The 55,947-nt window shown below is 74.6% G+C and carries 48 protein-coding genes and 2 riboswitches (2 of these 50 only partly in view); of the genes, 32 read left to right on the top strand and 16 right to left on the bottom strand.

What is annotated here, in order from left to right:
- From ACFP1Z_RS15165 to ACFP1Z_RS15155, 3 genes are all read left to right on the top strand, one after another.
- Nucleotides 1–54, top strand: partial view of an alpha-mannosidase gene (locus tag ACFP1Z_RS15165; RefSeq protein ID WP_390316804.1) — the end only. It extends 3,003 nt beyond the left edge of the window; only the last 54 of its 3,057 coding nucleotides appear in the window; its start codon lies off the left edge, out of view; the stop codon is at nt 52–54.
- 118 nt (nt 55–172) lie between these two features.
- Nucleotides 173–2,944: an alpha/beta fold hydrolase gene (locus ACFP1Z_RS15160; protein ID WP_390316803.1), complete on the top strand. Its 2,772-nt coding sequence runs from the start codon at nt 173–175 to the stop codon at nt 2,942–2,944.
- 85 nt (nt 2,945–3,029) lie between these two features.
- Nucleotides 3,030–3,905 carry an ABC transporter permease gene (locus tag ACFP1Z_RS15155; RefSeq protein WP_390316802.1) on the top strand — a complete coding sequence of 292 codons (876 nt, stop codon included), beginning with the start codon at nt 3,030–3,032 and terminating at the stop codon, nt 3,903–3,905.
- A gap of 7 nt (nt 3,906–3,912) precedes the next feature.
- On the opposite strand, the gene ACFP1Z_RS15150 is transcribed toward ACFP1Z_RS15155, so the two are convergent.
- Nucleotides 3,913–4,818 (bottom strand): SDR family oxidoreductase, encoded by a 906-nt coding sequence (locus tag ACFP1Z_RS15150; protein ID WP_390316801.1) that lies wholly within the window; start codon nt 4,816–4,818, stop codon nt 3,913–3,915.
- Between the two features lie 102 nt (nt 4,819–4,920).
- Here ACFP1Z_RS15150 and ACFP1Z_RS15145 point away from each other — a divergent pair, with 102 nt between their 5' ends.
- Genes ACFP1Z_RS15145 through ACFP1Z_RS15130 form a run of 4 tightly spaced genes read left to right on the top strand, consistent with a single transcriptional unit; the run spans nt 4,921 to nt 8,379 of the window.
- Nucleotides 4,921–5,688: an enoyl-CoA hydratase family protein gene (locus tag ACFP1Z_RS15145; RefSeq protein ID WP_390316800.1), complete on the top strand. Its 768-nt coding sequence runs from the start codon at nt 4,921–4,923 to the stop codon at nt 5,686–5,688.
- 23 nt (nt 5,689–5,711) lie between these two features.
- The gene (locus ACFP1Z_RS15140) at nt 5,712–6,560 is read left to right on the top strand and encodes a CoA transferase subunit A (protein WP_390317030.1); all 849 of its coding nucleotides are present in this window, start codon (nt 5,712–5,714) and stop codon (nt 6,558–6,560) included.
- Nucleotides 6,557–7,309 carry a CoA-transferase subunit beta gene (locus ACFP1Z_RS15135; RefSeq protein WP_390316799.1) on the top strand — a complete coding sequence of 251 codons (753 nt, stop codon included), beginning with the start codon at nt 6,557–6,559 and terminating at the stop codon, nt 7,307–7,309. The genes ACFP1Z_RS15140 and ACFP1Z_RS15135 overlap by 4 nt, the downstream gene beginning before the upstream one ends.
- A complete protein-coding gene (locus ACFP1Z_RS15130; protein WP_390316798.1) occupies nt 7,306–8,379 on the top strand; it encodes an NAD(P)H-dependent flavin oxidoreductase in 1,074 nt (357 codons plus the stop codon). The genes ACFP1Z_RS15135 and ACFP1Z_RS15130 overlap by 4 nt, the downstream gene beginning before the upstream one ends.
- Here the strand turns inward: ACFP1Z_RS15130 and ACFP1Z_RS15125 are convergent.
- From ACFP1Z_RS15125 to ACFP1Z_RS15115, 3 genes are read right to left on the bottom strand one after another with little or no spacing between them, the layout of a single operon-like run.
- The gene (locus ACFP1Z_RS15125) at nt 8,363–9,520 is read right to left on the bottom strand and encodes an acetyl-CoA C-acetyltransferase (protein ID WP_390316796.1); all 1,158 of its coding nucleotides are present in this window, start codon (nt 9,518–9,520) and stop codon (nt 8,363–8,365) included. The genes ACFP1Z_RS15130 and ACFP1Z_RS15125 overlap by 17 nt on opposite strands.
- Before the next feature lie 53 nt (nt 9,521–9,573).
- A complete protein-coding gene (locus ACFP1Z_RS15120) occupies nt 9,574–10,194 on the bottom strand; it encodes a TetR/AcrR family transcriptional regulator (protein ID WP_390316795.1) in 621 nt (206 codons plus the stop codon).
- A 14-nt stretch (nt 10,195–10,208) separates the two neighbouring features.
- A complete protein-coding gene (locus ACFP1Z_RS15115; protein WP_390316794.1) occupies nt 10,209–11,021 on the bottom strand; it encodes an SDR family oxidoreductase in 813 nt (270 codons plus the stop codon).
- 44 nt (nt 11,022–11,065) lie between these two features.
- On the opposite strand from ACFP1Z_RS15115, the gene ACFP1Z_RS15110 reads away from it, so the two are divergent.
- The 6 genes from ACFP1Z_RS15110 (at nt 11,066) to ACFP1Z_RS15085 (ending at nt 17,714) form a co-directional block, all read left to right on the top strand.
- The gene (locus ACFP1Z_RS15110; protein ID WP_390316793.1) at nt 11,066–11,947 is read left to right on the top strand and encodes an enoyl-CoA hydratase; all 882 of its coding nucleotides are present in this window, start codon (nt 11,066–11,068) and stop codon (nt 11,945–11,947) included.
- A complete protein-coding gene (locus ACFP1Z_RS15105) occupies nt 11,947–13,110 on the top strand; it encodes an acyl-CoA dehydrogenase family protein (protein WP_390316792.1) in 1,164 nt (387 codons plus the stop codon). Before ACFP1Z_RS15110 ends, ACFP1Z_RS15105 begins: the two co-directional genes overlap by 1 nt.
- Complete coding sequence (locus ACFP1Z_RS15100) at nt 13,107–14,327, top strand: acyl-CoA dehydrogenase family protein (protein WP_390316790.1); 1,221 nt, start codon at nt 13,107–13,109, stop codon at nt 14,325–14,327. Before ACFP1Z_RS15105 ends, ACFP1Z_RS15100 begins: the two co-directional genes overlap by 4 nt.
- Before the next feature lie 24 nt (nt 14,328–14,351).
- Nucleotides 14,352–16,001 carry an FUSC family protein gene (locus ACFP1Z_RS15095; protein ID WP_390316789.1) on the top strand — a complete coding sequence of 550 codons (1,650 nt, stop codon included), beginning with the start codon at nt 14,352–14,354 and terminating at the stop codon, nt 15,999–16,001.
- A gap of 232 nt (nt 16,002–16,233) precedes the next feature.
- Entirely contained in the window at nt 16,234–16,740 is a 507-nt protein-coding gene (locus ACFP1Z_RS15090) for a MarR family winged helix-turn-helix transcriptional regulator (RefSeq protein WP_390316788.1), read from the top strand.
- 200 nt (nt 16,741–16,940) lie between these two features.
- The gene (locus tag ACFP1Z_RS15085) at nt 16,941–17,714 is read left to right on the top strand and encodes a polysaccharide deacetylase family protein (RefSeq protein WP_390316787.1); all 774 of its coding nucleotides are present in this window, start codon (nt 16,941–16,943) and stop codon (nt 17,712–17,714) included.
- Nucleotides 17,715–17,744: 30 nt separating this feature from the next.
- Here the strand turns inward: ACFP1Z_RS15085 and ACFP1Z_RS15080 are convergent, their stop codons facing one another.
- The 4 genes from ACFP1Z_RS15080 to ACFP1Z_RS15065 form a co-directional block, all read right to left on the bottom strand.
- The gene (locus tag ACFP1Z_RS15080; protein WP_390316786.1) at nt 17,745–18,326 is read right to left on the bottom strand and encodes a hypothetical protein; all 582 of its coding nucleotides are present in this window, start codon (nt 18,324–18,326) and stop codon (nt 17,745–17,747) included.
- Nucleotides 18,323–19,852: an ATP-binding protein gene (locus tag ACFP1Z_RS15075; RefSeq protein WP_390316785.1), complete on the bottom strand. Its 1,530-nt coding sequence runs from the start codon at nt 19,850–19,852 to the stop codon at nt 18,323–18,325. The genes ACFP1Z_RS15080 and ACFP1Z_RS15075 overlap by 4 nt, the downstream gene beginning before the upstream one ends.
- Nucleotides 19,849–20,547 (bottom strand): response regulator, encoded by a 699-nt coding sequence (locus tag ACFP1Z_RS15070; protein ID WP_390316784.1) that lies wholly within the window; start codon nt 20,545–20,547, stop codon nt 19,849–19,851. Before ACFP1Z_RS15070 ends, ACFP1Z_RS15075 begins: the two co-directional genes overlap by 4 nt.
- A 117-nt stretch (nt 20,548–20,664) precedes the next feature.
- Nucleotides 20,665–21,426, bottom strand: coding sequence for a PaaX family transcriptional regulator C-terminal domain-containing protein (locus ACFP1Z_RS15065; protein WP_390317029.1), 762 nt, complete (start codon nt 21,424–21,426; stop codon nt 20,665–20,667).
- A gap of 104 nt (nt 21,427–21,530) precedes the next feature.
- Between ACFP1Z_RS15065 and ACFP1Z_RS15060 the strand changes: the two genes are divergently transcribed.
- The 4 genes from ACFP1Z_RS15060 to ACFP1Z_RS15045 all read left to right on the top strand — a co-directional run bounded on the left by ACFP1Z_RS15060 (nt 21,531) and on the right by ACFP1Z_RS15045 (nt 26,005).
- The gene (locus tag ACFP1Z_RS15060) at nt 21,531–23,189 is read left to right on the top strand and encodes an acyl-CoA dehydrogenase family protein (protein WP_390316783.1); all 1,659 of its coding nucleotides are present in this window, start codon (nt 21,531–21,533) and stop codon (nt 23,187–23,189) included.
- Complete coding sequence (locus ACFP1Z_RS15055) at nt 23,186–23,989, top strand: crotonase/enoyl-CoA hydratase family protein (RefSeq protein WP_390316782.1); 804 nt, start codon at nt 23,186–23,188, stop codon at nt 23,987–23,989. Before ACFP1Z_RS15060 ends, ACFP1Z_RS15055 begins: the two co-directional genes overlap by 4 nt.
- A 147-nt stretch (nt 23,990–24,136) precedes the next feature.
- Entirely contained in the window at nt 24,137–25,189 is a 1,053-nt protein-coding gene (locus ACFP1Z_RS15050; protein ID WP_390316780.1) for a hypothetical protein, read from the top strand.
- Between the two features lie 60 nt (nt 25,190–25,249).
- A complete protein-coding gene (locus tag ACFP1Z_RS15045) occupies nt 25,250–26,005 on the top strand; it encodes a bestrophin-like domain (protein ID WP_390316779.1) in 756 nt (251 codons plus the stop codon).
- Here ACFP1Z_RS15045 and ACFP1Z_RS15040 read toward each other — a convergent pair.
- Nucleotides 25,983–27,311, bottom strand: a complete 1,329-nt coding sequence (locus ACFP1Z_RS15040) for a cytochrome P450 (protein ID WP_390316777.1) — start codon at nt 27,309–27,311, stop codon at nt 25,983–25,985. The genes ACFP1Z_RS15045 and ACFP1Z_RS15040 overlap by 23 nt on opposite strands.
- Before the next feature lie 116 nt (nt 27,312–27,427).
- On the opposite strand from ACFP1Z_RS15040, the gene egtA reads away from it, so the two are divergent.
- From egtA to ACFP1Z_RS15010, 6 genes are all read left to right on the top strand, one after another.
- Nucleotides 27,428–28,717, top strand: coding sequence for an ergothioneine biosynthesis glutamate--cysteine ligase EgtA (gene egtA / locus ACFP1Z_RS15035; protein WP_390316776.1), 1,290 nt, complete (start codon nt 27,428–27,430; stop codon nt 28,715–28,717).
- Nucleotides 28,714–30,039, top strand: coding sequence for an ergothioneine biosynthesis protein EgtB (egtB, locus tag ACFP1Z_RS15030; RefSeq protein ID WP_390316775.1), 1,326 nt, complete (start codon nt 28,714–28,716; stop codon nt 30,037–30,039). The genes egtA and egtB overlap by 4 nt, the downstream gene beginning before the upstream one ends.
- Before the next feature lie 5 nt (nt 30,040–30,044).
- Nucleotides 30,045–30,800 (top strand): ergothioneine biosynthesis protein EgtC, encoded by a 756-nt coding sequence (gene egtC, locus ACFP1Z_RS15025; protein ID WP_390316774.1) that lies wholly within the window; start codon nt 30,045–30,047, stop codon nt 30,798–30,800.
- Nucleotides 30,797–31,759, top strand: coding sequence for an L-histidine N(alpha)-methyltransferase (egtD, locus tag ACFP1Z_RS15020; protein ID WP_390316773.1), 963 nt, complete (start codon nt 30,797–30,799; stop codon nt 31,757–31,759). The genes egtC and egtD overlap by 4 nt, the downstream gene beginning before the upstream one ends.
- Before the next feature lie 129 nt (nt 31,760–31,888).
- On the top strand, nt 31,889–32,119 hold the full coding sequence (locus ACFP1Z_RS15015; protein ID WP_390316772.1) for a dodecin: 231 nt from the start codon (nt 31,889–31,891) through the stop codon (nt 32,117–32,119).
- A 257-nt stretch (nt 32,120–32,376) separates the two neighbouring features.
- The gene (locus ACFP1Z_RS15010) at nt 32,377–33,069 is read left to right on the top strand and encodes a PAS domain-containing protein (RefSeq protein ID WP_390316771.1); all 693 of its coding nucleotides are present in this window, start codon (nt 32,377–32,379) and stop codon (nt 33,067–33,069) included.
- Here the strand turns inward: ACFP1Z_RS15010 and ACFP1Z_RS15005 are convergent.
- The gene (locus ACFP1Z_RS15005) at nt 33,003–33,803 is read right to left on the bottom strand and encodes a (2Fe-2S)-binding protein (RefSeq protein ID WP_390316770.1); all 801 of its coding nucleotides are present in this window, start codon (nt 33,801–33,803) and stop codon (nt 33,003–33,005) included. The genes ACFP1Z_RS15010 and ACFP1Z_RS15005 overlap by 67 nt on opposite strands.
- 192 nt (nt 33,804–33,995) lie before the next feature.
- Here ACFP1Z_RS15005 and ACFP1Z_RS15000 point away from each other — a divergent pair, with 192 nt between their 5' ends.
- Nucleotides 33,996–36,350, top strand: a complete 2,355-nt coding sequence (locus tag ACFP1Z_RS15000; protein WP_390316769.1) for a GH92 family glycosyl hydrolase — start codon at nt 33,996–33,998, stop codon at nt 36,348–36,350.
- A 113-nt stretch (nt 36,351–36,463) separates the two neighbouring features.
- Nucleotides 36,464–37,879, top strand: coding sequence for an amino acid permease (locus tag ACFP1Z_RS14995; RefSeq protein ID WP_390316768.1), 1,416 nt, complete (start codon nt 36,464–36,466; stop codon nt 37,877–37,879).
- Nucleotides 37,880–37,890: 11 nt separating this feature from the next.
- Here ACFP1Z_RS14995 and ACFP1Z_RS14990 read toward each other — a convergent pair whose 3' ends face one another.
- Together ACFP1Z_RS14990 and ACFP1Z_RS14985 are read right to left on the bottom strand one after the other, a co-directional pair.
- Entirely contained in the window at nt 37,891–39,084 is a 1,194-nt protein-coding gene (locus ACFP1Z_RS14990; RefSeq protein ID WP_390316767.1) for an FAD-dependent monooxygenase, read from the bottom strand.
- 227 nt (nt 39,085–39,311) lie between these two features.
- Nucleotides 39,312–40,319: a LacI family DNA-binding transcriptional regulator gene (locus tag ACFP1Z_RS14985; RefSeq protein WP_390316765.1), complete on the bottom strand. Its 1,008-nt coding sequence runs from the start codon at nt 40,317–40,319 to the stop codon at nt 39,312–39,314.
- Between the two features lie 428 nt (nt 40,320–40,747).
- Between ACFP1Z_RS14985 and ACFP1Z_RS14980 the strand changes: the two genes are divergently transcribed.
- The 3 genes from ACFP1Z_RS14980 to ACFP1Z_RS14970 all read left to right on the top strand — a co-directional run bounded on the left by ACFP1Z_RS14980 (nt 40,748) and on the right by ACFP1Z_RS14970 (nt 43,606).
- On the top strand, nt 40,748–41,461 hold the full coding sequence (locus ACFP1Z_RS14980; RefSeq protein ID WP_390316764.1) for a helix-turn-helix transcriptional regulator: 714 nt from the start codon (nt 40,748–40,750) through the stop codon (nt 41,459–41,461).
- A 290-nt stretch (nt 41,462–41,751) separates the two neighbouring features.
- Nucleotides 41,752–42,489 (top strand): response regulator transcription factor, encoded by a 738-nt coding sequence (locus ACFP1Z_RS14975; RefSeq protein WP_390316763.1) that lies wholly within the window; start codon nt 41,752–41,754, stop codon nt 42,487–42,489.
- Nucleotides 42,482–43,606: a sensor histidine kinase gene (locus tag ACFP1Z_RS14970; protein WP_390316762.1), complete on the top strand. Its 1,125-nt coding sequence runs from the start codon at nt 42,482–42,484 to the stop codon at nt 43,604–43,606. The genes ACFP1Z_RS14975 and ACFP1Z_RS14970 overlap by 8 nt, the downstream gene beginning before the upstream one ends.
- Nucleotides 43,607–43,653: 47 nt before the next feature.
- Here ACFP1Z_RS14970 and nicT read toward each other — a convergent pair whose 3' ends face one another.
- Nucleotides 43,654–44,796: a Nickel transporter NicT gene (nicT, locus tag ACFP1Z_RS14965; RefSeq protein WP_390317028.1), complete on the bottom strand. Its 1,143-nt coding sequence runs from the start codon at nt 44,794–44,796 to the stop codon at nt 43,654–43,656.
- A gap of 31 nt (nt 44,797–44,827) precedes the next feature.
- Nucleotides 44,828–45,043, bottom strand: a riboswitch (cobalamin riboswitch).
- A 172-nt stretch (nt 45,044–45,215) separates the two neighbouring features.
- Here nicT and ACFP1Z_RS14960 point away from each other — a divergent pair.
- The 3 genes from ACFP1Z_RS14960 to ACFP1Z_RS14950 all read left to right on the top strand — a co-directional run bounded on the left by ACFP1Z_RS14960 (nt 45,216) and on the right by ACFP1Z_RS14950 (nt 49,158).
- Nucleotides 45,216–46,793, top strand: coding sequence for an APC family permease (locus tag ACFP1Z_RS14960; RefSeq protein WP_390316761.1), 1,578 nt, complete (start codon nt 45,216–45,218; stop codon nt 46,791–46,793).
- 50 nt (nt 46,794–46,843) lie between these two features.
- A complete protein-coding gene (locus ACFP1Z_RS14955) occupies nt 46,844–47,464 on the top strand; it encodes a YIP1 family protein (protein ID WP_390316759.1) in 621 nt (206 codons plus the stop codon).
- A 710-nt stretch (nt 47,465–48,174) separates the two neighbouring features.
- The gene (locus ACFP1Z_RS14950) at nt 48,175–49,158 is read left to right on the top strand and encodes a trypsin-like serine peptidase (protein WP_390316758.1); all 984 of its coding nucleotides are present in this window, start codon (nt 48,175–48,177) and stop codon (nt 49,156–49,158) included.
- Nucleotides 49,159–49,224: 66 nt separating this feature from the next.
- On the opposite strand, the gene ACFP1Z_RS14945 is transcribed toward ACFP1Z_RS14950, so the two are convergent.
- Genes ACFP1Z_RS14945 through cobN form a run of 3 tightly spaced genes read right to left on the bottom strand, consistent with a single transcriptional unit; the run spans nt 49,225 to nt 54,968 of the window.
- Nucleotides 49,225–49,986, bottom strand: coding sequence for a hypothetical protein (locus ACFP1Z_RS14945; protein WP_390316757.1), 762 nt, complete (start codon nt 49,984–49,986; stop codon nt 49,225–49,227).
- Complete coding sequence (locus ACFP1Z_RS14940) at nt 49,986–51,248, bottom strand: VWA domain-containing protein (RefSeq protein ID WP_390316756.1); 1,263 nt, start codon at nt 51,246–51,248, stop codon at nt 49,986–49,988. The genes ACFP1Z_RS14945 and ACFP1Z_RS14940 overlap by 1 nt, the downstream gene beginning before the upstream one ends.
- A gap of 45 nt (nt 51,249–51,293) precedes the next feature.
- Nucleotides 51,294–54,968 carry a cobaltochelatase subunit CobN gene (gene cobN / locus ACFP1Z_RS14935; protein ID WP_390316755.1) on the bottom strand — a complete coding sequence of 1,225 codons (3,675 nt, stop codon included), beginning with the start codon at nt 54,966–54,968 and terminating at the stop codon, nt 51,294–51,296.
- A 116-nt stretch (nt 54,969–55,084) separates the two neighbouring features.
- Nucleotides 55,085–55,167, bottom strand: a riboswitch (adenosylcobalamin (AdoCbl) riboswitch).
- Between the two features lie 366 nt (nt 55,168–55,533).
- Here cobN and ACFP1Z_RS14930 point away from each other — a divergent pair.
- Nucleotides 55,534–55,947, top strand: the beginning of a protein-coding gene (locus ACFP1Z_RS14930) for a cobalamin biosynthesis protein CobG (RefSeq protein ID WP_390316754.1). The gene runs 984 nt beyond the window's last position; only the first 414 of its 1,398 coding nucleotides appear in the window; its start codon is at nt 55,534–55,536; its stop codon lies off the right edge, out of view.

Below are 55,947 nucleotides of genomic sequence, written 5' to 3'. Positions count from 1 at the left end.
GCGTTGTCGCTGCGGCCGTTCGAGATCGTCACGTTGCGGCTGGGGCGGGTGTGAGGAGGCATGGCGCCCGGGAGGCGCACGGCACGCGGTCGGCCGTGCGCGGGCCGGTGGTGGTGCCGGGCGGTGGTGGGCGGTCGAACGGTTCGCTGAAGTGTGCGCTTAGCATCGGGGCATGAAACTCCGTCTCCCCCGTCGGCGTGGACGGCTGTGGGCCGCCGTGGCCGCCGGCACCGTCCTCCTCGGGGCGGGCACGTGGACGGTGGCCTCGGCCACGGGTCAGCAGGATGCCCCGGTGCACCGCGAGGACCGGTTCCTGTCCGTGCCGGAGTCCCCGGGCGAGGAGCGTGCCTCGGTGCGCGTGGACACCTCGTTCTTCACGGCCGGTGGTGCGGGGCGGCGTCCGGCGGTGCTGCTGGCGCACGGTTTCGGCGGCAGCAAGGACGATCTGCGCGGGCAGGCCGAGGAGCTGGCGCGTTCCGGGTACGCGGTGCTGACGTGGTCCGCGCGCGGTTTCGGGCGCTCCACGGGCCGTATCGGCCTCAACGACCCGGAGCGTGAGGTCGCCGACGTCAGCCGGCTCGTCGACTGGCTGGCGCGGCGCCCGGAGGTGCGGCTGGACGCGGACGGCGATCCCCGGGTCGGTATCGCCGGTGCCTCCTACGGCGGGGCGGTCGCGCTGCTGGCGGCCGGTCACGACCGGCGGATCGACGCGATCGCCCCGCAGATCACGTACTGGGATCTCGCCGACTCCCTGTTCCCGGGGGATGTGTTCAAGAAGCTGTGGAGCGGTGTCTTCTTCACCACGGGTGCTTCCGGCGGCCCGCTCGTGGGGAAGCCGCAGGAGCCGGGCGGCTCGCCGGAGGACTCGCGGACCGGTCCGCAGGGCGGTGCGGGGGCGGGCGACGGCAAGACCGGGCGGCCGGGCGGGCCGGGCGGCTGCGGCCGGTTCGCGCCGGAGCTGTGCGCGATGTACGAGCGCGTGGCCGTCGCCGGAAGGCCCGATACGGCGGCGCGGCAGTTGCTCCAGGCGCGCAGCCCCTCGGCGGTCGCCGGACGGATCAAGGTCCCGGCGCTGCTGGTGCAGGGGCAGCGCGACTCGCTCTTCCCGCTGGAGCAGTCCGACGCGGCGGCCCGCGCGATCGCCGGCAACGGGGCGCCCGTGGCCGTCGACTGGGTCGCGGGCGGGCACGACGGGGGGTTCGGGGAGAGCGGGCGGATCGCGCAGCGCACCCGCGCCTGGTTCGACCGGTATCTGAAGGGGGACGCCGCGGTGGACACCGGGCCGGTGTTCCGGGTCACCCGGAGCGGGGGCATCGACTCCACCGAGGGCGGGCAGCGGCTGCGCGGCGCGAGCGCGGACCGCTATCCGGGGTTGCGCGACGCGCCGCGCGAGGTCGCGCTGTCCGGCCGCGAGCAGTTGTTCTCCAGTCCGCCGGGGGCCGCGCCGCCCGCGATCTCCGCGGTGCCGGGGGTGGGCGCGCTCTCCCGGCTGTCGGGCCTCGGCGTCGGTGTGGCGCTCGACTTCCCCGGCCAGTACGCCCGGTTCGACTCCGCCCCGCTCGACGAGAGCGTCCGGGTCACGGGCAGTCCCACGGTCCGTGTCACGGTGAGCTCCGACACCGACGAGGCGGTGCTGTTCGCCAAGGTCTACGACGCCGGTCCGGACGGGCAACAAGTGCTGCCCGCGCAGCTGGTGGCCCCGGTCAGGGTGACCGGGGCGCGCGGCGGCCGGGAGGTCGAGCTGCGGCTCCCGGCCGTCGACCACACCTTCGAGGCCGGGCACCGGATGCGGCTCGTGCTCGCCTCGACCGACCTCGGCTACGCGTCCCCGGCCGAACCCGCCGCGTACACCGTCGCGTTGGCGGGCAGCCGGGCACTGAGCGTGCCGACCGCGCCCGGCGTGCGGACGGCGGGCACCGCGCTGCCCTGGTGGGTGTGGGGGCTGCCGTCGGGCGGTGTGCTCCTCGCCGGCGCGCTGCTGCTGGTGCGGCGGCGTACGGCCGTACCGCCGCCCGATCCGGCGCTCGCCGACGTGCCGTTGGTCATCAGCGGGCTGAACAAGCGCTACACCGGGTCCGCCGAGCGGTGGGCGGTGCGGGAGCTGTCGTTCCGGGTCGGGCAGGGGCAGGTGCTGGGCCTGCTGGGTCCCAACGGGGCGGGCAAGACCACCACGTTGCGCATGCTCATGGGTCTCATCCGCCCCGACAGTGGCGAGATCCGGCTCTTCGGGCACGCGGTCCGGCCGGGCGCGCCGGTGCTCTCCCGGGTCGGGGCGTTCGTCGAGGGCGCCGGTTTCCTGCCGCATCTGTCGGGGCGGGCGAATCTGGAGCTGTACTGGCGGGCGACCGGCCGGCCCGCGCGGGACGCGCGTCTCGACGAGGCGCTGGAGATCGCCGGGCTCGGTGACGCCCTGGAGCGCGCGGTGCGCACCTATTCGCAGGGCATGCGGCAGCGGCTGGCTCTCGCGCAGGCCATGCTCGGGCTGCCCGATCTGCTGATCCTGGACGAGCCCACCAACGGGCTGGACCCGCCGCAGATCCGCGAGATGCGCGAGGTCATGACGCGCTACGCGGCGGCCGGCCGCACCGTGATCGTCTCCAGTCACCTCCTCGCGGAGGTCGAGCAGAGCTGTACGCATCTGGTGGTCATGGACCGGGGCCGGCTGGTGGCCTCGGGCCCGGTCGCGGACATCGTGGGCTCGGGCGAGACCGTACTGGTGGGCATCGAGGGCGGGGTGAGCGAGGTGGTCGCGGAGAAGGTGGCCGCGCTGCCGGGTGTCGCCTCGGCGGTCCGCGGCGAGGAGGGCCTGCTGGTGCGGCTGGCCGGTCTCAGCGCGGCGGAGCTGCTGGTCGAGTTGGTGCGGCTGGAGGTCCCGGTGGCGCGCCTGGGTCCGCACCGCCGTCTGGAGGACGCCTTCCTGACCCTGATCGGAGACCCGTCATGAGCAGCGCGAGCATGAACGCCGTGAGCACGAACGCCATGAGCATGAATGCCATGAGCATGAACGCCGTGAGCATCGGAGACCCGTCATGAGCACCGCGCCCGGAGCCGCTGCCGCCCCGCCGGGTTCCGCGCCCGGCTACCGCGCGCGGCGCACGCTGCCCCTGCGGGTGGAGGCGGTACGGCAGTTGCGGCGGCGCCGCACGCTCGTGGTCGGGGCGGTGCTCGCGGCGCTGCCGTTCGTCCTGATCGCGGCCTTCGCGATCGGCGGACAGCCCGGCGGGCGCGAAGGCCGTGTCTCCCTGGTCGACACCGCGACCGCTTCCGGGGTGAACTTCGCGGCGACGGTGCTGTTCGTCTCGGCGGGTTTCCTGCTGGTGATCCCGGTGGCGCTGTTCTGCGGGGACACGGTGGCGGCGGAGGCGGGCTGGTCGTCGCTGCGCTATCTGCTGGCGGCCCCGGTACCGCGGGCCCGGCTGCTCGCCGTCAAGCTGACGGTGGCGCTGGCGTTCAGCGCGGCGGCGATGGTCCTGCTGCCGCTGGTGGCGCTGGCGGCGGGTACGGCCGCCTACGGCTGGGGGCCGCTGCGCATCCCGACGGGCGGTTCCCTGCCCGGCGAGGTGGCCGTCGGCCGCCTCGCGCTGGTCGTGGCCTACGTCTTCGTGGGCCAACTCGTCACCGCCGGGCTGGCGTTCTGGCTCTCCACGGTCACGGACGCGCCGCTGGGCGCGGTCGGCGGCGCGGTGGGTCTGACGGTCGTCGGCAATGTCCTGGACGCGGTCACGGCCCTGGGCCACTGGCGCGAGCTGCTCCCCGCGCACTGGCAGTTCGCCTGGGCGGACGTCCTCCAGCCGCGGCCGGAGTGGGACGGCATGGCCAGGGGCGCGGCGGTGTCGGTGGGTTACGCGGTGGTGCTGGTCGCGCTGGCGTTCCGGCATTTCCGCGGCAAGGACATCGTTTCCTAGCGGAGCGTCAGCTGCCGTAGACCGGCCGCGGTGCCGGTGTCCGGGTCAGGAGTTCGCGTACCGCTCCGCCCGCCTCCGACGGAGTCCAGCGGGAGTTCTTGGTGGCCGTGGGGCCGGGCTGCCAGCCCTCCATGACGGTGATGCGGCCGCCTTCGGCCTCGAAGACGCGGCCGGTGACACCGGCGGCGGAGGCGGAGCCGAGCCAGACGACGAGGGGGGAGACGTTCTCGGGGGCCATCGCGTCGAAGCCGGAGGACGGCGGGGCCATGGTCTCGGCGAAGATCCGCTGGGTCATGCGGGTGCGGGCGGCGGGGGCGACGGCGTTGGCCTGGACGCCGTAGCGGCCGAGTTCGGCGGCGGCGACGAGGGTGAGGGCGACGATGCCGGCCTTGGCGGCGGCGTAGTTGGCCTGGCCGATGCTGCCGAGCAGCCCGGCTCCCGAGGTGGTGTTGACGATCCGGGCCGTGGGGGTGCGCCCCGCCCGGCGCTCGGCGCGCCAGTGCGCGGCCGCGTGCTTGAGGGGCAGGAAGTGGCCCTTGAGGTGGACGCGCAGGACCGCGTCCCAGTCGTCCTCGGTGAGGTTGAGCAGCGTCCGGTCGCGCAGGATGCCCGCGTTGTTGACGAGGGTGTCGAGGCGGCCGTAGGTCTCCAGGGCGGTCGCGACGAGGGAGGCGGCGCCCTTGTCGGTGGCGATGTCGCCGCTGTGCGCCGTGGCCTCGCCGCCGCGCGCGCGGATCTCGGCGGTGACCTTGTCGGCCACGGAGGACGAGCCGCCCTCGCCGCCGGGGCCCACGCCCAGGTCGTTGACGACGACCTTCGCTCCTTCGGCCGCGAAGGCGAGGGCGTGCGCGCGGCCGAGGCCGCCGCCCGCGCCGGTGACCACGGCGACGCGTCCGGCGCAGATTCCGGTCATCTCCGCTTCTCCCTCTTCATGTCGCGCACCTCCCGTGGTGACTCCTCCGCTGCTACCGTCGACACCTAACAAACGTTAGGTGGAAAGGTAGCTGATCCCCTGATGGCTGTCTCCAGTGCGCGCCCCGGCCCGGGCATCGCCGTCGTCACCGTGGACTACCCTCCCGTCAACGCCCTTCCCGTGCAAGGCTGGTTCGACCTCGCCGAGGCGGTACGGGCGGCGGGGCGCGCGCCGGAGGTCCGCTGTGTCGTGCTCGCCGCGACCGGGCGCGGCTTCAACGCCGGCGTCGACCTCAAGGAGATCCGGGGCACCGCCGGCCACGCGGCCCTCCTGGGTGCCAACCGCGGCTGCGCTGCGGCCTTTTCGGCGGTCTACGACTGCGAGGTGCCGGTCGTCGCGGCCGTGCACGGGCACTGCCTGGGCGGCGGCGTCGGTCTCGTCGGCAGCGCGGACGCGGTGGTCGCCGCCGAGGACGCCACGTTCGGCGTGCCGGAACTGGACCGGGGCGCGCTGGGCGCGGCGACCCATCTGGCCCGGCTCGTACCCCAGCATCTGATGCGCACGCTGTACTACACGGCGCGTACGGTCACCGCGCGCGAGCTGCACCGGCACGGGTCGGTGTGGCAGGTCGTCCCCCGCGCCGAACTCCCCGCCGCGGCCCGGGGGCTGGCCCGGGAGATCGCCGCCAAGGACGGTCTGCTGCTGCGGCTGGCGAAGGCCGCGCTCAACGGCATCGAACCGGTCGATGTGCGCCGCAGCTACCGCTACGAGCAGGGGTTCACCTTCGAGGCGACCCTGGACGGCGTGGCGGACCGGCTGCGCGCGGGCTTCGGCGGCCGCCCCTCCTCCCCGGCCGGGGAGGGAAGGTGAGCACGCGCGCGGCCGACAAGACCATGACGGCCGACGAGGCCGTCGCCCAGCTGCGCAGCGGGATGACCGTCGGCATCGGCGGCTGGGGCTCGCGGCGCAAACCGATGGCGCTCGTACGGGCCCTGCTGCGCTCGCCGGTCACGTCCTTGACCGTGGTCTCCTACGGGGGCCCGGACGTGGGCCTGCTCGTGGCGGCGGGCCGGGTCCGCAAGCTGGTGACGGCCTTCGTCACCCTCGACTCGATCCCCCTCGAACCGCACTTCCGCACCGTGCGCGAGCGCGGCGGACTGGAGCTGGTGGAGCTGGACGAGGCGATGCTGATGTGGGGGCTGACCGCCGCCGCGCACCGGCTGCCGTTCCTGCCCGTCCGCGCCGGCCTCGGCTCGGACGTCCTGACCGTCAACCCGGGCCTGCGCACGGTGAGATCGCCGTACGAGGACGGCGAGGAGCTGGTGGCCGTGCCCGCGCTCGCGCTCGACGCCGCGCTGGTGCACCTGAACCGGGCGGACCGGCGGGGCAACGCCCAGTACCTGGGCCCGGACCCGTACTTCGACGACCTGTTCTGCGAGGCCGCCCACGAGGCGTACGTCTCGTGCGAGCGCCTCGTCGACACAGGCGGCTTCGCCCCGGCGGGCGGGCCGCAGACGCTGCTGGTGCAGCGGCACTGCGTCACGGGCGTCGTGGAGGCGCCGGGCGGCGCGCACTTCACCTCGTGCGAGCCGGACTACGGGCGGGACGAGGCGTTCCAGGCGGCCTACGCCAAGGCGGCCGCCGACCCGGCCGGCTGGCGCGCCTTCGCGCGGCGCTTCCTCTCCGGTGACGAGGACGCCTACCGGTCGGCGGTGAACCTTCTTCCCAGGGAGGGGAATTGAGCGTGCGTCGGAGCGAGGTGTGCGTCGTGGCGTGCGCGGAGGCCTGGCGCGGGGACGGGGAGGTCCTGGCGAGCCCCATGGGCGTGGTGCCGACCGCCGGTGCCCGGCTCGCACGGCTGACGTTCGCCCCGGATCTGCTGCTCACCGACGGCGGGGCCCTGCTCGTGGCCGAGGTGCCGGCGCTGGGCGCGCCGGCGGAGCGGATCGAGGGCTGGCTGCCGTTCCGCCGGCATCTGGCGCTGGCCATGGGCGGGCGGCGGCACGTGATGATGGGTGCGGCCCAGCTCGACCGGCACGGCAACCAGAACATCTCGTGCGTCGGCGACTGGCGGCGTCCACGCCGGCAGCTGCTCGGTGTGCGCGGCGCGCCCTGCAACACCCTCAACCACGCCACCAGTTACTGGGTCCCCCGGCACTCACCGCGCGTCCTGGTCGAACGGGTCGACATGGTGTGCGGCGTGGGCCACGACCGGGCGGCCGCCCTGGGCCCGTTCGCGGCGCGCTTCCACCGGCTCCGCCGCGTCGTCACCGACCTGGCGGTGCTGGACTTCGACACGCCGGACCGTACGCTGCGCGTCCGTTCGCTGCACCCGGGCGTCACCGCCGAGGAGGTACGGGCGGCGACCGGCTTCCCGCTGGACATCCCCGCGGACGTGCCCCGCACCCGTGAGCCCACGCGGGCCGAACTGCGGCTGATCCGCGAGGTGATCGACCCGGACGGGCTGTGCCACCGCGAGGTGCCGGGGTGAGCGGCCCGCTGCCGGCGACGCCGCTGACCCGGCTCACCGGGGTCCGTTTCCCCCTCGTGCAGACCGGTATGGGCTGGGTGGCCGGTCCCCGGCTCGTCGCGGCCTCGGCGAACGCGGGCGCGCTCGGCATCCTCGGGGCGGCCACCATGACGGCGGATCAACTGCGGGCGGCGATACGGGAGGTGAGGTCGCGTACGGACCGCCCCTTCGGCGTCAATGTGCGCGCGGACGCCGGGGACGCGGCCGAGCGCGTGGGGATCATCGTGGCGGAGGGCGTGCGCGTCGCCTCGTTCGCGCGCCGTCCCCCGCGCGAGCTGATGGCCCGGCTCAAGGACGCCGGGGTCGTCGTCATGCCCACGGTGGGCGCCCTGCGGCACGCCGAACGGGCCGTGGAGCGGGGCGCGGACGCGCTGATCGTGCAGGGCGGCGAGGCCGGCGGGCACACGGGCGAGGTCGCGACGACGGTGCTGCTCCCGCAGGTCGTGGACGCGGTCGGGGTGCCCGTCGTGGCGGCGGGCGGCTTCCACGACGGGCGCGGGCTGGTGGCCGCGCTCGCGTACGGGGCGGCCGGTGTCGCGATGGGCACGCGCTTCCTGCTCACGGCGGAGAGCACGGTGCCGGCGGCGGTGAAGGCCGCGTATCTGGCGGCCGCCGCCCAGGACGCCGTCGTGACGACGCGGGTCGACGGCGTCCCGCACCGGGTGCTGCGCACCGCGTTCGTGGACACCCTCGAACACGACGGCCGGGCACGGGCGTTGCTGCGTGCGCTGCGGCACGTGTCCGCGTTCCGGCGGCTGTCCGGGGTGAGTTGGCCCGCTCTGCTGCGCGACGGGCTCGCGCTGCGCCGTGCCGCGCCCGCCCCGTGGAACCGGGTGCTGCTCGCGGCCAACACGCCGATGCTGCTGAAGGCGGCCATGGTGGACGGCCGCGCGGACGCGGGCGTGATGGCCTCGGGCCAGGTCGTGGGCCTGATCGAGGACGTGCCGAGCTGCGCGGAACTGGTGGGAAGGGTGATGCGGGAGGCAGAGGAGGTGCTGGGGAGGCTGGCCGCGGCTACAGCCGTTCGATGATCGTCACGTTCGCCTGCCCTCCTCCCTCGCACATCGTCTGCAGCCCGAACCGGCCCCCGCTCCGCTCCAGTTCGTGCAGCAGTGACGTCATCAGCCGTGCGCCGGTGGCACCCAAAGGGTGACCGAGGGCGAGGGCCCCTCCGTTGACGTTGACCCGTTCCGGGTCGGCCCCGGTCTCCGCGAGCCAGGCCATGACCACGCACGCGAACGCCTCGTTGGCCTCGACGACATCGATGTCGTCGATCGTCAGGCCGGCCCGCGCGAGGGCGCGGGCCGTGGCCGGGACGGTGGCGCCGAGCATCCGGACGGGGTCGTCGGCGCGTACCGACAGGTGGTGGACGCGGGCGCGGGGCGTGAGTCCGTGCGCGCGCACGGCCCGTTCGCTCGCGAGCAGCAGGGCCGCGGCCCCGTCGGAGATCTGCGCGGCGAGCGCCGCGGTGATGCGGCCGCCGGGCAGCAGGGCGGTCAGGGCGGCCATGCGCGGCAAGGAGGTGTCGCGGCGGGGTCCCTCGTCGGCCACGGCCTGCCCGCAGGGGACGGTCTCGCGCGCGAAGCGGTCCTCGTCGAGCGCGCGCACGGCCCGCCGGTGCGAGCGCAGCGCGTACTCCTCCATGGCCTCGCGGGTGAGGCCCCAGGCCGCGGCGATGTCCTCGGCACCGAGGAACTGGCTGACGGGGCGGTCGCCGTAGCGCGCGTGCCAGCCCCGGGATCCGGCGTAGGGGCCCTCGGTACGGCCAAGGGGCGCGCCGGCCCGGCCCATGGCGTAGCCGATGGGGATCTGCGACATGTTCTGCACGCCGCCGGCGACGACGAGGTCCTGGGTGCCGGAGAGCACGGCCTGGGCGGCGAAGTGCACGGCCTGCTGCCCGGATCCGCACTGCCGGTCGACGGTGACGCCGGGCACCTCCTGGGGCAGGCCCGCGGCCAGCCAGCCGGTGCGGGCGATGTCCCCGGACTGCGGTCCGACCGTGTCGACGCAGCCGAGGACGACGTCGTCGACGGCGGCCGGGTCCACGCCCGTACGGTCGATCAGGGCGCGCAGCACGTGCGCGGCGAGGTCGGCGGGGTGGAGGGCCGCGAGGCCGCCGCCGCGCCGGCCGACGGGGGTGCGCACCGCTTCGACGATGTATGCCTCGGCCATGGCCGCTGCCCCCTCGGTCGTCCTCGGTCGTCAACTGCTCGGTGGATGCGGGGTCATCGGTCCGCCGGGAGCGTGATGCCGTCGAGGACCATCGACAGGTAGTGGCGGGCGATCTCCTCGGGCGTGCGGTCGCCGTCCGGCCGGTACCAGGAGGCGGCGACCCACACGGTGTCGCGCAGGAAGCGGTAGGCCAGGCGCACGTCCAGGTCGGGGCGGAAGACCCCTTCGGCGACGCCGCGTTCCAGGGTGCCGAGCCAGACCTCCTCGAACCGGGCCTGGGATTCGGCGAGATAGGCGAAGCGCGGCTGTGTGGCGAGGTGCCGTGCCTCCTTCTGGTAGATGGTGACGGCCCACAGGTGCCGGTCGATCTCCCGGAAGGACTCCACGACGAGGGACTCGACGGTCTCGCGGGGGCCGAGTCCGGCGGCGAGCACGGCGTCGTAGCCGGCCCACAGCTCGTCGAGGAAGCCGGTGAGGATCTCGTCGAGCATCGACTCCTTGGAGTCGAAGTGGTAGTAGAGGCTGCCCGCGAGCAGTCCGGCCCGGTCGGCGATCCGGCGGACGGTGGTGGCGTTGTAGCCGTGGGCGGCGAACACCTCGGCTGCGGTGGCGAGGAGTTCGCGGCGGCGCCCGGGCGCGGGCTGGACTGCGGTGGTCTTCTTGCTGTTCGGCACGGGCTCATTGTGGGTCACGCGCGCTGCCCGCCGACCGACACGGTCTCGCCGGTGAGGTACGAGGAGTAGCCGCTGGCGAGGAAGACGATCACGTTGGCGACCTCCCAGGGTTCGGCTCCGCGGCCGAGCACCTCGCGGGCGGCGAGTTCGGTGAGCAGTTCCGGGGTGGTGACCTTGGCGAGGTGCGGGTGCGGGGCGAGGCTGGGTGCGACGGCGTTGACGCGGACGCCGAAGTCGGCGGCCTCGACGGCGGCGCAGCGGGTCAGCGCCATGACGCCGGCCTTGGCGGCGGCGTAGTGGGCCTGGCCGCGCTGGGCGCGCCAGCCGAGGACGGAGGCGTTGTTGACGACCGCGCCGCCGGCGCCGTGCGCGCGCATGCGGCGCAGGGCGGCCCGGGTGCAGCGGAAGGTGCCGTTCAAGGTGGTGTCGAGGACGGCCTGCCACTGTTCGTCGGTCATCTCCACGAGCTCGGCCGTGCCGCCGAGTCCGGCGTTGTTGACGAGGATGTCGAGGGTGCCGTGCCGCTCCTCGGCGAGGTCGAACAGGGCGGCGACGTGCGTCTCGTCGGTGACGTCGCAGGGCAGTCCGGCGACGTTGCGGCCGCCGAACTCCTCGCTGAGCGCGGCGACGGTCGCCCGCAGCCGCCGGGCGTGCGCGTCGCCGAGGACGACGCGGGCGCCCTCTTCGAGGAAGCGGCGGGCGGTGGCGCCGCCGATGCCGGTGCCCGCGGCGGCGGTGACGACGGCGGTGCGGCCCGCCAGCAGCTCGTGTCCGGCGAGGGGCTTCGGGGGCTGCGGGGTGCCGCGCGACTCCTCGACGCTGCTCATGGGGGCACGTTAGCCTGCCTAACACTTGTTAGGGAAGGAGTGGTATGGACGCCACCCGTGTCCCCGACCCGCACACCCCGCCGGGGGACGACGTCGTGCTCTACGCCCGCTCGGGCCCGGTCGCGACGGTGACGATGAACCGGCCCGAGTACCGCAACGCCCAGAATTCCGCGCTGACTTACGCGCTCGACCACGCCTTCTACCGGGCCGCCGACGACGACGGCGTCAAGGTCGTCGTCCTCGCGGGAGCGGGCGAGCACTTCAGCGCCGGGCACGACATCGGCTCGCCCGGCCGCGATGCCGACCGGCCCTTCGCGCGGACCGCCGGACTGTGGTGGGACCACTCGGACAAGGCGGGCGCCGAGCGGCGGTTCGCGCGCGAGTCCGAGGTGTACCTGGGGATGTGCCGCCGCTGGCGCGAGCTGCCGAAACCGGTGATCGCCTCGGTCCAAGGGGCCTGCGTGGCAGGCGGGTTGATGCTGGCCTGGGTGTGCGACCTGATCGTGGCGAGCGAGGACGCGTTCTTCGCCGACCCGGTGGTGCGGATGGGCGTCCCCGGCGTCGAGTACTTCGCGCATCCGTGGGTGATGCCGCCGCGTATCGCCCGGGAGTTCCTGTACACGGGCGAGCGCATGAGCGCGCGGCGCGCGTACGAACTCGGCCTGGTCAACCGGGTGGTGCCGCGCGCCGAACTCCGCGCCCGGACCATGGAGTTGGCGACGCGCGTCGCCGGGATGCCGCGCATGGGGCTCGCCCTCGCCAAACGGGCCGTCAACCAGGCCGAGGACCTTCAGGGGCTGCACAGCGGTCTGGACGCGGCCTTCGCCCTGCACCACCTCGCGCACGCCCACAACGCGGAGACCACGGCCGACCCGCTCGGCGGTGTGGGCCTGCGCGCCCTCAAGGACGGGGAGGGGGGCGGCTGATGGACCTCGACCCCACCCCCGGGGAGGCGGCGTTCCGCGACGGGGCCCGCGCCTGGCTCGCCGCGCACGTGCCCCGCCGGCCCCTGCGGTCGCTGGAGACCGCCGAGGGCTTCGCCGAGCACCGCGCCTGGGAGCGGACCCTGGCGGACGGCGGCTGGTCCGCCGTCGACTGGCCGTCCCGGTACGGCGGCCGGGACGCCTCCGCCGTCGAGTGGCTGCTGTTCGAGGAGGAGTACTGGGCGGCCGGGGCCCCCGCCCGCGTCGCCCAGAACGGCATCCGCCTCCTCGGCCCGGCCCTGCTGGAGCACGGCACCGAGGAGCAGCGCGCCCGGCTGCTCCCGCCGACGGCGCGCGGCGAGACCGTGTGGGCGCAGGCGTGGTCCGAGCCGGAGGCGGGCTCGGACCTGGCCGCGCTGCGCTCCACCGCCGTGCGCGCGGAGGGCGGCTGGCTGCTGCGCGGGCACAAGACGTGGTCCTCGCGGGCGGCGTTCGCCGACCGTGCCTTCGGGCTGTTCCGCAGCCACCCGGGAGCGGAGCGGCCGCACTTGGGGCTGACGTACGTGATGTTCCCGCTGGACGCCCCCGGGGTGACGGTGCGTCCGATCGCCCGGCTCGACGGCAGGGCCGCCTTCGCGGAGCTGTTCCTGGACGGGGTGTTCGTGCCCGACGCGGACGTGCTCGGCGAGCCGGGGCAGGGCTGGCGCGTCGCGATGAGCACCGCCGGTGACGAGCGCGGCACGACGCTGCGCAGCCCCGGCCGCTTCACGGCGGCCGCCGAGCGGCTCGTGGCGCTGTGGCGCGCCACGGCGGACCCGGCGGACACGGCGCTCGCCGCGCGGGTGGCGGGCGTCGTGCTGCGCGCGCGGGCGTACCAGCTGCTCGCGTACGCGCGGGCGGGCCGCCCGGGAGCGGGCGGCGCCCGGTCCAGCCTCACGAAGCTCCTCTGGTCGGAGCTGGACCTGGCCCTGCACGAGCTCGCCCTGGACCTGCTGGGCCCGCGCGGCGAGCTGGCCTCCGGGGCCGACGACGCGCCGCAGGGGGGCGGTTGGGCGGACGGCTGGGTGTTCGCGCTGGCCGGTCCGCTGTACGCGGGCACGAACGAGATCCAGCGCGACATCGTCGCCGAGCGCCTGCTGGGGCTGCCGAGGGGGCGCCGCCCGTGAGGTTCTTCCTGGACGACGAGCAGCGCGCCTTCGGCCGTACCCTCGACCGGATGCTCACCGCCTCCGACGCCCCGTCAGCGGTACGGTCCTGGGCGCGCGGCGACCACGCCCCGGGGCTCGCCCTGTGGCAACGCCTCGCGGAGTCCGGGGTGTTCGCGCTGGCCGTACCGGAGGAGTACGGCGGCGTGGGGCCGCTTCCGGTGGAACTGGCGGTGGCTTTCGTGGAGTTGGGCCGTCACGCGGTGCCGGGTCCGCTGGCGGAGACGGTGGCGGTGGCGGCACTGCTGTCAGCGCTCGGCGAACGGGACGGCGGCGGGCTCGCACGGGAATGGCTGCCGGGGATCGCGGACGGCACGGTGAGGACGGGCCTGACGGTGCCGGGAGGCAGCCCGTACACACTGGACGCGGACGTGTGCGAGGCGGTGTTCGTGGTGGAGGAGGTGCCGCCTGAGGCCGAGGGCCCCTCCCCCGGCCGGCCCGGCGGTCCGGGCACCGTGGCCGATGCCGGCGCGGAGAGCACGACCGGCGGTGCGCCGCCGGAGGGCACGGGCCGGCAGGACACTCCGGGCGCCGGGCGGACCACGGGGCGTCCCGCCAGCGGCATCGGGAGTGCGCCGAACTCCCCCGGCCGGCCGGGCGGTTCGTACCGGCTGCGCCTCGCCGTTTCCCACGGGTCCGTCCAGCCCTCCCTCGATCCCGCGCGCCGGCTCGCCCGGCCGCTCGCCGGCACGGACATCCGGCTCTGCTCGCCCGCCGTGCGCGCCGCGGGCGGTATCGCCGCCGGCTGGGCGGCGTTCGCGGTGGCCGCGCAGGCGCTGGGGGTCGGGCGGGAGCTGCTGGCGCGTACGGTCGCGTACGTGAGGGCGCGGCGCCAGTTCGGGGTGCCCGTCGGCTCGTTCCAGGCGGTGGGGCACCGGCTGGCCGACACCCTGCTCGCCCTGGAGTGCGCCGAGCCGCTGGTGTACGGCGCGGCCGTGGCCCTCGCGCGGGGCACCCCGGACGCCGGCCGTGCCGAGGTCGCCGCCGCCAAGGCCGCGGCGGGCGAGGCCGCGTACGCCGCCGCCCGTACCGCGCTGCAGTTGCACGGGGCGATCGGTTACACCGCCGAGTACGACCTGTCGCTGTGGCTCGGCAAGGCACGGGCCCTGCGCTCGGCGTGGGGCGATCCCGCCGCGTGCGGGCTGCGTGTCCTGGACCACCCTTCATTGTTTCACTAGTAAAACATCTGCTAACGTTCTCGTATGGTGAACGAGTCGCACCGGCGGCAGCACCGCCGCCCCCTGCCCCGCCCCCTGCCGTCCCTGCGCAGCACGGTCCGGCTGAACAAGGGCACGGACATCTGGCACAAGCCGGCCTTCAGCGGGGCCGTCGCGATGGCGGTGCCCAACCTCGTGCTCTACGCGGCGGGCCGCCTCGATCTGGCCCTGTACGCGGCGGGCGGGGCGCTGTGCGCGCTCTACGGGCACGACCGGCCCTACGCGGCCCGCGCCCGGACGCTGGTGTGGGTGGTCCTCGGCATGGCCGCGAGCGTGGGCCTGGCCCTCACGGCCGCCTCGCTGACGCGCTCGGCCGCCGTGCTGGTGCTGGTGACGGCCCTGCTCGCGGCCGCGCAGAAGACGCTGTGCGACGCCACCCGCGTCGGCCCGCCGGGCAACCTCATCTACACGTTCGTCACCGCCACCGTCTGCTTCGTGCCGCAGCGGCTCACGGAGGTGCCCGCGCACGTCGCGGTCACGCTCGCGTGCGGCGCGTTCTCGTGGCTGGTGTGCATGGCGCCCGGGCTGGTCCGCCCGTACGGACCGGAGCGCATCGCCACCGCCCGCGCCCTGGAGGCGGCCGCCCGGCTGCCGCACGGCGCAGCCGGCGGCGGGGCCGCCGTGCCGCGGGCCCGGCACGCCGCGCTGGCCGCCCTGCACACGGCCCGGCACGCCCTGCGTCCGGGGCACGCCGAGCGGGACCGCCTGTGGCTGCTGCTCCACGAGGCCGAGGCGACGCTGGCCCACGGCACCCCGGAGCGCACCGAACGCTGCGCGGAGCGGGCCCGCGCGCTGCGCTCGGGACGGCTGCCCGAGCCGTCCGGAGCGGCCCCCGCCGCCGTACGCCCCGTGGAGCGCTCCGGCGCGGCGCGCGCCGTGCTGGACCGGCTGCGGCCCGGCTCCCCGCTGCTGCCCGTCGGCACCCGGGTCGCCGTCGGCGGCGCGCTCTCGGGCTGGGCCTCGATCGCGCTGGGCACCGGCCACCCGTACTGGGCCGTGGTCACCGCGACCGCGGTCCTGCAGGCCAACACGTCCCTGACCTGGCAGCGCATGCTGCAGCGCACGCTCGGCAGTCTCGCGGGTCTGCTGCTGTTCGCCGCTCTGGTGCCCCTGGCCCGCACCGGGCCACTGGCGATCGTGGCCCTGGCGGCGCTCCTCCAGATCGGTGCCGAGGCGTTCCTGCCGCGCAACTACTGGCTGGGTCTGGTGTGCGTCACGCCGCTCGCGCTGCTGCTGTCCGGGCTCGTCGCCGGACTCGACGCGGGCGAACTGGCCGCCGACCGCTGCGCCGACACACTGATCGGCGCGGCCGTCGGGCTGCTGGTGTGCGCGCTGGTCACCAACCGGCGGGCGGCGGACCGGGTCGAGGCGGCGGTGGAGCACGTGCGGGAGGCGCGGGCGGCGGCACTCGCCGTACTGGAGCGCTCGTACGGTGCCCAGGAGGCCGGCCGGGCCCGCGACCGGCTCATGGCCTCGCTGGTCGAACTGCGCGCGGCGGCGGACACGGCGGACGGCGAGTGGTGGCAGCGGCCCCTGCCCGCGGAGCCGGTGGCCCGCGCCGAGCGCGAAGCGCACGCGGTGCTCGCCGCGCTGGCCCCCTGCGGGCAGCCGGCGCGCCCCGCGCCCGTCGGATAGAGGGCCGCCGACCGCGCGCTCCCGGTCCGCTGCCGCCGACGGCCCGGGAGCGCGGAACCCGCGGCGTTCTCCTCGGCGTTGCTCCGGCGGCGGACCGGCATCCGCGCGGCGCGCACCGGTCCGCCGTGCCCCGGACACGTCCGCGCCCGGCGCGGTGCGCACCTCGCTTCCGGCGGGCCCCGGGCGGGACGGCAGAATCTATCCGGAGCACCGAACCGAAAGGATTCCCACCGTGACCGAGGACGTCGTCGCGCGCGTGCTGCGCCAGTGGCAGCAGGTCCACCCCGGACTCGACTACGCGCCGATGGCCGTGATCGGCAGGCTCAACCGCTGCGCCGCCCTGCTGCAGCAGGCCACCGACGCCCCGCTGGTGCGCGAGGGGCTCACGCGCGCGGAGTTCGACATCCTGGCCGTACTGCGCCGCACGGGCCAGGAGCTGACCCCCGGGCAGATCGCGCGGGAGACCTTCGCCTCCGGCGCGGCCGTCACCAAGCGGCTGCGCGTCCTGGAGTCGCGCGGGCTGGTCGCGCGCCGCCCCGACGAGCGCGACCGGCGCGTGGCCCACCTCGCCCTCACCGAGGAGGGCGGCGAGCTCATCGACCGGCTGATCCCGCATCAGCTCGGCTACGAGGGGACGCTGCTGGCCGGGCTCGGCGCGGAGCGGCAGAGCCAGCTCGCCGACACGCTCGCCGAGCTGCTGGTGCTGCTGGAGGGGCGCCTCGGCGGGCTCCAGCCGTGACACGGCGTCCAGGGAACCGGTGCCCTCTTTGGGATGAACCCCGGCTGCCGCCCGCTGACGCCGGGTCAGCGGGCGGCGTGACGTCATCCCCCTGTCCCCACTTGATGATGACTCTGTAACAGCGGGCACCCCGCCGCCGCCCGCCGCCCTCTCTCCAGGTGAGTCAAGAGATCGTCGAGAGGGAAGGCAGGGCCCGCGTCATGAGGCTGCCGAAGAAGCACAGGAACCGGATCGTGGTCGCGGCGGCGGTGCTCGCGCTCGCCGGCGGCACCGTCGCGGTGGCGGCCTCGAACAACCCCGGGGACAAGGCGGAGGCGCGGAAGGTCGAGCAGCCCGCCCCGGCCAGGAGCGGGGTCAGCGAGGAGATCTCGCGTCAGTCCGAGGACTCCGGCAAGCCGGGCGAGGAGAAGAAGACGGTGAACCTCACCTTCGACGACGGCCCGGACCCCACGTGGACGCCCAAGGTCCTGGACCTGCTGCGCGAGTACGGCGCGAAGGCGACCTTCTGCATGATCGGCCCGAACGCGAAGGCACACCCCGACCTCGTCAAGAAGGTGGTCGCGGCCGGGCACCGGCTGTGCGACCACTCCATGTCGCACGACACCACGATGGACAAGAAGCCGGTCGACTACCAGCAGCGGGAGATACTCGACGCGCAGAAGCTGATCGAGGAGGCGTCGGGCGGCGAGCCCGTGCGCTACTACCGGGCGCCCGGCGGGGCGTTCACCCCCGACAGCCGGCGCGTCGCCGCCGAGCACGGCATGCGGCCGCTGGGCTGGAACGTGGACACCAAGGACTTCGAGCACCCGGGCGTGGAGAAGATCCTCGACACCGCCCAGCGGCAGCTCGCCAAGGGCCCGACGGTGCTGATGCACGACGGCGGCGGCAACCGGGGGCAGACCCTGGAAGCCGTGGCCAAGCTGCTGCCCTGGCTGAAGCAGGAGGGTTACACCTTCAGCTTCCCGCAGGCGTGAGACGGGCCGGGAGACAGGCGCGGCACGACGTCACTGTGCCGCGCCCCCGGTGAGCCCCGTTCCCGGGGAGGGGGACGGGGCTTTGGCGTCCGGGAAGGCGGTGCCGTTGTCGCAGATCATGTCGGCCAGGATGGCGTTGCCGTCGGTGAGCACGACCTTGGTGTCCCGCAGCCGGCCGCCGACCGGCGTGTCGTTGTCGGCCGCGGTGCACACGATCTGGCTGCGGGCGACGGGGGACAGCACCGTGGGATTCAGCGGCAGTTGCACCCGCACCTGCCGCCCGTCGACGGTCACCTGGACGCTGCGGGGCGGGAACCCGGGCAGTTCCGAGTACAGGCCGCGGGCCCGCTCCGCCTCGAAGGGCCCGTCCAGCAGCAGTGCGACGGCGCCCTCCGCGCCGAGCCGGGCCTTGGCCATCCGGGTGGTGCCGCGCACCCCGGTCGGCGACATGAAGTACAGCTGTACCGTGTCGCCCTTCTCCCCGGGCCGTTTGACGCCGGTCGCGGGGACGCCCATGTCGACGACGTCGGTGGTCGTCACGCCGCAGCCGGCGAGGAGCGTGCCCAGGGCGAGCGCCAGGGCGGCGGCGGGCAGGGTACGGCGGGCCCTCACGCGTCCTCGCCTCCCGTCCGCAGCGGCAGGTCCACGGTGAACACGGCTCCTCCTTCGGGCCGGTTGGCGGCGCGTACGGTCCCGTCGTGCAGCCGCACGTTCTCCAGGGTGATCGCGAGGCCCAGGCCGCTGCCCTCGGAGCGGGCGCGCGCGGAGTCCGCCTTGAAGAAGCGGTCGAAGACGTGCGGCAGCACCTCGGGGTCGATGCCCTTGCCCCGGTCGGCGATCTCGATCAGCAGCCGTTGCCCGGTGGGGTTTTCTGCCGGTTCCCCGGCACTCGCCTCCACGGCGCGCACGCCGACGGTCACCGGTTCGCCGCCGTGCCGCAGGGCGTTGCCGACGAGGTTGGCGACGACGACGTCGATGCGGCGGGTGTCGAGCCGGGCCCGCAGTCCCTCGGGCAGATCGGCGGTGACCTTCTCGCGCCAGCCGCGCGCCTGGAGGGTCTTGCGGACGGTCTCGGCGACGTCGACCTCGTCCAGGTGCAGGGCGGCGGCGCCGGCGTCGAAGCGGGAGATCTCCATCAAGTCCTCGACCATGCGGGCGAGTTTGCCGGTCTCCTCGCTGATGAGCCGCACCGCGTAGGCGGTGTCGGGGTCGAGGGAGCCGGCGTCGTCGTCGAGGACGTCGACGACGGCGGTCATCGCGGCGAGGGGGGTGCGCAGCTCGTGCGAGACGTCGGCGGCGAAGCGGCGGGAGTTGGCCTCCATGCGGCGCAGTTCGGCGACGTTCTCCTCCAGGGCCTCGGCCATCTCGTTGAACGTGCGGGAGAGGTCGGCGAGTTCGTCGCGTCCGGTGACCTTCAGCCGGGTGTCCAGCTCACCGGCGGCGATCTTCCGGGAGGCGCGGCGCAGTTCGCGTACGGGCCGCAGCACGCCGCGCGCGGCGATCAGCGCGGGCACGGCGGCGAGCGCGACGGCGGGCACGGCGCCGCTCTGCGCGGCCTCGACGAGGGCCTGCACATTGGCCTCGTCGTCGTGGAGCGGGAGCTGGGCGTAGACCTCCAGGCCGGAGCGTTCGTCGGAGCCGTAGTAGGTGACGGGCAGCCCGACGACGAGCCACAGGCCGCCGTCCATGTCCATGCGCTGCAGGGCGGGCACCCCACTGGCGACCCGCTGCTGGAGGTCCTTGGGGATGCCCACCTTGGGGTCGGCGGCGGGCACGAGGGGCCCGTCCTTGTAGCGGACGTGGATGATCCAGTGCTGTGACTCGCCGCCCCGGGTGAGCCCGCGGCTCAGTTCGCGGAGCTTGTCCTGGCCGGCCGGGAAGGTGTAGTCGGGCACCTGCGAGTTGATCTGGGAGCGCAGGGCGGCGACGGCGGTGTCCTGGGTGCGCTTGAGGATCGCGTTGCGGGCCTCGCGGAAGGTGAGCGTCGCCGTGGTGAGCGCGCTGAGCGCGGCCACGAGCAGGAAGGCGACCACGAGGCGGGCCCGCAGGCCGCCGACGGGCAGCCGCGGGAGCTTCCACCGCGCCGGGAGCGCGGGCCATCGGAGCCGCGGCCGGCTCCTGCGTACCGCCAGGGTCACAGCGGCCCGAACCGGTAGCCGAAACCGCGGACGGTCTGGATGTACCTGGGGGAGCGCGTGGAGTCCTCGATCTTGGTGCGCAGGCGCATCACGCAGGCGTCCACCAGGCGGGCGTCGCCGTGGTAGCTGTGCTCCCAGACGTGCTCCAGGAGCTGCTGGCGGCTGAAGACGCGGCCCGGGGTGGCCGACAGGTGCAGCAGCAGCTTCAGCTCGGAGGGGGCGAGCGGCAGGTCCTTGCCGTGTTTGGCCACCAGCAGGCCCGCGCGGTCGATGGTCAGGTCGCCGTGGGTCTCGGCGGGCCGGCCCGCCTCCGGCTCGGGGCCGCCGTCGCCGGGGGCGGCACGGCGCAGGACGGCGCGGATGCGGGCTTCGAGGACCTCACCGCGGGCGGGCTTGACGATGTAGTCGTCGGCTCCCGCCTCCAGGCCCAGCACGACGTCGATGTCGTCGCCGCGCGCGGTGAGCATGATGATGGGGATCTGCTGGGTGGCGCGGATCCGCCGGCAGACCTCGAAGCCGTTCTTGTCGGGCAGCATCAGGTCCAGCAGCACGATGTCGGGCCGGAAGGTCTCCAGGGCGGCGAGGCCCGCCTGGCCGGTGGGCGCGCCCTCGACCTGGTGGCCGCGGCGGCGCAACGTGAGGGTGACCCCGTCCCGTACGGCGCGGTCGTCCTCGATCAGAAGCACGCGTGACATGCGGCCCAGTATCCGTGGCGTGTGCACACTCGTGCGACGTGCGGCGGCGGATCGAGAGAACTGTCACTGATTGCTCATATTCACCGGGCCCTACGGGGTGGCGGAAGGGCCCGCGCGTCACAGGCCGATGTGCCGCAGGAGCAGGGCCCGGAAGTCCCGGTCGAAGGTCTCGTAGCGGCCGCGCAGGCGCTCGCCCGGCCAGTCGGCGGGCAGCAGCGGGGCGGGCAGGACCGGGTCGGCGAGGAGGTGGCGCAGCACCGCCGCGGAGACCGTGAACCGCTCGGCGAGGCCGCCGGGGCGCCGGTCGAGGGCGGCGGCCAGGGCCCGCGCCCGCCGGGCCCAGCCGTCGAGGTCCCACAGGGCGGCGGCGAGCGCGGCCGGGTCGTCCTCGGGGGTGCCGGTGAGCCACGCGCACTGGCCGGTGACCACGGGCGGCCGGTCACGGACGAGGTTGGCGGGGCGCAGCCAGCAGCCCTCGCGTGCCTCGGCCAGGCGCAGGGCGGCCATGGCGGTGCGCAGGGCGGCCCGGTCGGCGGGGGTGCGGCGCTCGGCGGTGACCAGCGCGATCTCCCAGTCCCCCTGCCAGGGGCGGGTGCGCGGGGCACGGCTGTCGTCCTGGCGGGCCTGCCGGGCGACGAGCCGGCCGGTGAGCCGGTAGGTGCCGGAGTGCGCGCGCAGGTCCCCGGCGGCGACCATGCGGGTCAGAGCGGTGCGGACGGTGCCCTCGGCGATGCCGAAGAGCTCGCCGACGCGGACCAGGGCGCGGGCGGGCAGCTCGGGGGGATGGTGGCCGAGCAGGGTGGAGAGCACGACGGAGCGCGCGGTCAGCGGCCGCAGGCCGAGCTCCGCCGGGCCGGCGCCGTCCGGGACCCGGGGCATCGTCACCACCACCCCCTGTCATTACGGTTCTCGATCGCGCATCATGAAAGCGTAATACCCGTGCTCCTGCCAGGTCCTGTGTCGCTCCGCTCCCGGAGGCCGCCATGCCCACGCACGAAGTGTTCAACCAGGTCCCGCCGCTGACCTCGTTCTCCACCGCCGACGACCCGCCGCTGCTGGAGGCGCTGCGGCGCGACGGCGGCTGGGGCGAGGCGGAGGTCCGCGCGCTGGGCGCGCGGGCCGGCTCGCCGGAGGTCCAGGAGTGGGCGCGCACCGCCGAGGCGTACCCGCCGGTGCTGCGCACCCACGACCGCTACGGCCACCGCGTCGACGAGGTCGACTTCCACCCCTCCTGGCACCACCTGATGACGGAGGCCGTGGCCAGCGGGCAGCACGCCGCCCCCTGGGCCGAGCCCCGCGCGGGCGCGCACCTGGTGCGGGCGGCGAAGTTCTACGTGTGGGCGCAGGCCGAGCCCGGCCACGGCTGTCCGGTCTCCATGACGTACGCGGCGGTGCCCGCGCTGCGCGCCGAGCCGGAGCTGGCCAAGGCGTACGTACCGCTGCTGGCCTCGCGCGTCTACGACTACGGGCTGCGTCCGCCGCTCGGCAAACGGGGCCTGATCGCGGGCATGTCGATGACCGAGAAGCAGGGCGGCTCGGACGTGCGGACCAACACCACCACGGCCGTGCCGGCGGGCGACGGCTCGTACGTGATCACCGGGCACAAGTGGTTCACCTCGGCGCCGATGAGCGATCTGTTCCTGGTGCTGGCGCGGACCGACGCCGGGCCGGGCTGTTTCCTGATGCCGCGCGTGCTGCCCGACGGCACCCGCAACGCGATGCGGCTGATGCGCCTGAAGGACAAGCTCGGCAACCGCTCCAACGCCTCGGCGGAGATCGAGTACGAGCAGGCGGTGGCCTGGCCGGTGGGCGAGCCCGGGCGCGGGGTGCGCACGATCGTCGAGATGGTCGGCATGACCCGCCTCGACTGTGTGCTCGGCGCGGCGGCGGGCATGCGGGCCGGGCTGCGCCAGGCCCTGCACCACGCCGCGCATCGGCGGGCCTTCGGCGCGAAGCTGATCGACCAGCCGCTGATGCGCTCGGTGCTGGCGGACCTGGCGGTGGAGTCGGAGGCGGCGACGGTCCTGGCGATGCGGCTCGCGGCCACCCTCGACCGGGCCGGGGAGGGCGACGCCGCGGAGGCGGCGCTGCGCCGGATCGCGCTGGCGGCGGGCAAGTACTGGGTGTGCAAGCGGGGCAGCGCGCACGCCGCCGAGGCGCTGGAGTGCCTGGGCGGCAACGGCTACGTGGAGGAATCGGGGATGCCCCGGCTGTACCGGGAGGCGCCGCTGCTGTCGATCTGGGAGGGCTCGGGCAACGTGGCGGCACTGGACGTGCTGCGGGCGCTGGAACGCGAACCGGGCGCGCTGGACGCCTACTTCACGGAGGTGGAGGCGGCGGCGGGGGCGGACGTCCGGCTGGACGCGGCCACCGAGCGGCTGCGCCGGCTGCTGCGCGGACTCACCGAGGACGCCGGGGGTACGGGCGGTACGGGCGCGCAGTTCCTCGCCCGCCGCGTCGCCGAGCAGCTCACGCTCGTCCTGCAGGGCGCGCTGCTCGTCCGGTACAGCACGCCGGCCGTCGCCGACGCCTTCTGCGCCTCCCGGCTGGGCGGCGACTGGGGGTACGCCTTCGGCACCCTGCCGCCGGGCACGGACGTGGGCCCCGTCCTGGAGCGGGCCGCCGTCGAGGAGGACCGGTGAGCACGCCGGCCGTGCGCACCGAGCGGCGCGGGCCCGTCACCACGGTCGTCCTCTCCCGCCCGTCCGTGCGCAACGCCGTGGACGCGCCGACCGCCGCCGCGCTCGCCGACGCCTTCCGGGCCTTCGAGGCGGACGAGCGGGCGCGGGTGGCGGTGCTGTGGGGCGAGGGCGGCACGTTCTGCGCGGGCTTCGACCTCAAGGCGTTCGGCGAGGCGAGCCGCAACTCCCTCGCCCCGGAGGGCGACGGCCCGATGGGGCCCACCCGGATGCGGCTGTCCAAGCCGGTGATCGCCGCGATCAGCGGTCACGCGGTCGCGGGCGGGCTGGAGTTGGCGCTGTGGTGCGATCTGCGGGTGGCGGAGGAGGACGCGGTCTTCGGGGTGTTCTGCCGCCGCTGGGGCGTGCCGCTCGTCGACGGGGGTACGGTGCGGCTGCCCCGGCTGATCGGGGAGAGCCGGGCGATGGACCTGGTCCTGACGGGCCGTCCGGTGTCCGCCGAGGAGGCGTACGCCATCGGCCTGGCGAACCGTCTGGTGCCGCGCGGCGGGGCCCGTGGGGCGGCGGAGGAACTCGCGGCGCGGATCGCGCGCTTCCCGCAGGGCGCGCTGCGCGGCGACCGGGCCTCGCTGCTCGAACAGCACGGGCGTACGGAACAGGAGGCTCTGGGGGTGGAATTCTCCTACGGCACGGCCGTGTTGGACGAGGCGGCGCGGGGCGCGGCCCGCTTCGCTGCGGGCGCGGGCCGGCACGGTGGCTTCGAGGACTTCGAGGGTTTCGAGGACACGGCGAGCGGTGCGTGACCGGCTTCGGCCCAACTGGTCCGCCCCGAACCGGAATCCGATTGTCCGTCCCGGCCCGCACACAGGGCGCAGCGGCCTTCACCTCATCGGAGGGTTTCCCGCGCACCTGCTACAGACATGGGTGCGGCACCCACCACCATCTGCTGCGTGACGGGATGGGTGCGGGCGGTGCGGGCGGGGTTGGTGGCCCTGGTGGCCGTCCTGGCAACAACGGCTGCCGGGCCGGCCGCGAGGGCCCCGGACGACGACGGCGGCACGGTCACGCTGCGCGGCCGGCACGGTGCGGCGATCCCGCCGCACGACGGGAACGGCACCGCGACCACGCGTCGTGGCGGGCACGACGCGGCACCCCCGGGACGCAGTCCCGACAGCGCCACCACCGCACCACGCGTCCAATACGGCACGGCGGCCCCGCCGCACGACGGAAACAGCACCGCCACCGCGCGTCGCGACCGGCACGACGGGGCAGCCCCATCGCACGACGGGCACGACACAGCAGCCCCGGCACACGGCCCCGACAGCACCGTCATCGCACCGCGCGGACGACACCGCACCGCGACCACGCCTCACGGCCGGCCCGACGCGGCAGCCCCGTCACGCACCCCCTACGGCCACGCGGCCGCACCGCGCGGCACCGCATCCCCGACGCGTGACCGGCAAGGTGTCGTCGTCTCGGTGCCCGGCGCCGGCGCGGCCGTGGTGGGCGGTGGCGACAGCGCAAGCGTCTCCGCTCGCGACGGCGACAGCGTGGCCTCGCTGGTCCGTGACGGTTCCGGCTGTCTGACGTTGCGGGCCCGCTCCGGGGAGGTCAACGCGACGCTGCGCACGCCCTGTTGGCCCTCCCCCTCCTCCTCTCCCCCGCCGCGGCCGGCTCCGCCGCGCAGTACTCCGGGCAGTACACCGTCGCGCGCGCCCCGGCCCGTACCCGCGCCTCCCCCGGCCCCTGCCCCGCCGCCGCGGGTGCCGAAGCCGCCTGCCCCTGCCCCGCCGCCGCCAGCGGCCCCGGCGTCGCCCACGCCACCGCCCCCGCCCACCCCGCACCTCGTGCCCCGGGCCTATCACGCGTCCGCGCCCAGGCCGCCGCGCAGCGGCACGTCGCTGGTCACCCTGACGCTGATGACCACGGCCCCGGCGGTGCTCGCCGCCGCGATGCTGCGACCCCGTGGCAGCGGCGGCAGCGGCGGCAGCCGCAACCGCTGACCCGACGTCAGAATCCTGCATCCGTGCCCCGCCTTCCCCCCACCCCCCGGAGGTCTCCCCATGGCCGAATGGCTGGTTCTCGCCATCGCGATCGCGTCCGTGTGCGCGGTCGTGCTGGCCATCACCGTGCTGCGCTCCCGCACAGCCGGGCCCGACGACGACCCCGGTCAGACCCCGGATGTCATCGAGTACATGACGATGATGGTCGGGGTCGTGTACGCGATCGTGCTGGGGCTGGCCATCGCGGGCGTATGGGAGGCCCGCAACGCCGCCCAGGACGCGGTGCGCGCGGAGGCGCACGCGCTGCACGAGGTGGCCCAGCGGGTCCAGGCGTTCGCGCCCGCGACGCGGGACCGTACGCGCGCGGACGTCGACGCGTACGCGCGCCACGTGGTGCGCACGGAGTGGCCGGCCATGCAGCGGGACGGCCGTCTCACCGAGCGGGGCGGGCAGTTGCTGGAGAGGGTGCGTACCGACGTCACCTCCTACGAGCCGCGCAACGACCACGAGGGCCAGTCCTACCAGCCGCTGCTCGACCAGGTCGGCGCGGCGGCCGCGGCCCGCGAGGCCCGCGCCCAGAACGCGGACGACACGATGCCGGGCGTGGTGTGGTTCGGGCTCATCGCGGGGGCGGCGGTCGCGGTGGGGCTGATCTTCCTGCTGCAGATCCGGCGTTCGCCGCGCGAGCTGCTGCTGGCCGGGCTCTACAGCGCGCTCATCGCGTTCCTGCTCTTCCTCATCTGGGACTTCAACAGCCCGCTCGGCCACGAAGTGGCCGATTCGGCGGGGCCGTTCACCGAACTGTTCGCCATCTGACGGGCAGTCGTTTCAGGCCGTTCTGCAGATTGGACGTCAGCCGGACCGGCTCGCCCGCGAGTTCCAGGTCCACGAGCCGTTCCAGGGTGGTGCGCAGCATCGCGCGCAGCTGCACGCGCGCGAGGTGGGCGCCCAGGCACATGTGGGGGCCGTGGCCGAAGCTGACGTGCGGGTTGGGGCTGCGGGTGATGTCGAAGCGGTCCGGGTCGGTGAAGACGCGCTCGTCGCGGTTGGCGGAGGCGTGGTAGACGACGACCTTGTCACCGCGCCGGATCCGCGCCCCCGAAAGCCGCGTGTCCCGGGTGGCGGTGCGCCGGAAGTCCATGACGGGCGGCCAGTGGCGCAGCACCTCCTCCACGGCGGACGCGGTCAGCTCGGGGCGGGCCAGGAACAGGGCGCGCTGCCCGGGGTGCTGAAGGAAGGTGAGGAGCCCGCCGGGGATGCCGTTGCGCAGGGTCTCGTTCCCGGCGACGGCGAAGAGGAAGAACATGGTCTCGAACTCGTCGTGTTCGAGGCCGGCTTCGCGCATGCGGGCCATGACGCTGCCGGGCCGGGGCCGCTCGGCGAGGGCGTGCGCGTAGGCGAACATGTCGGGCAGTCCGGCGCGCGAGCGCGGGTCGAGCGGCCTGTCGTCGGGCCCGTGCGCCCCGGGGCGCAGGGCGAGGGCCGCGCGGCCCATGGGGGTGAGGGTGGCGGGGTCGGCGGTGGCCGAGTGCGCGTGGTCGGGGTCCTGGTAGCCGATGACCCGGTTCGACCAGTCGTACAGCAGCAGCCGGTCCTCCTCGGGCACGCCCATGAGGTGGGCGAGGGTCCACACCGGCAGGTCGGCGGCCACGTCGACGTAGTCGGCCTCGCCCCGGGCGGCGACGGCGTCGATCAGGGCGTGCGCCCGTGCCTCGATGACGTCCTCCAACTCCCGTACCGCGCGGGGGGTGAAGGCCGCGGCGACGATGCGGCGCAGCCGCAGCTGCGCGGGCGGGTCCTGGTTGAGCATCATCGTGCGGACGAAGGCCAGATCGCCGGGGGTGGCCGGATCGCGGATCTGGGTCCCGCCCAGGTGCGAGGAGAACAGTTCGGGGCTGCGCAGCACCCGGCTGACGTCCGCGTGCCGGAAGACCGCCCAGTAGCCGGGCCCGGCCGGCCAGGGGCCGACGGCGGGCTCCTCGATCCAGCACACCGGGTGGTGTTCGCGCAGCTCACGGAAGAGCGCGTAGGGCACCGCGCGGGCGTAGGAGGCGGGCGCGAAGACCTCGCGGAGGGCTTCGCCGGCGGGGGCGGCGGGGGCGTCCGGTGCGGGTTCGCTCACGGTGTGGACCGTACGGCCTCGGCTGGCGGGCCCGTCAACCCCGCGTCAACAATGTGTGCGGGGGCGTGTGTCCGGCAATAGGTACAGCAGTTCCGCACGGACGGGAGGTACGGACGGTGACGGGTACCGGATCCGGGTGGGAGGACTCCCCCCGCGTGATCGGTGAGGCCGAGGCGGACGCCCTCGTCCGCGGCATCTGTTTCAAGACCGGGCCGCCCCGGCTGCTCGGTGTGGAACTGGAGTGGCTCGTCCACGATCTGCGCGACCCGGTGCGTCCCGTCCCCCCGCCCCTGCTGGCGGCCGCAGCCGACCGGCTGCGCGAGCTGCCGCTCGCTTCCTTGTTCACGGTCGAACCCGGCGGCCAGGTGGAGTTCAGCTCCCGGCCCGCGAAGTCCCTGGCCGACTGTGTGGCGGAGGTCTCCGCCGATCTCGATCTCGCCCGCGAGGCCCTGGGCGGCCTGGGCCTGGCCCTCGCCGGCTACGGCCGGGACCCCTGGCATCCCCCGCACCGGCTGCTGTCCACGCCCCGCTACCGCTCCATGCAGACGTACTACGACCGGTTCAACGCGGCCGGCCGCACGATCATGTGCGCGACGGCGTCCGTGCAGGTCTGTGTGGACGCGGGCTACGAGGAGCCGGGCCCGCTGGGCTTCGGGCGGCGCTGGGCCCACGTGCATCTGCTGGGCGCGGTGCTGCTGGCCGCGTTCGCCAACTCGCCGCTGCGCAACGGCAGGCCGACCGGCTGGCGCTCGGTGCGGCAGGCCTGTTACGCGCACATGGACCCGGGCCGCACGCTGGCCCCCGGGGGCTCCGCGGACCTGCGGGCGGCCTGGGCGGCCTACGCGCTGGACGCGCCGATCATGGTGCTGCGTTCGCGGGGCGGCTGCTGGGACGCGCCGAAGGGGCTGGACCTGCGGGGCTGGATCCGCTCCGGCCGGCCCCGCCCGGCCACCGCCGAGGACGTGGCCTACCACCTGACCACGCTCTTCCCGCCCGTACGGCCGCGCGGCCACCTGGAGTTGCGCATGATCGACGCGCAGCCCGGGGCCGACGGCTGGCTCGTGCCGCTCGCGGTCACGGTGGCGCTGTGCGACGACCCGGTGGCCGCCGAGACCTCCTACCGGGCGGTCAAGGCCCTGGCCGACGCCGCCGGCGAGGCCCCCGCCCCGCGCAACCCGCTGTGGTACCGGGCGGCACGGCACGGGCTCGCGGATCCCGAGCTGCGGGCCACGGCCGCGACCTGCTTCGCGGCGGCCCGGGAGGCGCTGCCCCGGATGGGCGCGCCCGCCCGGGTGCTGGCCGCCGTCGACGACTTCACCGCCCGCTATGTGGACCGGGGGCGCTGCCCCGCCGACGACCTGCTCGACGCCTGCGTCGGGCCGGCCGGCCGCGAGGAGGACCGATGACCGCCCCCGGCCCCGCCCCCGACGGGGATCTTCTGCGCGAACGGGCCGCGCATGTGCTGCTGCGGGCGCGGGAACGCACCCGCGCCCTGACCGAGTGCGTCGACGACCGCGAGCTGGTGGCCCAGCACTCGCCGCTGATGTCGCCGCTGGTGTGGGATCTGGCGCACATCGGCAACCAGGAGGAGATCTGGCTGCTGCGTGCCGTGGGCGGCCACGACGCGCTGCGCCCCGAACTCGACCCGCTCTACGACGCGTTCGAGCATCCGCGGGCCGAGCGGCCCGCGCTGCCGCTGCTGCCCCCCGATCAGGCACGCCGCTACGCCGGGGACGTGCGTGCCCGCGTGCTGGACCTGCTGGGCACCGCCCCGCTGCACGGCCGCCCGCTCGTGGAGGGAGGGTTCGCGTTCGGGATGATCGCACAGCACGAGCAGCAGCACGACGAAACCATGCTGATCACCCATCAGCTGCGGTCGGGGCCGACGGTGCTCTTCGCGCCCGAGCCGCCGCCGGCCGCCCCGGATACAGCCGCCCTGCCGCGCGAAGTCCGCGTCGAGGGCGGCGCGTTCACCATGGGGACCTCCCAGGAGCCGTGGGCGCTGGACAACGAGCGGCCCGCGCACCGCCGCTTCGTGCCGTCCTTCTGGATCGACACGCTCCCGGTGAGCAACGGCGACTACCTGCGCTTCATCGAGGACGGCGGCTACCGCGAACCGCGCTGGTGGCACCCGGCGGGCTGGGAGCAGGTGCGCGCCCACGGCCTTCGCGCGCCCCTGTTCTGGCGGCGCGAGGGCGGCAGCTGGGTGCGCCGGCGGTTCGGGACCGTCGAGCCCGTCCGCGCGGCCGAGCCGGTTATGCACGTGAGCTTCTACGAGGCGCAGGCGTACGCGGCGTGGGCGGGCCGGCGGCTGCCGACGGAGGCCGAGTGGGAGAAGGCCGCCCGCCACGATCCGGCCACGGGCCGCTCGACGCGCTATCCGTGGGGGGACGAGGATCCCACGCCGGAGCGCGCCAACCTCGGCCAGCGCCATCTGCGGCCCGCCGACTCCGGGGCCTATCCGGCGGGCGGTTCCCCGCTGGGGGTGCGGCAGTTGATCGGGGACGTGTGGGAGTGGACGGCGAGCGACTTCCTGCCGTACCCGGGGTTTTGCTCCTTCCCCTACCGCGAGTACTCCGAGGTGTTCTTCGGCGACGGCCACAAGGTGCTGCGCGGCGGTTCGTTCGCCGTGGACCCGGTGGCCTGCCGGGCCACGTTCCGCAACTGGGACCTGCCGGTGCGCCGGCAGATCTTCTCCGGTTTCCGCACCGCGCGCGACGCCGAGTGACGCCCATGTGCCGTCATATCACTGTGCTGGGCGAGGAGTTCGGGATCGGCACGCATATGGTGGACCCGCCGCACGCTCTGGTGCGCCAGTCCTGGCAGCCGCGCATGCAGTGCTCGGGCACCGTCAACGCGGACGGCTTCGGCGTGGGCTGGTACGCGCCCGGCGACCCGCTGCCCGCCCGCTACCGGCGCGCCGGGCCGATCTGGGCGGATCCGGGCTTCACCGACCTCGCCCGGGTCGTGCGCACCGGGGCGCTGCTCGCGGCCGTACGGGACGCCACCGCGCCCGGCGCGGACGGGGAGGCGGCGGCCGCGCCCTTCGCGGACGGCCCGTATCTCTTCAGCCACAACGGGGCGTTGGCCGGCTGGCCCGGGTCCGCGGCCCCGCTCGCCGCGCGGCTGCCGCCCGGGGAGCTGCTGGGGCTCGCCGCCCGCACGGACTCGGCCTTCGTCTGGGCGCTCGTCGCGCACCGGCTGCGCTCGGGGATCCCGCCCGGCGAGGCCCTGGCCGCGGCCGTCCTCGACCTGGCCGCCGCCGCGCCCGGCTCACGGCTGAACCTGCTGCTGACCGACGGCTCGGCCGTCGCCGCGACCGCCTGGGGCGACAGCCTGTGGTACCTGGCGGCCCCGCCCCGCCTGCTCGTGGTCGCCTCCGAACCCTACGACGACGACCCGCGCTGGAGCCCTGTCCCCGACGGCCATCTGCTCACCGCGACCCGCACCGACCTCGCCCTCGCACCGCTCAAGGAGCCCCGTCAGTGAGCCCGTTCGTCCTCACCCGCACCCTTCCCCCCGACGCGACCGCCGCCGCGCTGCGCGCGGACGTCGCCCAGGGCCTGACCCGTTCGCCCAAGGAGCTCCCGCCGAAGTGGTTCTACGACGCGCGCGGCAGCGAACTGTTCGACGAGATCACGCTGTTGCCCGAGTACTACCCGACGCGCGCCGAGCGGGAGATCCTGCTCGCGCGCTCCGGGGAGATCGCCGCGGCGAGCGGGGCCCGTACCCTCGTGGAGCTCGGCTCGGGCTCCTCCGACAAGACCCGGCACCTGCTGCGGGCGCTGTCCTCCCTCACCCACTACGTGCCCGTGGACGTCAGCGAGAGCGCGCTGTCCGGGGCGGCCGGGAGACTGCTGGCCGAGCACCGGGCGCTGACCGTCCACGCCGTGATCGCCGACTTCCAGGAAGCGCTCGTACTGCCGCGGGTGCCGGGCCCCCGGCTGCTGGCCTTCCTCGGCGGCACCGTCGGCAATCTCCAACCGGCCGAGCGGGCGCGGTTCTTCGCCCGGCTGCGGGCGGAACTCGCCCCCGGTGACGCCTTCCTGCTGGGCACGGACCTGGTCAAGGACGAGGGCACGCTCGTCGCGGCCTACGACGACGCGGCCGGGGTGACCGCCGCGTTCAACAAGAACGTCCTGGCCGTCGTCAACCGCGAGCTCGGCGCCGACTTCGACCCGGAGGCCTTCGACCACGTCGCCCTGTGGGACGCCCGGCGCGAGTGGATCGAGATGCGGCTGCGGGCCCGTACCGCCCTCGTGGTCAAGGTGCCCGCGCTCGACCTCGCGGCGCACTTCGCGGCGGGCGAGGAGATGCGCACGGAGATCTCGGCGAAGTTCCGCAGGGAGGGGATCCGCGCGGAGCTGGCGGGCGCCGGGCTCGCTCTGACGCACTGGTGGACCGACCCGCGGGGCCGCTTCGCGCTGTCGCTGTCCGTCCCGGTGTGAGCGCGGACGCCGCACGGCCGGTGTCCGTCACCCGCGGGCACCGGCCCGCCTCGCGCCCGGCCGCCGCGCGGTGCACCGTGGGAGCAGACCACCGCCCGCTCACCGCCGAGACCGCAACGGAGCGCCGCCATGTCCGACCACACCTACCGGGTCACCGAGATCGTCGGCTCGTCGCCGCAGGGCGTGGACGCGGCGATCCGCAACGGCATCGCCCGGGCCGCGCAGACGCTGCGCGCGCTGGACTGGTTCGAGGTCACGGAGATCCGCGGCCATATCGAGGACGGGGCCATCGAACACTTCCAGGTCGGTCTGAAGGTCGGTTTCCGGCTGGAGAACCCGCAGGAGCCGGCCCGCCCCTGACCGGCGCGCGGATCCCGCACAGCGGTCGCGCACCCCCACGGCGCGCGCCGTCCGCCCCACCGGCGCGCGCCGCCCCGCACCCTCGTGCCGGGCTTCCTGGCCGCTCACGGGCCCCGTGAGCCGGCTTCTGTGCTCGTATACAGAACTGCACGATTGTGCAGTCGTTGGTGGCGTGACGCTCTCGGCCAACTCCCGACGGGCAGCAACTGCATTAGGCCCGTGGACGGGCACGGGACGAGCGAGGGGCCGGTAAGACCGTGGTCGGCGACGAATACATCAGTTGGCGCAACCAGTTCCTGCTGCTGCTCGACCGGATTCCCACGCCGCTCGCGGTCTGCCGGGCGGACGGCGAGGTCACGCTCGCCAATCCGGCCATGGCGGCGGAGTGGGGCACGGCCCCCGCCCGGCTGCGCGGCCGCAGCCTGCAGGAGCTGTTCCGGCCCCGTACGGTCGGCCGGCTCGACCGGCACATCGAGGCGGTGCGGCTGGGCCGCCGGTCCCGCCACCCCATCGAGGTGCGCTGGCTGGTGGGCGCGGACGGCATCGAGCGGGAGGGGGAGCTGCTCGTGGACCCGGTGGGCGAGGCGTCCCCGGCCGCCCCGATGCTGCTGGCGGTGCTGCGGGTGCGGCCGGACCCCGCGCCCCGGGTGGTGGAGCCGATGGCGGAGGTCAGCGTGGTGGAGGGGCACATCCTGGCGCTGGCGGCGGCCGGGGCGACGACCGCCGCGATCGGCAAGGCCGTCGGGCTGACCGTCGACGGCGTCAACTACCACCTGACGCGGCTGACGCGCCGCTGGCGGGTGCCCAACCGGACGGCGCTGGTGGCCAAGGCGTACGTGCTGGGGGTGCTCTCCGTGCGGGAGTGGCCGCCGGCGCCGTCCCCTCAGCGGGCGCGGGGCGGGTGCCGCAGCACACAGTCCCCGCACATGCCGCCGGGCACGGCCCGGTAGTACAGACAGCAGGTGTCGCGGACGAACGACACCCCCGCGCCGCCGCACGTCAGGGTGCCGGTGCCGCGCAGCACGGGGTCGTCGAGGACCTCCCGGGCCAGGGCGCGGGCCCGTCCGGCGTCCTCGGGGCGGCCGTGCTCCCGGCACCAGGTGTCCAGCACGCGCAGCGAACCGGCCAGCGCGGAGGAGGCGTTGCCCCACAGCAGCCGCCGTGAGACGGGCACGCTCGCGGCGACGGCCCGGTGCAGGGCGGCGACGGGGCCGCCCAGGACCCGCTCGCGCAGCCGCCCGGCCGGGTCCGCCTCGGCGGGCAGGGCGCGGGGGGCGGGCAGCCACAGGTCCTCGGGCGCGGTGCGCCCGGGGTACCAGCGCAGCCGGGCGTCGCCGAGGTCGGGCAGGCGTCCGGTGAGCACGGCGGAGCCGAGCGCGACGGACAGCAGCCGTCCGGCGATGCCCTGGAACGCGACGGAGGCGGCCACCCGCCGGTCCGCCGTGCCCAGCCGCCGCGCGACGACCTCCACCCGGGCCCGTACGGCCGCCTCGGCCTGCTCCGGCGAGGCGAACGGCAGCCACGCCCCGCCGTCCGGCTCGTCGTCCAGTGTGTCGTCGGGCTCGTCGTCAGGCTTGTCGTCGGTGCGCAGGGCGAAGAAGGGCCCTACGGAGGCGAGTTCGGCAAGGCGCACGGGGGTCCGTTCGACGGGGTCGGCTGAGAGGGAGGTGCGTACGGGCCGCACGCCTCCCATCGTAAAGAGCTCGCGGCGCCCGTGGACGTGACGCGCCCCACCCCGCCCGGGCACGCGCCGCCCGCCCGGGATCGCGGCAACCTCCCCACCACGCCCACCAACTGACGCATGCTTGAAACCTCGCACCCCTCGGGTGAGCCTGAGCGCGACAACGCTGTCAGCACGCGCTAAGGGGCGTGGACGATGAGACGGACCCGACAGCTGTGGTCGCGCACCGGCGCGGCCGCCCTCGCCTTCGCCGCGGTGCTCGGCGCCGCCGCGTTCGCACCCGCGCACCAGGACGCGGTGCCGCCGGGGCTCACCCCCCTGGTGAACCCCTTCATCGGCACCCAGAACGAGGGCAACACCTTCCCCGGCGCCGCCGTGCCCTTCGGGATGGTGCAGCTCTCCCCCGACACCGGGCACGACACCGGCTACGACTACAAGGACTCCCGCATCCGCGGCTTCGGCGCCGTGCACCTGTCCGGCGTCGGCTGCCGGCTCGGCGGGGACCTGCCGGTGCTGCCCACGACCGGCGAGGTCAAGGAGACCGACAACGCGCGCTACGCGGCCGCGTTCAGCCACCGCGACGAGGTGGCGAGCCCCGGCTACTACAGAGCACGGCTGTCCTCCTACGGGGGCATCACCGCCGAGCTGACGGCGGGCACCCGCACGGGCCGGATGCGCTACACCTTCCCGGCCACCGACAAGGCCAACGTGCTGCTCAACTCCGGCCAGTCGCTGCACCGTACGGTCTCCACCACCGTCGAGGTCGTCGACGACCGCACGGTGCGCACCGCCATCACCGGACGCGGCTTCTGCCAGGACACCCGCCCCTACACCCTCTACACGATCACCCGCTTCGACCGGCCCTTCACCGCCCACGGCACCTGGAACGGCTCCCGGGTGCGGGCCGGGTCGCGCGCCTCGACCTCGGCCGGGCGCAACGGCGCCTGGGTGCGTTTCGACACCCGGCGGGAGAAGACCGTCACGGCCACCACCGCGATCAGCTACGTCGACGCGGCGGGCGCGGAGCGCAACCTCCGCAGCGAGAAGGGGAGTTTCGACCGCACGGTCCAGTCGGCGCGCGCGGCGTGGGAGGCGCGGCTGCGCACCGTACGGGCGCAGGGAGGCAGCCGGGCCCTGCAACGGGCCTTCTACTCGGCGCTGTACCGCGCCTTCCTCGCCCCGAACGTGGGCAGTGACGCCGACGGCCGCTACCGCGGCTGGGACCAGCGCGTGCACCGGGCGGACGGCTTCACGTACTACCAGAACTGGTCGCTGTGGGACACCTATCGCACCCAGGCGCAGCTGCTGGCGCTGCTCGCGCCCCGCGAGTCCCGGGACATGGCGCTGTCGGTGCTGCGCGTCGACGCGGACGGCGGCTGGCTGCCCAAGTGGGGCTACGGCACGGTCGAGACGAACATCATGACCGGTGACCCGGTGACGCCGTTCCTGACCAACGCCTACGAGCAGGGGCTGCTCGCGGGCCACGAGGAGGAGGCCTATCGGGCGCTGAGGAAGAACGCGGACGGTGTGCCGCCGCCGGACTCCCCCTACGCCGGCCGCGAGGCCAACGCCGAGTACATCAAGGGCGGTTACGTGCCGTGCGAGCCCAACAGGTCCGCGGGCAAACCCGGTGACTCCGACTTCCGTCAGGGTGCCTCGGCGACGCTGGAGTACGCGCTCGCCGACGGGGTGCTCGCGCGCATGGCACGCGCGCTGGGGCACCGGGCGGACGCCGAGCGGTACGCGGCGCGGGCCGGCGCCTACCGCAATGTCTTCGACCGGGAGACGGGTTTCTTCCGGGCCCGCACCTCCTCCGGTGACTTCACCGGGCCCGCCGACCCGGCGCGCAGCGTCTGCTTCCACGAGGGCACGGCCTGGCAGTACCAGTGGCTGGTGCCGCAGGACATGCCCGGGATGGTGCGGCTGATCGGCGGCCGGAGCGCGGCCAACAGCCGGCTCGACTCCTTCTTCGCCTACGAGCGGCTGCTCGCCGACCCGGCGGGCACGGCCCGCACGGTGTGGGTGCACGGCCCGTACGACTACTACAACGCCGACAAGTACAACCCGCAGAACGAGCCCGACCTCCTCGCGCCGTACGCCTATCTGTCCACGGGGCAGCCGTGGAAGACCACGGACGTGGTGCACGCGGCGCTGACGCTGTTCACCGACGGGCCGGACGGGATCACCGGCAACGACGACCTGGGCACGATGTCCTCGTGGATGGTGCTCTCCGCGATCGGGATCTACCCGGTGCAGCCGGGCACGGACCTGTGGGGGCTGAGCACTCCGGTCTTCGACCGGGTCGAGCTCCAGCTCGACCGGCGCTGGTACCCGCGGGGCGGGCTCACGGTGACCGCGCCCGGCACCTCGGCCAAGGACCGCTACATCCAGTCGGTGCGGCTGGACACGTCGGCGTACGAGCGGACGTACGTGACGACGAGGCAGCTCAAGGACGCGCGGCGGCTGGACTTCGCGGTGGGGGCGAGGCCGTCGGGCTGGGGGACGGGGCAGACGGCCGTCGCGCCGCCGTCGGCCGCCGGTCCGCGCTGAGGGCAGGCGCCCGTGGCCGGGCGGGGCGGCGCCTTCCGTCGCCGTCCCCGCTCGGCCATGATGTGCGTCCCCGGTGCCCGGCGGGCGCGGGCGGGCGACGAGAGGAGCGGGAGATGGGCGGACTCCGGGCGGGCCGGGGCGTACTGCGCCGCAAGCCGATCGAGGCCGTCGAGGAGGGCGGCTCCCGGGAGAGGCTCGCCCGGACGCTGGGGCTGTGGCAGCTCACGGCGATCGGGGTCGGCGGGATCATCGGCGCGGGCATCTTCAGCCTCGCGGGGACCGTCGCGAACGGCACGGCGGGGCCCGCGGTGCTGGTCTCCTTCCTGATCGCGGGTGTCGCGAGCGCGGCGGCTGCCTTCTCCTACGCGGAGTTCGCGGGGATCGTGCCGCGCGCGGGTTCCGCCTACACCTACGGCTATGTGGTGCTGGGCGAACTGGGCGGCTGGTTCATCGGCTGGGACCTGCTGCTGGAGTACACGGCGATCGTCGCGGTCGTCGCGATCGGCATCTCCGGTTACCTCAACTTCCTGCTCGGTGAGGCGCACGCGCAGCTGCCCGCGTGGATGCTGGGCGCGCCCGGCACCGGGCACGGGCACCGGGTGGACTTCTTCGCGGCGCTGCTGTGCCTGCTGATCGCCTGGCTGCTGAACCTGGGCGTCAAGAACGCGGCCCGCTTCGAGACCGCGGTGGTGGGTCTGAAGGTGCTGGTCGTGCTGGTGGTGATCGGGGTGGGTTTCTTCCACATCGACTCCGCCAACTACAGCCCGTTCTTCCCCTTCGGTGTCGGCGGGGCGTTCACGGGGGCGGCCACCGTGTTCTTCGCCGTGTTCGGCTACGACGCCATGTCGACGGCGGCGGAGGAGTCCAAGGACGCGCAGCGCCACATGCCGAAGGCGATCCTGTACTCGCTGGCGGTCTCGATGGTGCTGTACGTGCTGGCCTGCCTGGTGCTGACCGGCATGCAGAACTACCGGCACATCGACAAGGCCAGCGGTTTCTCCACGGCCTTCAAGTCCGTGGGCCTGAGCCGGATCGCGGACGTCATCGCGGTGGGCGCGATCATCGGCATTCTCACGGTGATGTTCACGTTCATGCTGGGCGTGACGCGGGTGTGGTTCGCGATGAGCCGGGACGGGCTGCTGCCGAAGTGGTTCGCCAAGACGCACCCGACCCGGCACGTGCCCTCCCGGGTGACCTGGATCGTGGGGGCCGCCTCCGCGGTGATCGCGGGCTTCCTGCCGATCGGGGAGGCGGCGGAGCTGACCAATATCGGCATCCTGCTGGCCTTCGCGGTGGTGTGCACGGCCGTGATCGTCCTGCGCTACCGGCAGCCGGAGCTGCCGCGCTCCTTCCGCTGCCCGGGGGTGCCGGTGGTGCCCGGCATCGGGGTGGCCGCCTCGATCTGGCTGATCACCTATCTCGACCGGGTGACGTGGGCACGCTTCGCCGTCTGGTTCGTGATCGGCCTGGTCGTCTACTTCTGCTACTCCTACCGGCACGCGGAGCTGGCGCGCGCGCAGGACGGCTGAGGGGGCGGCCCTCAGCCGGTCCGGTTCGTCCACTCCACGCGGTAGCCGGTCAGCCAGTCGTCGGCGCCGCCGGTGTCCTCGGCGGTGCGGCGGCGGACCTCGGCGTCGCGGGCGCGGCGTTCCTCGGTGGTCAGGGGGGTGCGCCCGGCCATGGCGGCGCTGAGGGCCACCACGCGCTCGACGCGGGTGCGCCGCAGCCGTTCGTAGGCGGTGAACGCCCGCCGGGCATCGGGCAGATCGCGCAGCGCGCGGGCCAGGACGACGCCGTCCTCGATGGCGAGCGAGGCGCCCTGGGCGGCGTTGGGGGCGGTGGCGTGGGCCGCGTCGCCGACGAGGACGGCGCGGTCGCTGTGCCACACGGGTGTGGTGGGGATGTCGTAGGCGTTCATGCCGATGACGGCGGTGCCGGAGGAGGCGATGATCGCCGCCGCGGGGGTGCGGTCGGCGGCGAAGGCCTCGGCGGCGCGCTGCCGCCAGCGCTCGGGGCCGGTCCCGGCGAGCTCGGCGCGGGGCACCTCGGCGGCGGGCACGTTGGCGAACCAGTATGTCGTGCCGTCGGGAGCGGTGGTGCAGCCGAAGAAGGCCCGCTGCCCGTAGATCATGCGGTAGGTGCGCGGCGGCACCGGGAAGCGGGTGTCGCCGGTACGGCCGCAGACGGTGAGCTGGCCGGTGTGCCGGGGCGGGGGCGCCGAGGGGTCGAGGAGGGTACGGGTGCGCGAGTGGATGCCGTCGGCGCCGATGAGGAGATCGCCCTCGGCGGAGCTGCCGTCGGCGAACGCGGCGACGACCCCGCCGCCGGGCCGCCGCGCGGCGTCGACGAGCCGTTTGCCGTGCAGGACGGGGATGCCGCGCCGTACGGCCTCGTCGCGCAGCGCCCGGTACAGCTCGGAGCGCTGCAGGGTGCGCGGGGCGATGCCGTCCGGGCCGCCGGGCGCTCCGGCGATGGCCCGGGTGCCGAGCCGGGCCCCGGTGTCGCTGAGGAACTCCACGGTCTCGGCGGGGAAGGAGCGCTCCAGCACCGGCCCGTCGGCGCCGATGGTGCGCAGTGCGGCCAGTCCGTTGGCGAACAGCACCAGGAACGCGCCGAGTTCCTCGGCTCCGCCGGGATACGCCTCGTGGACGGTGGCCTCGACACCGGCGCGCTGCAGGGCCATCGCGGTGACGGGTCCGGCGATGCCGCCGCCGATGATCAGAGCGTGTGTCATGGTGCTCCGTCCCGATGCGTCGAGTCAGGTCGAGCCGTGCCCACGAGCGTAACCGGGTACGTGTCCCGCGCGTCCAGAGGGTGTGCGGGGCGCGGGGAGCCGACGGGCGGCGCGGGTGCGGGTCCTCAAGGCCCCGGGGCCGGGCTCCGCGCAGGGTGCGACCCCGGTGCCGCGCGGGTCCCTCGGCAACGTACGCCGGTCCGGCCGCAGTTGACGGGGCCGGTGCTTCAGTCCGCCGCCCGTGTCGACGCCCGTACCACCAGGCTCGTACGGACCGGGGCCGGCGGTGCGACGGTCTCGCCGCGCAGCATCGTGGCGACGGCCGTGATGCCCAGGCGGCCCAGTTCCTCGCCGCGCAGGTCCACGGTCGTCAGCCCCGGGGTGAGCATCGAGGCGGCGTCGATGTTGTCGAGGCCGACGACGGAGACGTCGTCGGGCACCCGCAGTCCGGCGGCGGCGGCCGCGTGGTAGACACCGGCGGCCGCGACGTCGTCGTCGCAGACCACGGCCCGGGGCGGGCGGGGCAGGGCCAGCAGGTCCCGGGCGGCCTCGCGGGCGGGCTCCGGCCCCTCCCGGAGCGGAATGGCGACTTCCACGACGCGCAGCCGCTCGGCCGCTTCCTCGAAGGCGGCCTGCCGGGAGCGGAAGGTGTAGGAGGGGCGGTGGTAGCGCAGGTGCCCGATGCGCCGGTGCCCCCGCTGCTGGAGGTGGGCGACGGCGGAGCGCATGCCGCCCGCCACGTCGAGGGCGACGACGGGCCGGTGGTCCGCGGCGAGGGCCGGGTCGGCGTCGAGGAGGACGGTGGGCAGTCCGGGCGGCAGTTCGTCGATCTGCCGGTCGTGCGGGGAGCAGATCATCAGGGCGTCGAACTGGTTGGCCGTGATGGTGCGCGTCATGCTGTTGCTGCTGGAGCTGACGACGACGGTCAGGCCGTGCTCCTCGGCGGTCTCGTGGGCGCTGACCAGGACGCGGGCGAAGAACGGGCCGCGGATGCTGGGGACGGCGAGGAGCACCAGCCCCGTGCGGCCCAGGCGCAGTTGACGGGCCGCCGCCTGCGGCCGGTAGCCCAGGCGGGCGGCGGCGTCGCGCACGCGCTTCTCGGTGGCCTCGGAGACCCGCTTGCCGCGGTTGCCCGAGAAGACCAGCGACACCGACGCCTGGGAGACGCCCGCCAGGCGTGCCACGTCGTGACCGGTGGGCCGGCGGGACGCCGTGGAGCGGGAGTGGTTGGCCATGGACACCGTCCCCAAGAGTCCCAGGAGGCAGCGCCGTTGCGCGTTCCGCAGCGGCGCGGCCCGCGCGCCTCGCGCGCGCCGGGCCGACAGCAGGTTATCGGGGATCCCCGGCCCGGCAACGCCCGTACCGGCCGGCGCCGCGGGCCGCGGCGGTCGGCAACACGGCGCCGGGGAGGGCGAATTGGGCACTGCGGACAAGGCCGTGACAACCGGTCGGGTTGGCTCGAAAACGCTTGACGGAACTGGTGCTACGTATAACGATTGGGACTCGTGATCTCACCGTGAGTCCACCGGCACCCCCCACCGCACCCGGCGCCGGCACCTGGAGGACGGTGGAAGCCCGCCGACCTGTCCGTCGTTCCCTACTTCGTCTCTTTGCCAGCTCCCGGTGCGGCGGGAGCCGGCAGCGATTTGCGGAAGGAACTGTGATGAGTGTGCGGATGCTCGAAGCCGGCGACGTCTGTGTGCCCGGAGTCCGGGAGCCGGCGGGGGGCCTGGGGTGCCGGGGGCTGTCGGTGTTCTGGCTGGCGGAGGACGCGGTCGCGCACCACGGGCTGCCGCCGCTGCTGGAGAAGGTGCCGGGGGTGCGGCGGGCGGTCGTCCGGCAGAGCCTCGCGGAGTCCGTCGGCCTGCTGGCGAGCGGCGACTTCGACATCGCGGTCGTGCCCCTCGGGCTGTGCTCGGACGGCTTCGTCCGGGCGGCGCGGGCGGGCGCGCACACCAAACTGCTGGTGGCCCTGCGGGAGGAGGAGGTCAAGTGCGTACGGCACTTCCCGCACAGCCTGTCCGTGGACGGCTATCTGCTGCGGCAGGACATCGGTGTGCCCAAACTCTCGGAGATCTTCCGGCAGATGCTCCTCGGCGAGCTGCCGATGCCGCCGGTGCTGGCGCGTGAACTCATGGGCGGGGCACGGCGGGAGGAGCTCCCGGGGGAGGCCAGGGGGGCGGCGCGGGTGACGGACCGTGAGCGGGAGGTGCTGGACTTCCTCACCCAGGGGCTGAGCAATCACCAGATAGCGCGGGCCATGGGGATCTCCGTCCACGGAGTCAAGCGCCATGTCTCCAACCTGCTGGTGAAGTTCGACTGCACGAACCGCACCGAGGTGGTGCTGGTCGCGCTGCGGCAGGGCATGGCCTCCTGAACCGGCGGCGGCGGGCGCGGGACGGGGAGGCGCCGGTGCTGCTCTCCCCTTCAGCAGCCCCGGCGCTCCACGCCCTTGCCGTCGGCCCGCGGCGTGCCGAAGACCGTACCCCCGTGACGTTCTTCGGCGTGCGCGCCGTGCATTGTTGAACATCTCCGATGGTGCCAGGGGTCGAAGCTCCCGGCTAGGTGCACCATCGGCTACCCCCATCGGCGAGGTGTCCCCGTCGGCGAGATGTCCGCATCACTGAGGTGTCCGCACGGCGATGCGGCATATGCGAGGCTTGCGGTATGTCTCCTGCCCCGGCCCCCGCCCGTGTGCTCGTCGTGGACGACGACCCGACCGTCGCCGAGGTCGTGGCCGGCTATCTCGACCGGGCCGGCTTCGCCGTGGACCGGGCCGCCGACGGCCCCGGGGCTCTGGAACGCGCCGGGGCGGCCCGGCCCGACCTCGTCGTCCTCGATCTGATGCTGCCGGGCATGGACGGACTGGAGGTGTGCCGGAGACTGCGCGAGGACGGCCCGGTACCGGTGATCATGCTCACGGCCCGGGGCGAGGAGGAGGACCGCATCCTCGGGCTGGAGGTCGGCGCCGACGACTACGTCACCAAGCCGTTCAGCCCCCGGGAGCTCGTCCTGCGCGTCGAGTCGGTGCTGCGCCGTGCCCGCGGGCGCCCGGCCGGCCCGGCCGCCGCCGCCCCGCTGCGCGCCGCCGGGCTCGTCCTGGACCCGGCCGCGCGCTCGGCCACCCGCGACGGCGTCGAACTCCGCCTGACCCAGCGGGAGTTCGACCTGCTGGCCTATCTGCTGCGGCATCCCGGGAAGGCGTGCGGCCGCGAGGAGCTGATGCGCGAGGTGTGGGGCTGGGAGTTCGGCGACGTCTCGACGGTGACGGTGCACGTACGGCGGCTGCGCGCGAAGGTGGAGGACGATCCGGCCCGGCCCCGGCTGATCCGCACCGTGTGGGGCGTGGGCTACCGCTTCGGGCCGGCCGGTGTCCAGGAGCGGGGCGGCGACGGCGGTGCGTGACCTCCTGCTCATCGCCCTGTTCGCGTTCCTCGGCGCGGCCGCCGCCGGAGGGCTGGGCGCCGCCGCCCTGCGCGCGCTGCGGCACCGCTCCCTCGCCGTGTCCCTGGCCGTGGTCGCGGCCGTCCCCGTGACGGCGATGCTCGCGGGGACCCTGGCCGTCGCGTGGGCGATGTTCCTCTCCGCGCACGACCTGACGGTGGTCACGGCGGTGTGCGCGATGGCGGCCGTGGTCTCCCTGGCCACGGCGCTGCTGCTGGGCCGGTGGGTGGTCGCCCGCAGCGACGCGCTGGCGCGCGCGGCCCGTTCGTTCGGCGACGCCGGGACCTTCGCCGCCCCGGCCGGCGGGTCGACCGCCGAACTGGCGGCGCTCTCCCGCGAACTGGCGGCCGCCGACGCGAAACTGGCCCGCGCCCGCGAGCGGGAGCAGGCCCTGGAGTCCTCCCGGCGCGAGCTCGTCGCCTGGATCTCGCACGACCTGCGCACCCCGCTCGCGGGGCTGCGCGCGATGTCCGAGGCACTGGAGGACGGGGTGGCGGAGGATCCGCACCGCTACCACCGGCAGATCCGCGCCGAGGTCGAGCGCATCGACGCCATGGTCGGCGACCTCTTCGCGCTCTCCCGCATCCACGCGGGGTCGCTGCCGCTGCGCGTGGACCGCGTACCGGTGCACGACCTGCTGAGCGACGCGCTCGCCGGGGCGGGCCCGCTGGCCCGCGAGCAGGGCGTCCGCCTGGTGGGGCGGCCGCCCCGGGAGGGCGACGACACCCTGCCCGTCGAGGTCGACGCCAAGGAGATGACACGCGTCCTCGGCAACCTCCTGGTCAACGCGATCCGCCGGACACCGCCCGACGGGACGGTCGCGGTGGCGGCGCGGCGCGAGGCGGACACGGTGGTGGTGTCCGTGACGGACGAGTGCGGCGGCATCCCCGAGGACGAGCTGCCGCGCGTCTTCGACACCGGCTGGCGCGGCGCCGCCGCGCGGACGCCGCCGGCGGGCGCGGGGCTGGGCCTGGCGATCGTCCGCGGCATCGTGGAGGCGCACGCGGGGCGGGCGAGCGTGCGCAACGTCGCGGGGGGCTGCCGGTTCGAGGTGACGCTGCCGCTCCCCGGCTCGTGACCCCGGCGGCCCCGCGCGCGGCGGGGCCGCCGGGGTGCCGGGGACCGTCAGCCGTCGGCCGGGGCCCTGCGCGCCTCCCACCGGGCCTCGACCTTCGCGAACCGCCAGTACGACAGGGCGATCGCCCACACCACCACGAACAGCCCCACGATGACGAAGCCGACGTTGTCCAGGTCCAGTCCGGCGATCCAGCCGGTGACCGCGTCGGTCAGGTCGAACTTGTCGTGGACGACGCCGACGAGCTCGATCGTGCCGATGAGGAAGGCGACCGCGATCGACAGCCCGGTGATGGTGAGGTTGTAGTAGACCTTGCGGACGGGGTGGGAGAACGCCCACTGGTAGGCGAAGTTCATGAACGTGCCGTCGAGCGTGTCGAACAGGCTCATGCCGGCGGCGAACAGCAGCGGCAGGCACAGGACCGCGTACCAGGGCAGCCCGGCGGCGGCGCCGCTGCCGGCCATGACCATGAGCGTGACCTCGGTGGCGGTGTCGAAGCCCAGGCCGAAGAGGAAGCCCAGCGGGTACATCTGGCCGGGGCGCGAGACGGAGCGGGTGAGGCGGCCCAGGAGGCGGTTCATGAAGCCGCGCGCGTCCAGGTGCCGCTCCAGCTCGGCCTCGTCGTAGTGACCGGAGCGCATGGCACGGAAGATGCGCAGGATACCGGCGAGGGCGAGGAGGTTGAGGGCGGCGATGAGGTAGAGAAAGCCGCCGGAGACGGTGGTGCCGACCAGGCCGAGGGTCTGGTGGGTGGTGGAGTCCTCGTTCATGAGGGTGCCGGCCAGGTGCGTGCCTCCGGCGACGAGAGCGGCCATGGCGACGACGACGCTGGAGTGGCCGAGGGCGAACCAGAAGCCCACGGAGACGGGCCGTTCGCCGTCGGACATGAGCTTGCGGGTGGTGTTGTCGATGGCGGCTATGTGGTCGGCGTCGAAGGCGTGCCGCATGCCCAGGGTGTAGGCGGTGACGCCGAGGCCGACGCCGTAGACCTTGGAGCCGACGGTGTAGTGGGCGGGGACGACGAGCAGCAGGAGCACGCCGAAGGCGACGGCGTGCAGGGCGGCGACGACGGCCAGCAGGCCGGCGGTGCGCAGGGTGTCCTCCCGTCGCCAGCGGAAGGCGGGCGGCGCCCCGGGGGAGGCGGGCACGCCCGGGCTCCCGGCGCTGCCGTGGACATCGGTGGGCAGGGTCATCTGCGGATCACGCTCCAGCACCTCGTGGATCTTCTCGTGAGATGCCGTGGCCGGTCTCCTGGCTGACGGGTACGTCCGCGCCCGCCCCGCCTTCCCGGCAGCCGGCTGCTGCCAGTGGCCCCGTACACCGCGCGCGGCGTACGGACTGGGACGGTAACTCCCCGATCACAGTGGCGAGGGCCGCTCCGGACTGGGACCACGACGGTCCGCACCGGTCTTCCCGAACACCACGGCCCGGCCACCCTAGCCGTATTCCGGCCACGGACGGGCCCGCTCCGCACACCGGTTGCGCGGTGGGCCGTCCGGGCGGAGCGCGGCGGCCGATCCGTTCGGCTGTGTCCGGGAGATGGACGCCCCGGGCCGGGCGGTGCTACCAGTGCAGCACACCTCCACCGGCTTCCAGGGAAGGGCGGACCGCCATGGCAGAGTCGGCACACGGTCCTTCGGACCAGGGCGCGCCGCCCGGCGGGCAGCGCGCCGGGTTCGTCCGCAGCATCGGGCTGTTCCAGGCCACCGCCCTGAACATGAGCCAGATGTGCGGGATAGGACCCTTCGTCACCATTCCGCTGATGGTCGCGGCGTTCGCCGGCCCGCAGGCCGTCCTCGGGTTCGTCGCGGGCGCGGTGCTGGCCCTGGCCGACGGGCTGGTGTGGGCGGAGCTGGGCGCCTCGCTGCCCGGGGCGGGCGGCAGTTACGTGTATCTGCGGCAGGCGTTCCAGTACCGCACCGGCAAGCTGATGCCGTTCCTGTTCGTGTGGACGGCCATGCTCAACATCCCGCTGGCGATGTCCACGGGTGTCATCGGCTTCGTGCAGTATCTGGGCTATCTGTGGCCGGGAATGACGCCGCTCCAGGGCGATCTGACGGGCCTGGTGCTGACGGTGCTCGTGGTCGCCCTGCTGTGGGGGCGGGTGGAGCACATGGCGCGCCTCAACGTCGTGCTGTGGTGCGTGATGCTCGCCTCGGTGGTGCTCGTCATCGTCGCCGCCTACACCCACTTCAGCCCCGGACGGGCCTTCACCTACCCCGCGCACGCCTTCGAGCTGACCTCCAATCATTTCTGGATCGGCTTCGCCGCGGGCCTGACGATCGGCATCTACGACTACGGCGGCTACTGGACCTCCGCCTATCTGGGCGCCGAGATCAAGAACCCGGGCCGCACCCTGCCCCGCTCCATCGTCTATTCGATCCTCGGCATCATGGTGATCTATCTCCTGCTGCAGATCGGCACGTTGGGCGTCGTCGACTGGCAGGACATGCTCGACCCCGACTCGGCCGCCTCCTCCTCGGTGGCCTCCGCCGTCCTGGAGAGGACCTGGGGCAGGGGCGCGGCGAACGCCGTCACCGTACTGATCCTCGTCACCGCCGTCGCCTCCCTCTTCACGGGGCTGCTGGGCGGTTCCCGGGTGCCGTACGACGCGGCGCGCGAGGGCGTGTTCTTCCGCCCCTTCGGCAGGCTGCACCGGCGGCACCGCTTCCCGGTGCTCGCCCTGGTGGTCATGGGCGCGGTCGGCGGGGCGGGCTTCCTGCTCGGCCGGCACACGGACCTGCAGACCATCATCCAGCTGCTGACGACGGTGATGGTGCTCGTGCAGGCGCTCGCGCAGATCCTGGCCCTGAGCGTGCTGCGCCGCCGGCAGCCGGGGCTGCGCCGTCCGTACCGGATGTGGCTGTATCCGCTCCCCTCTCTGGTGGCGCTCGTCGGCTGGCTGGTGATCTACGGCTACGCGGACAAGGCGTCGCCGGGCCGGCATCCCATCGAATGGTCGCTGGCGTGGGTCGCGGCCGGCTGTGTCGCCTTCGTGCTGTGGGCGCGCCACGAGAAGGTGTGGCCGTTCGGGCCGCGGGAGATCTCCGAGGAGTACCTGACGGGCGCGGGGGCCGCCGATGCCGCGGGTGACCGTGGTGAGGGCGGCGAGGGCAGCGCGGGCGGTGGCGGGGGAACGGACGGGGAGCCGGACGCGGACCCGGGAGGCAAGGCGCCGGCGCCGGTCTGATCCGGCCCGGCCGATGCCGGTTCCGCCGGGCGGTGATAGAACTTGCATCCATGCCTGTGACCAGTTCGCCCCCTTCACCCCCCTCTCCGTCCTCCCCCGGAGGCCGGCCCTCACGCCCCGTCAGGCGGCGCAGACTCCTGTGGCACCGGCTGTTCTTCGGGATCTGGCTGCGGCCGGTCGACATCATGGACGAGGCGCGGGACCGCGGGGTGTGGGGGGCGGCGGCGTTCCTGTGCGTGGTGTGCGGAACGCTGGGGACGCTGGCGAGGGAGTCGTTCTGGGCGCAGTGGCGCGTCGGCCGCGCGCTCGCCGTCGAGGCGGTGGCGATAGCCGACGGCGTGCTGCTGCTCGCGAGCCTTCTGCTGGGCGTGGTCACGCACGCCATCGCGCGCCGCCTCGGCGGCAACGGCAGGTTCGCGCCCACGGTGACGCTGTTCGTGGTGCTGTTCTGGGCGACGGACCTGCCGCGGCTGGCCCTCGATGTGTGGCTGCCCTCCGACTCCTTCGCCGTGCGGGTCGCGGCCTGGGTCACCTCGGGCTTCGGCTACGCCTTCGCCGCGCTGCTGATCCGCGGTCAGCACCATCTGCCCACGCACAAGGCCGTGGCGGCGGTGAGCATACAGATGCTGGCCGCGGTGGCCCTGCTGAAGTTCCCGACGGCCGGGGCCTGACGGCCGCACGGCCCCCGCGCGGCCCCTGCACGGCCCCGCACAGCGAAAGGCCCGCCCGGTGCGACGGGGGATGCACACCGGGCGGGCTCGAAGACAGTTCTACCGCATCACCGATGGGCCATGCATCAAAAACCTGTTCGCCTTTACGGTTTACCAACGCACGGGGAGCGAATTCAGGCCATGCGCACGCGGGACAGCCGCCCCGCCGGCTTCCCGCAGGGCACGTCGGAGCCGGGCGGGCGGGGGGTCGCACGGGGCCGGACCGGTTCGCTGAAGTGACGGGCGCCACACCGTTCGATGCCCGGCAGGGCAGGGGTTCCGGGCGCCCGACTCGGCCTGGGCAAAGGGGAGTTGGCGCGTGTTCCGGAACACCGGCGGGCGCTCGCGGGGGCGGTTCCGCGCCCATCGGGGGCCTCCGGAAGGGAAGTTGGCCGGATACCGTGCCCGGAAGGCGATGCCCCGGGACGTACCGGGCGTAGACAGTGCGGAGGTTCTGGAGGGGGTTCCGCCTCGCCCGGACGCCCGACGGCCGAGCAGACAGGGCCTTTCGGCCTGTTCCGACGGTCGGCCCGCCGCTCCCGGCCCGGCGCGGGCCACCGGCCGCGCGCGTTCCGGTGAATCCGTGCGCGTGGGGCTCTGTCCGTCCCGGGGTGGCCGTAGGACGATGGCACGCTCGCTTCGTACGTGTCCCCGGGCAGGGAGGAACTCTCATGCGTCACCGGCGCCGCAGACCCCTTGACGGACTCCCGACCGCGCCGACGGCCGGGCCGCCGCACACGCTGCGCGGCCCGGTCGCCGTGTTGCTCGGGCTGCTGCTCATCGCCGCGGGTCCGGTCCCGGCCGCGTACGCCGCGGACGGCGGCAGGGCCCCGCACGGGCGGACGGCCGCCCTGGCCGACGCCCTGTACTGGACGGCGGACCGTATGGCGGCCGCCCTGCCGGCGGACAGCGGCAAGCCGGCCGTACCGGAGGCCGCTGCCGCCGCCGTGCCGCCGAGTCGCCCCTTCAACGGGCTGCCCCAAGTGGGCACGTTCTTCTGGACCGACGGACGCAACACCGGCCGCTTCTGCGGCGGCACGGTGGTGCGCAGCCCGCACCGCAATCTCGTGGTGAGCGCCGCGCACTGTCTGCGCTCGCCGGATCCCAAGAAGCACCTGTCGTTCGTGCCGCAGTACCACGACCGGAAGAAGCCGCACGGCGTCTTCCCCGTCGACGACATCTACATCGACCAGCGCTACTACGACCTGGGGACGGGCGGCGGGGCCCGGTGGGACTACGCGGTGGTGCGGCTGGCGCCCCGTCAGGACGGGCGCGAGGCGCAGAGCGTCGTGGGGGGCTTCGACCTCGTGGCCTATCCCGGCTACGCGCACCGCAAGGTCCGTCTCATCGGCTATCCGGGCAGCAGCGACGCCAAGTACCCCAAGCCGCTGGACTGCACGTCCTCCACGCACCGCTTCCGCAGCAAGGACCCGAACGCGCCGGGCGACTTCCTGGAGATCGCCTGCGCCGGCTACATCGGGGGCACCTCGGGGGGCCCGTTCCTGCGGCGGGCGGGCGGCGGTTACGAGCTGATCGGTGTCATCGGCGGCTATCACACGGGCGGTGACACCCCGGACATCTCCTACAGTTCCTACTTCACCGACGACCTCGTCTCGCTGTACCTGCACGCCATCGAGGGCGACGACAACGACTGACGGGCACGGACGACGAGGGGCCCGGGGACGCAAGTGCGCGGTCCCCGGGCCCCTCGTGGCGCTGTGTCAGTGCCGCACCGGCGGGTGGGAGCCCCGGTGGGGGTGGCGGGTGAGGGTGTAGCCGCCGATGGCCGCGAGGGCGCAGAGCACGGCACCGCCCACGGTCCAGCCCCAGCGGTCGGTGAGCCAGCTGCCGTTCCAGCCGTCCTCGGGTTCGCTGACGGCGGCCGCGTGCAGCGGGGCGCCCAGCTGCCCGCCGCCGTCGTGGGCGCCGCCCGCGTCCTCGGCGGTCGCCTCGATCTCGGCCTTCACCGGCCGGCCGAGGTCCCGGTCGGGGACGTCGGTGGCGGTCAGCCGCACGTAGTACGCGCCGGGGAGGGGGTCGTTCGCCCACTGCTCGGACCACGCGCGCACCGTGCGCAGCGTGCACGTCAGGGTCACCGAGGTGTCCTGCTGGGAGGCGCGCTGTGCCGGGGCGCCAAAGGCGCAGGCCTGGCGGCGGCGCAGCCCGTCGAAGACGTCGATCCGCCAGGTGGCGGCGCCCGTACGGGATGCCGCCTCCGGCAGCCGGACCGTCGCCTTCACGGTGGCGCGCTGCCCGGCGCCGGCCGGGAACTGCCAGTACAGGTAGTCCCCGGTGGACGCGCCTGCCGTCGCCTTCTGCCCCGTCTCCAGGGCGGTGGCGGTACGGAAGCCCGTACCGGCCTCCGTGGGCGCCGAGGCGGTGCCGGCCGACGGGCTGGGGCTCTGCGCGGCCGCGGCGCCGGCGGGGGCGAGCAGGGCCGTCCCGGCGAGCAGGAGCGTGCTCAACGCTTTGGTGATACGCATCAGTTCTCCCTCCACACGGCGAAGCGCCAGCGGGACAGCCAGCCCCACACCAGTCCGGCGAGCAGTCCGGTCACGCCGAGGACGGCCAGCAGCACCCAGCCGCGGCCCAGGCCGAAGGCCGCGAGGTCCGAGGGGTTGTCGGGGGCCTTGGCGAGGTCCACGGCGAGTTCGACGGGCATGCCCGGGTCGCGCTGGACGCCGGGCGGTGCGGAGAAGGAGTTGGAGACCTCCAGGCAGACCGTGCGCGCGTCCTTGTCGCCCTTCTTGCTCTCAGCGAGCGGATAGCGCAGCCCGGAGGAGATCACGTCGGTGCGTCCGCTGCCGGCGTCCGAGCCGCGTACGAGCTCCTGTCCGCCCTCGTCGACGGCGCGCAGCAGCACTCCGTAGTCGCGGTCGACGGCCCGGTCGGCGCCCACGCTCACCGAGGCGCGCAGTTCCTGACCCGGCTTCACCTTGACGCGGTACCAGCGGTGCTCGGCGAACTTCTCGCGGTCCGTCCAGATACCGGCGCCGAGTTCGGGGGCCTTCGAGCATTCGGTGGCGCCCTGCGCCGGGCGGGGCGTCTCGACGGGGGCGGCGTCGGCCCGGCGCACCAACTGCTTGATGCGGCTGGAGAGCTGGTCGGTGTGCTGGACGGCGGTGTAGGTGCCGCCGGTGGCCTCGGCGATGCAGGTGAGCTGTTCGCGGGTCTTGTCGTCGTGGGCGAGGCCGAGGGTGTCGACCGTCAAGTGGGTGCCCTTGGCGGCGAGTTCGCGGGCCACGTCGCAGGGGTCGGGCTGCCCGCAGGAGTCCTCGCCGTCGGTGATGAGCACCACACGGCGGGTGCCGCCGTCGGTGCCCAGGTCCTCGTCGGCGCCGCGCAGCGCGTAGCCGATGGGCGTCCAGCCGGTGGGCCGCAGGGTGGCCACGGCGGCCTTCGCCTCGGTGCGGTCGACCGGCCCCACACGGTACAGCTGTCTGCTGTCCTTGCAGCCGATCTCCTTGTCCTCGCCCGGGTAGTTGGCGCCGAGGGTGCGGATACCGAGCCGCACCCCGTCCGGCACGGCGTCGATGACCTCGTTGAAGGCCTGCTGGGCGGCGGCCATGCGGGAGCCGCCGTCCACGTCGCGGGTGCGCATCGAGCCGCTGACGTCCAGGACGAGCTCGACCTTCGGGGAGTCCTTGGCGGGTTTGCCGTCGGCGGCGCCCGCCGGTGCCGCTCCGGCGGCGAGAGCGGCGAGCAGGGCACACGCGCCCGCCGCCAGCCGTCTTGTGATGATCATTCGGGGATCCTAGGGGCGGGCGGCGGGTCGACTCAAAACGGGTGGTTACCCGGCGTCGGACTCCTCCGCCCCCGACTCCAGGTCGCCCTCGGTCTCCAGGAAGACCTCCTTGAGCGCCTGCAGCGTGGCGGCATCGGGCTTGGCCCACATGCCGCGGCTCTCCGCCTCCAGCAGGCGTTCGGCGATGCCGTGCAGCGCCCAGGGGTTGGCCTCCTGGAGGAAGGCGCGGTTGACGGGGTCGAGGGCGTAGGTCTGGGCGAGCTTGTCGTACATCCAGTCGGGGACGACGCCGGTGGTGGCGTCGTAGCCGAACAAGTAGTCCACGGTGGCGGCGAGTTCGAAGGCGCCCTTGTAGCCGTGGCGGCGCATCGCCTCGATCCAGCGGGGGTTGACGACGCGGGCCCGGAAGACGCGGGAGGTCTCCTCGACGAGGGTGCGGGTGCGCACGGTCTCGGGGCGGGTGGAGTCGCCGATGTAGGCCTCGGGGGCGGTGCCGCGCAGGGCGCGGACGGTGGCCACCATGCCGCCGTGGTACTGGAAGTAGTCGTCGGAGTCGGCGATGTCGTGCTCGCGGGTGTCGGTGTTCTTGGCGGCGACCGCGATGCGCTTGTACGCGCTCTCCATCTCGGTACGGGCCGGGCGTCCTTCGAGGCCGCGGCCGTAGGCGTAGCCGCCCCAGACGGTGTAGACCTCGGCGAGGTCGGCGTCGGTGCGCCAGTCGCGGCTGTCGATGAGCTGCAGCAGTCCGGCGCCGTAGGTGCCGGGGCGGGAGCCGAAGATGCGGGTGGTGGCGCGGCGTTCGTCGCCGTGCTCGGCGAGGTCGGCGCGCGCGTGGGCCCGTACGTGGTTGTCGGCGTCGTCCTCGTCGAGGCCGGCCACGAGCCGGACGGCGTCGTCGAGCAGGCCGATCACGTGCGGGAAGGCGTCGCGGAAGAAGCCGCTGATGCGCAGGGTGACATCGACGCGCGGGCGGCCCAGCTCGGCGAGGGGGACGGACTCCAGGCCGGTGACGCGGCGTGAGGCGTCGTCCCAGACGGGGCGGACGCCCAGCAGGGCGAGGGCCTCGGCGACGTCGTCGCCGGCGGTGCGCATCGCGCTCGTCCCCCACAGGGACAGCCCCACCGAGGTGGGCCACGTGCCCCGGTCGGCGCGGTAGCGGGCCAGCAGGGAGTCGGCGAGGGCCTGTCCGGTCTCCCAGGCGAGGCGGCTGGGGACGGCCTTGGGGTCGACGGAGTAGAAGTTGCGGCCGGTCGGCAGGACGTTGACCAGTCCGCGCAGCGGGGATCCGGAGGGGCCGGCGGGGACGAAGCGGCCCGCCAACGCCCTGACGGCGTTGTCGAGTTCGGCTGTGGTCCCGGCCAGGCGGGGTACGACCTCGCGGGCCGCGAAGTCGAGGACGGCCGCGACGGGGTCGGCGTTCACGGGATCGGTGCCCGGCACCGGGGGTTGTGCCTGCCCCGCAGGGCGGCTGCCCACAACAGCGGCGACCGCCGCCGGGTCCCAGTCCGCTTCCTCCATCGCCTCCACGAGGGCGCGCGCCTGCGCCTCCGCCTCGTCCGCCGTCGTGCGGGTCGCCGCCGACTCGTCCAGGCCGAGAGCCTCGCGCAGGCCCGGCAGGGCGGCCGTGCCGCCCCAGATCTGGCGGGCGCGCAGGATCGACAGGACCAGGTTCACGCGTTCCGCGCCGGCCGGGGCGGAGCCCAGGACGTGCAGTCCGTCGCGGATCTGGGCGTCCTTGACCTCACACAGCCAGCCGTCGACGTGCAGGAGGAAGTCGTCGAAGCCGTCGTCGTCGGGGCGGTCCTCCAGGCCCAGGTCGTGGTCGAGCCGGGCGGCCTGGATCAGGGTCCAGATCTGGGCGCGGATCGCGGGAAGTTTGGCGGGGTCCATGGCGGAGATGGACGCGTACTCGTCGAGGAGCTGCTCCAGGCGCGCGATGTCGCCGTAGGAGTCGGCGCGGGCCATGGGCGGCACGAGGTGGTCGACGAGGGTGGCGTGCGCGCGCCGCTTGGCCTGGGTGCCCTCGCCGGGGTCGTTGACGAGGAACGGGTAGACCAGCGGCAGGTCGCCGAGGGCGGCGTCGGGGCCGCAGGCGGCGGAGAGCCCGGCGTTCTTGCCGGGCAGCCATTCGAGGTTGCCGTGCTTGCCGAGGTGCACCATGGCGTCGGCGCCGAAGCCGCCGTCCTCACGGGCGGTGGCGATCCACCGGTAGGCGGCCAGATAGTGGTGCGAGGGCGGCAGGTCGGGGTCGTGGTAGATGGCGATGGGGTTCTCGCCGAAGCCGCGCGGCGGCTGGATGAGGATCAGCAGGTTGCCACGGCGCAGCGCGGCGAGGACGATCTCGCCCTCGGGGTCGCGGCTGCGGTCGAGGAACATCTCGCCGGGGGCGGGCCCCCAGTGCTCCTCGACGGCCTCGCGCAGCTCCTGGGGCAACTGCCCGTACCAGCGGCGGTAGTCGGCGGCGGGGATGCGCACGGGGTTGCGGGCGAGCTGTTCCTCGGTGAGCCACTCCTGGTCGTGGCCGCCGGCCTCGATCAGGGCGCGGATCAGCTCGTCGCCGTCGCCGGACGCGAGGCCGGGTACGGGCTCCTCGGTCTCGTCGCCGAAGTCGTAGCCCTCGTCCCGGAGCCGGCGCAGCAGGGCGACGGCGCTGGCGGGGGTGTCGAGGCCGACGGCGTTGCCGATGCGGGAGTGCTTGGTGGGGTAGGCGGACAGCACGAGCGCGAGCCGCTTGTCGGCGGGGGCGATGTGCCGCAGCCGGGCGTGGCGGACGGCGATGCCGGCGACGCGGGCGGCGCGCTCGGGGTCGGCGACGTAGGCCGGCAGGCCGTCCTCGTCGACCTCCTTGAAGGAGAACGGGACGGTGATGATGCGGCCGTCGAACTCGGGCACGGCGACCTGGGTCGCGGCGTCCAGCGGGGAGAGTCCCTCGTCGTTCTCCTCCCAGGCGCTGCGCGGCCCGGTCAGGCACAGGGCCTGCAGGACGGGCACGTCGAGGGCGGCGAGGGCACCCGCGTCCCAGGACTCGTCGTCGCCGCCGGCGGATGCCTGCGCGGGCTTGGTGCCGCCGGCGGCGAGCACGGTGGTGACGATGGCGTCGGCGGCGCGCAGTTCCTCGACGAGCGCGGGTTCGGGGGCGCGCAGGGAGGCGACGTACAGCGGCAGGGCGCGGCCGCCGGCCTGCTCGATCGCCGTGCACAGGGCGTCGACGAAGGCGGTGTTGCCGCTCATGTGGTGCGCGCGGTAGTAGAGCACGGCCACGAGCGGGCCGGTGGCGCCGGGCGCGGGGGTGCGCTCCAGTGCGCCCCAGGCGGGGGCGGCGGCGGGCGGCTCGAAGCCGTGGCCGGTGAGCAGCACGGTGTCGGAGAGGAAGCGGGCGAGCTGTTCGAGGTTGGCGGGCCCGCCGTGGGCGAGGTAGGCGTGGGCCTCGGCGGCGATGCCGATGGGCACGGTGGAGTGCTCCATCAGCTGGGCGTCGGGAGCCTGTTCGCCGGTGAGGACGACCACCGGGCGGTCGCCGGCGAGCAGTTGGTCGAGCCCCTCCTGCCAGGCGCGGACGCCGCCGAGGAGCCGGACGACGACGAGGTCGGTGCCCTCCAGCAGCCCGGGCAGGGCGTCGAGGCCGAGCCGGGCGGGGTTGGCGAGCCGGTACGGGACCGGTCCGCCGGCCGCGCGGGCGCTGAGCAGGTCGGTGTCGGAGGTCGACAGGAGAAGGATCACGCGGCGCTCCCCAGGGCATCGAGGGTCGCCCGGGGTGCGCGGGAGGCGGATGTGCGCGTGCGCATGCTGCGGCAGGCCTTCCTCGGGGTCCGCGCCCCGGGCGGTTGGAGGACGGCGGGAGTTCCTGACTCACGCGGCAGAAGCTGCTGCCGCGCTCACAGTGGCGGGACCGTGCCGGATTCGCACCGGACTTCCTCCCCTGGCGCCGTCGCTGGCGTCTGGCGGGCCGTCGGCTCCGCCGGGGCCATAGTAGCGACCGGCGCCGCGTTGACCAGCGGGGGCCGCTGCGGAACTCGCGTGCGCGGACAGCGCACGATGCTGCGGGGAGCGCCCCCGGTCTTGCATCCCGCGCCATGGCGCGGGGCGCCTTCCGGCGGAAGCCGGGCCACGACGCTGGCGCACGGCTGCGGGCCGCGTCGGTGCCTCGCGCGCGCCGGGCACTGCAGCCCGCAGCCCGTCGGATGCCTGCGGCTCCGGTCCCGCAGCCCGGGGACCGCCGCCGGCGGACCGTGTGCTTCCGCAACCGGCCCGCCCCCGGCGTACGGGCGTGGGTATGCTCGCCGCCATGCCCGTCACCAGCCCTTCCCCCTCGGACCGCGAGAATCCGGTCGGCCGTGACCGCGGTGACGCCTGTCCCGGCGCGCTGCGGCTGCACGGCGCGGACGACGGCGCGCTCGCCCGGATCCGGCTGCCCGGCGGACTCCTGACAGCCCGTCAGGCGGAGTCACTGGCCGGTCTCGCGCACGAACTGGGCGACGGGAACCTCGACCTCACCTCGCGCGGCAACGTCCAGCTGCGCGGCCTGGCCCCGGACTGCGGCGCGGAGTTGGGCGCGCGGCTGCGTGCGGCGGGGCTGCTGCCCTCGGACCGGCACGACCGGGTGCGCAACGTGGCGGCCTCCCCCCTGTGCGGGCTGGACGACCGCCGGCCGACGGCGGACGTACAGGCGTGGACCCGGGAACTGGACCGGCTGCTGTGC

Origin of the sequence: Streptomyces gamaensis, assembly GCF_042656465.1 — a bacterium.
Taxonomy (GTDB): domain Bacteria; phylum Actinomycetota; class Actinomycetes; order Streptomycetales; family Streptomycetaceae; genus Streptomyces; species Streptomyces gamaensis.
Note: the sequence above shows the minus strand (reverse complement) of the source record. Positions and strands in the feature narration are given on the sequence as shown.

What these genes read in the sequence shown, in the direction of transcription:
- ACFP1Z_RS14955 (WP_390316759.1), top strand. Translation starts at nt 46,844, where the DNA reads ATGCCTGTGACCAGTTCGCCCCCTTCACCCCCCTCTCCGTCCTCCCCC.
- ACFP1Z_RS15155 (WP_390316802.1), top strand. Translation starts at nt 3,030, where the DNA reads ATGAGCACCGCGCCCGGAGCCGCTGCCGCCCCGCCGGGTTCCGCGCCC.
- ACFP1Z_RS15065 (WP_390317029.1), bottom strand. Translation starts at nt 21,426, where the DNA reads ATGCCCCGGGTCCCGGACGGCGCCGGCCCGGCGGAGCTCGGCCTGCGG.
- egtC (WP_390316774.1), top strand. Translation starts at nt 30,045, where the DNA reads ATGTGCCGTCATATCACTGTGCTGGGCGAGGAGTTCGGGATCGGCACG.
- ACFP1Z_RS15150 (WP_390316801.1), bottom strand. Translation starts at nt 4,818, where the DNA reads ATGACCGGAATCTGCGCCGGACGCGTCGCCGTGGTCACCGGCGCGGGC.
- ACFP1Z_RS14990 (WP_390316767.1), bottom strand. Translation starts at nt 39,084, where the DNA reads ATGACACACGCTCTGATCATCGGCGGCGGCATCGCCGGACCCGTCACC.
- ACFP1Z_RS15000 (WP_390316769.1), top strand. Translation starts at nt 33,996, where the DNA reads ATGAGACGGACCCGACAGCTGTGGTCGCGCACCGGCGCGGCCGCCCTC.
- ACFP1Z_RS15045 (WP_390316779.1), top strand. Translation starts at nt 25,250, where the DNA reads ATGGCCGAATGGCTGGTTCTCGCCATCGCGATCGCGTCCGTGTGCGCG.
- ACFP1Z_RS14950 (WP_390316758.1), top strand. Translation starts at nt 48,175, where the DNA reads ATGCGTCACCGGCGCCGCAGACCCCTTGACGGACTCCCGACCGCGCCG.
- ACFP1Z_RS14940 (WP_390316756.1), bottom strand. Translation starts at nt 51,248, where the DNA reads ATGATCATCACAAGACGGCTGGCGGCGGGCGCGTGTGCCCTGCTCGCC.
- ACFP1Z_RS15085 (WP_390316787.1), top strand. Translation starts at nt 16,941, where the DNA reads ATGAGGCTGCCGAAGAAGCACAGGAACCGGATCGTGGTCGCGGCGGCG.
- ACFP1Z_RS15105 (WP_390316792.1), top strand. Translation starts at nt 11,947, where the DNA reads ATGGACCTCGACCCCACCCCCGGGGAGGCGGCGTTCCGCGACGGGGCC.
- ACFP1Z_RS15095 (WP_390316789.1), top strand. Translation starts at nt 14,352, where the DNA reads ATGGTGAACGAGTCGCACCGGCGGCAGCACCGCCGCCCCCTGCCCCGC.
- ACFP1Z_RS14945 (WP_390316757.1), bottom strand. Translation starts at nt 49,986, where the DNA reads ATGCGTATCACCAAAGCGTTGAGCACGCTCCTGCTCGCCGGGACGGCC.
- ACFP1Z_RS15070 (WP_390316784.1), bottom strand. Translation starts at nt 20,547, where the DNA reads ATGTCACGCGTGCTTCTGATCGAGGACGACCGCGCCGTACGGGACGGG.
- ACFP1Z_RS15060 (WP_390316783.1), top strand. Translation starts at nt 21,531, where the DNA reads ATGCCCACGCACGAAGTGTTCAACCAGGTCCCGCCGCTGACCTCGTTC.
- ACFP1Z_RS14960 (WP_390316761.1), top strand. Translation starts at nt 45,216, where the DNA reads ATGGCAGAGTCGGCACACGGTCCTTCGGACCAGGGCGCGCCGCCCGGC.
- egtB (WP_390316775.1), top strand. Translation starts at nt 28,714, where the DNA reads ATGACCGCCCCCGGCCCCGCCCCCGACGGGGATCTTCTGCGCGAACGG.
- ACFP1Z_RS15160 (WP_390316803.1), top strand. Translation starts at nt 173, where the DNA reads ATGAAACTCCGTCTCCCCCGTCGGCGTGGACGGCTGTGGGCCGCCGTG.
- ACFP1Z_RS14995 (WP_390316768.1), top strand. Translation starts at nt 36,464, where the DNA reads ATGGGCGGACTCCGGGCGGGCCGGGGCGTACTGCGCCGCAAGCCGATC.
- ACFP1Z_RS14975 (WP_390316763.1), top strand. Translation starts at nt 41,752, where the DNA reads ATGTCTCCTGCCCCGGCCCCCGCCCGTGTGCTCGTCGTGGACGACGAC.
- ACFP1Z_RS15140 (WP_390317030.1), top strand. Translation starts at nt 5,712, where the DNA reads ATGACGGCCGACGAGGCCGTCGCCCAGCTGCGCAGCGGGATGACCGTC.
- nicT (WP_390317028.1), bottom strand. Translation starts at nt 44,796, where the DNA reads ATGACCCTGCCCACCGATGTCCACGGCAGCGCCGGGAGCCCGGGCGTG.
- ACFP1Z_RS14985 (WP_390316765.1), bottom strand. Translation starts at nt 40,319, where the DNA reads ATGGCCAACCACTCCCGCTCCACGGCGTCCCGCCGGCCCACCGGTCAC.
- ACFP1Z_RS15015 (WP_390316772.1), top strand. Translation starts at nt 31,889, where the DNA reads ATGTCCGACCACACCTACCGGGTCACCGAGATCGTCGGCTCGTCGCCG.
- ACFP1Z_RS14980 (WP_390316764.1), top strand. Translation starts at nt 40,748, where the DNA reads ATGAGTGTGCGGATGCTCGAAGCCGGCGACGTCTGTGTGCCCGGAGTC.
- ACFP1Z_RS15115 (WP_390316794.1), bottom strand. Translation starts at nt 11,021, where the DNA reads ATGAGCAGCGTCGAGGAGTCGCGCGGCACCCCGCAGCCCCCGAAGCCC.
- ACFP1Z_RS15125 (WP_390316796.1), bottom strand. Translation starts at nt 9,520, where the DNA reads ATGGCCGAGGCATACATCGTCGAAGCGGTGCGCACCCCCGTCGGCCGG.
- ACFP1Z_RS15145 (WP_390316800.1), top strand. Translation starts at nt 4,921, where the DNA reads ATGGCTGTCTCCAGTGCGCGCCCCGGCCCGGGCATCGCCGTCGTCACC.
- ACFP1Z_RS15110 (WP_390316793.1), top strand. Translation starts at nt 11,066, where the DNA reads ATGGACGCCACCCGTGTCCCCGACCCGCACACCCCGCCGGGGGACGAC.